This is a genomic window from Shinella sp. GW821-FHT11G07, assembly GCF_058808115.1.
Map to the genome: position 1 here is coordinate 341,199 of NZ_JBXARJ010000004.1, position 55,959 is coordinate 397,157.

Sequence of the window (55,959 nt, forward strand, 5' to 3'; positions counted from 1 at the left end):
TTGATTGCCGTGCGTCTCAATATCCTGACGCGCAAGAGCCTGGGCGGCCTCCAGACGGACCTTTCCGGACGCGTGCTGGAACTGTCCGGCAAGCCGGTGCCGGGCCTTTATGCGGCCGGTGAGGTCGCCGGTTTCGGCGGCGGTGGTGTGCATGGCTACAATGCGCTGGAAGGCACTTTCCTTGGCGGGTGCCTGTTTTCGGGGCGCGTAGCGGGCAGGGCCGTCGGCGCCTGAGAGCGCCGACGGCTTGGATGTCGATCAATCCATCTGGATCTTGGCGCCTTCGACGACCGGTTTCCACTTGGCCAGCTCGGCGGTCACATGCTTGCCGAGTTCTTCGGGCGTCGAGCCGACGATGGTGGCGCTGAACTCCTTCATGCGCTCCACGACGGCCGGATCCTTCATGGCGTTGTTGGCCGCCTCGTTGAGCTTTGCCACGACCTCCGTCGGCGTGCCGGCCGGCGCGAAGAGGGCGTTCCACGTATAGGTCTCGTAGCCGGGAATGCCGGATTCGGCGATCGTCGGCACATCCGGGAAGGAGGCCGCGCGTTCCTTCGTCGTGACAGCGAGCGCGCGCAGCGTGCCGGCCTTGATGTGGCTTGACGAGGAGGGCAGGTTGTCGAACATGATCGGGATTTGGTTGCCGATCACGTCGTTCAGGGCCGGACCGGAGCCCTTGTAGGGCACATGCTGTATGCTGACGCCGGCCATGCTCTTGAAGAGTTCGCCGGAAAGATGCAGCGGCGTGCCGTTGCCGGAGGAGGCATAGCTGTAGGCTTCCGGATCGGCCTTCAGCAGCGCCAGAAGCTCTTCCACGTTTTTCGCCGGCAATTCCGGGTTCACCACCAGCACGTTCGGCACGATGACCAGCAGCGAGACCGGAGCAAAATCCTTTTCCGCATCATAGGGGTTGGTTTTCAGGATCAGCGGGTTCAGTGCGTGGGTGGCGACCGTTCCCATCAGGATCGTGTAGCCATCCGGCTCGGCACGCGCCACGCGGTCGGCACCAAGGCTGCCGCCGGCGCCGCCGACATTCTCGACGATGACCTGCTGGCCGAGGCTGTCGCCCATCTTCTGCGCGATGATGCGCGCCACCACGTCGGTCGATCCGCCGGCAGCGAAGGGCACGACGAGCGTGATGGTCCGGTCGGGGAATTGCTGGGCGCTGGCCGGCAGGCCGAGTGCCAGCGATGCAAGCACGGTGGTGCCAAGCGCCATAAGGGTACGGCGGGTGAGCGTCGAAAATGCCACGTGGTTTTCCTCCCAAGGTGACGTGAAGTCCGCCTCCTCAGGATAGGGCACTTGCCCCGCGAAACAAGTGTCGGTGACGATCAACCGGCCGCGCGGGCCTCTCCAAGGAACGCCTGGCCGCCATGGTCGAATTGCAACCGCGCAAGACGGGCATAAAGCCCGTTCTGCTGGACGAGCGACTGGTGCGTGCCCTCTTCGACGACGCGGCCTGCTTCCATCACGAGGATGCGGTCGGCCTTGAGCACGGTGGCAAGGCGGTGCGCGATGACGATGGTCGTGCGCTTGCCCATCTGGCCGTCGAGCGCCTTTTGCACCAGCGTCTCGCTTTCGGCGTCGAGCGCCGAGGTCGCCTCGTCGAGCAACAGCAATGGCGCATCCTTCAGGATGGCGCGCGCGATGGCGATACGCTGGCGCTGGCCGCCGGAGAGCGTGACACCACGCTCGCCGACCGTCGTGTCATAGCCCTTGTCGAGCCGCGCGATGAATTCTTCCGCCTGGGCGGCGCGGGCGGCTGCGCGGATCGCCTCGTCGCTGACATCGGTCATGCCGAAGGCGATGTTGTCGCGGATCGTCGCGGCAAAGATGGTGACGTCCTGCGGCACCAGCGCGATGCGGCGGCGCAGTTCTTCCGGGTCCGCGGTGCGCAGATCGATACCGTCGAGGGTGATCGTGCCCGAATCGGGATCGTAGAAGCGCAGGACGAGCGAGAGGATTGTGCTCTTGCCGGCGCCCGAGGGGCCGACGATCGCGACCGTCTCGCCCTGTTTGACGGCAAAGCTCAGGCCGTTGACGCTGCGATAGCCGGGGCGGGCCGGATAGGAGAAGTGTACATCCTGGAAGGCGATTTCGCCGCGGGCAGGGAGCGGCAATCGGACCGGATTGGCGGGAGCGGCGATCGCTGGCACCTCGGCAAGCAGTTCCGTCAGGCGTTCGGCCGCCCCGGCAGCTTGCGAAAGCTCGCCCCACACTTCGGACAGGGCGCCAAGGCTGCCGGCGGCGAAGACGGCGTAGAGCAGGAACTGGCCGAGCGTGCCGGCGGAAAGTGTACCGGACAACACGTCGCGCGCGCCGAACCACAACACGGCAACCACCGAACCGAAGATCATGGCGATCGCGAAGCCTGTCAGCAGCGAGCGGGCGCGGATGGCGGAGCGGGCAGCGCCATAGGCGCTCTCGACCTCGCCGAAGAAGCGGGCGCGGGCGGCGTCTTCAGCATTGAATGCCTGGAGCGTGCGGGTCGCGCCAATCGCCTCGCCGGCATAGGCGGAGGCGGCAGCGAGCGTATCCTGCGCCTCGCGTGAGCGGCGGCGCACCGAGCGGCCGAAGGCGACGAGCGGGAAGACGATGACGGGAATGGCGGCGATGACGAGGCTCGAGAGTTTCGGGCTGGTATAGACCATCATGGCGATGGCGCCGAGACAGAGGATCAGGTTGCGCAGCGCGACCGAGGCGGTGGCGCCGACGGCGGATTTGATCTGCGTTGTGTCTGCGGTCAGCCGCGAGACGATCTCGCCGGACTGGTTGACGTCGAAGAAGGCCGGCGAGAGTTTTGTCACATGGGCGAAGACGTCGCGGCGAAGATCGGCGACGATGCGCTCGCCAAGTGTGATGACGAAATAATAGCGCATGCCGCTCGCCAGCGCGAGAAGGCCGGCCAGCACGAAGAGCATTGTGAAATAGGTGTTGATGAAGCCGGCACCGGCGCCGGAAAAGCCGTGGTCGATCATGCGCCGCACGGCGAGCGGCAGGACGAGTGTCGTGACGGCAGCCATGACGAGAGCGACCAGCGCACCGGCAACGAGGCCACGGTAGCGGCCGATATAGGGAATAAGCCTGCCCAGCGGACGGACGGTGCGGCGCTCGGTTTTCGCCGGCGCGACTGCTTCTCTGTCTGTGGACACCATACCCCCATTCCCAGTGCCTGGCGGCACGAATTGTCTTTCGGCTCTTGTTATCCAGACGGCCTTCATGTATAGGCTCGCCATCGAATTGGGAAGCCGTAGGTCAGACCGACCGCGGCTTCATTTACGTCTTTGGCCTCGCTGCCGCAATGCGTTGCGACAAATGGCCCCCGGAACAAGCAGGAAGAGTGTCATGAAGGCTGATATCCATCCCGACTACCACGTCATCAAGGTCGTCATGACCGACGGCACCGAATACGAAACCCGTTCGACCTGGGGTTCGGCCGGCGCCACGATGAACCTCGAAATCGACCCGAAGTCCCACCCGGCCTGGACCGGCGGCAACCAGCACATGCTGGACCGCGGCGGCCGCGTTTCCAAGTTCAAGAAGCGCTTCGAAGGCCTCGGCCTCTAATTCGCTTCCACTGGATGATTTCAAGAACCCGGCTTCGGCCGGGTTTTTTGTTGCCTGGATTTGGCGGCAACCGGATGAGGGGGCTTGTTCGATGACAGCAAGAACGCAGGCAACAAAAAACCCGGCCGAAGCCGGGTCATCGTTTCACCGTGTCTGTGGACCGCTCAGTTGTTGCCGAAAGCGGTCTGCAGCAGGTTGATCTGAGCCTGCACGCTGTTCTGGTTGACCGGCTCGAAGGCCTGGACTTCCTGCGGGCGGTAAATCTCGCGGTCGAGCAGTGCGACGCGATTCTGAAGGCGGAGCGACCGTTCGATGAGGTCGCGGAAGGCTTCCGGCAGATCGTTCCAGCCGGGCGCGGTCTTGTCGACGTTGAAGCTGTCGAGACGCACCTTGTTCTTTTCCGACAGCACCTGGTCGCGGCTCATCTCGCCATTGTTGACGGCGCGCTGGAGCAGCAGCCAGGAGGCCATCTGCATCAGGCGGGTGGTGAGGCGCATCGATTCAGCTGCATACAGCACCGAGGCCATGCGCGGCAGTACCTTGGAGGCCTGGCGCCCGACGCCGTCGAGATAGCTTGCGGTCTCTTCGACGAGACCCATGCCTTCGGCGTACAGGGATTTGAATTGCGCCGACGACGCAACGTGGCCAGCGAAGCTGACGGTATTCAATCCTCTTTCGGACATGGTGTCATCCCTGTTGAACGCATCACACTGCAGGTAACGGAAGGTTGGCGCTCTGTGTTCCAAGCGGCCTTTTAATGTCTCAAGGATGATCCCATAACCTAATTCGCGCAAGGGCATTCTTAATAAAGGGTTAATCTCCACAATTCTTTCGGCACAGGTGCACCGCGCGGGCGCGTGCAAACAAAAAAAGAGCCGCGGAAAGCGGCTCTCAAGGTAAAACAGGGAGAAAATCAGACCGATTCCCCGAAGGGTGAAAATGTCTGAACCCGGAAGAACCGGATGGGCAAGTAATAACGTGTAAGGCTTAATGGCCGGTTAACTCTATTGTCGGTTTGCCATCTGCTGTGCCTTTTCGGCAAAGCTGCGGCGATCTGGCACGCCTCTAGCGGAAGAGATTTTCGGCCGCCGACCGGCTTGCACCCTTCCTTGCCTTCTCCGCCTCAAGACGGTCGATCTCCGTCCGAAGCAGGTCGATTCGCGCTGCCAGCTCATCGACCGAGAGCAGCGACAGGTCGCTGCCGATCTCGTGCGCGGTCTTTTTCAACGGGCGTCCGTCTTCGTCGAAGAGGCTCATGCGGTTTTCTCCTCCGATTGTTCGTCGGCGGCTTGCGGCTGGGTAAGCGCGCGCGGCGAGAGCTGAAGGCTTTCCGGCGTCATCATGGTGCCGGGGTTGATGGTCGTGTAGGCGTCGCGCATCTCGGCCGGCAGCGCGGCACGGCGACGGCTGCGGAAGATGGCGTAGGCGGTGATCAGGATATGCGCCGAGCAGGTCACCATGAAGAGTGCATAGGGGCCGACCGCCGACATGATCGGACCGCCGAGCGTCGGGCCGATGATCGTGCCGACGCCATAGAGCAGCAGCAGGCCGCCGGAGACCTTTACGAAATCCTCGGGGCTGGCGAAGTCGTTGGCATGCGAAACGGCGATTGGATAGAGCGCGTTGGCCATCGCGCCATAGAGCGCCGTCAGCACCAAAAGCACGGTGACGGAGGCCGGCTGGAAGACGAAGAGCGAGAAGCCGGCACCGGCGGCGATGGCCGAGAGCACGGCGAGCACGATGCGTCGGTCGATGCGGTCGGACATGCGCCCGGCCGGCAGCTGCATGACGGCGCCGGCGAAGATCGCCACGCTCATCATGATGGCGATCGTGCTGGAGGACAGGCCGGCATTGGCGCCGAAGACGGCACCCAGCGTGCCGAAGGCGCCGTTGGCGATGCCGATCAGCACGATGCCGACGCAGGCGACGGGGGAGGTGCGGAAAAGGGCTGGAATATCGAGCCGCACCTGTTTCAAAGGCTGCGGCGAGGCGGCGGTCGACAGCGTCGTCGGCAGCATGGCGAAGCAGTAGAGAATGCCGGCGAACATGAAGAGCATCGGCGTCGTCACGTCGCCGAGCGCCACCGTCATCTGGCCGCCGACGGTGCCGATCAGCGTGATGGCGATGTAGAGCGAGAAGATCAGGCCGCGGCTCTCGTTGGTGGCGCGCTCGTTCAGCCAGCTTTCGATGATCATCGACGTGCCGGCGATCGAGAAGCCGGTGACGGCACGCAGTACGATCCACCAGAATGGATCGACGAGCATGCCGGTCAAAAGCGCGATGATGGCGATCAGCGAGGCGAAGCCGGAAAAGGCGCGCACATGGCCGATGCGCTTGACGATGGTTGGCGCCATCAGGCAGCCGAGCACGAAGCCTGACGCCCAGGACGTGCCGAGCAGGCCGAGCATCGTTGTCTCATAGCCTTCGAAGGCGCCGCGCATGGGCAGCAGCAAGCCGTGCAGGCCGTTCCCCAGGAAGAGGAACAGGGTGCCCATGAGAAGCGCGAAGACGGAAATGAGATTGTTACGCATAGGATTTCCGTGAGTTTCGCCAATGGGAAAGGAATAGCGCACCTGTTGCCGATTGCCAGATGCAAAGGCGACGCGCACACGATTTTCAGACGACGTGTTGGTCGCTTGGAAAAATGTCTCGGGTATGACAGGAAGGGCGGAGAAAGGCCGCCATGTCGAAAATTCTTCCAGCACTTCTCCTTGCCGTCATGCTGCTGCATCTCATCCGGCCCGTCGGCCTGCCGGGGCTGAAGCGGCGTGCGGATTTCTGGAAGATCGCCGTGGTCGCCATCGTATTGATGATGCTGACGGTGCTTATCAGGCCCTGAAACGCAGAAGGCCACCCGAAGGTGGCCTAGGCTGTTGGCAAGTGTCGCAAACTCCAAAACGCAAAAGGGCCACCCGAAGGTGACCCCCATGAGGTTTGGTCCGGCGTGGACCCGGGCCTTTGGGCCCGCAGGAAGATGGGGTCAGAACGAGGGCTGCCTCGTTTCATTCACCACAATTCCCATGCCCGAAGCCAAGACCGAAATCTCATTAGACATTGGATCACCTTCCTTTCTGTTCGTTGATACTGATCAGAAATGTAGGCGATCCGTGGCCGGACGCAAGTCCTTTTGTATTATTTCTGCTGGTGCAGGATTTCGACGCCCGGCAGTGGCTTGCCTTCCATCCATTCCAGGAACGCGCCACCGGCGGTCGAGACATAGCTGAAATCGTCCGCAACGCCGGCATGGTTGAGGGCTGCAACCGTGTCGCCGCCACCGGCGACGGAGACCAGTTTGCCTTCCTTGGTGCGGGCGGCGGCGTGCTTGGCAGCCGACACCGTCGCCGTGTCGAAGGGGGCGATTTCGAAGGCGCCGAGCGGGCCGTTCCAGACGAGCGTCGTGGCGCGCGAGATCCAGGCGTTGACCGCTTCGATCGTCTTCGGGCCGACGTCGAGCATCATGGCGTCAGCCGGGATGGCGTTGACGTCGACCACTTCGTTTTCGGCATTCGCCTTGAATTCGCGAGCGACGACGCCGTCTTCCGGCAGCACGATGGCGCAGGCGGCAGTGGCCGCCTCGATCATGATCTGCTTGGCGGTGTCGGCAAGATCATGCTCGCAGAGCGACTTGCCGACATTGGTGCCGCGGGCGGCGAGGAAAGTGTTCGCCATGCCGCCGCCGATGACCAGCGCGTCGACGCGCTTCACGAGGTTCATCAAAAGGTCGATCTTGGTGGAGACCTTGGCGCCGCCGACGATCGCGACGACGGGGCGAACCGGGTTGCCGAGGCCTTTTTCCAGGGCTTCAAGCTCGGCCTGCATGGTGCGGCCGGCATAGGCGGGCAAGAGGTGGGCGAGGCCCTCGGTCGAGGCATGGGCGCGGTGCGCGGCAGAGAAAGCGTCGTTGACGTAGATGTCGCCGTTGGCGGCAAGTGCGGCGGTGAAATCCGGGTTGTTCTTCTCTTCGCCCTTGTGGAAGCGTGTGTTTTCGAGAAGCAGGATATCGCCATCCTGCAGGGAGGCGATGGCGGCCGCAGCCGGCTCGCCGATGCAGTCGGAGGCGAAGTGTACTTTCTTGCCCAGCACCTCGTTCACGGCGGGAAGAATCTGCTCTAGCGACATGTCGGCGACGACGGCGCCCTGCGGGCGGCCGAAATGGGCAAGCAGGATAACCTTGGCGCCCTTCTTCGACAGTTCGAGAATGGTCGGGGCGACGCGCTCGATGCGGGTTGCGTCCGTCACCTTGCCGTCCTTGACCGGCACGTTGAGATCGACGCGGACGAGCACGCGCTTGCCGGTGATGTCGGTGAGGTTGTCGAGGGTCTTGAAGGTCATGGCGCGGCTCCGAAAGTCTGGTGTCTGGTCAAGAAAAAACACCCGGACATCGCTGCCCGGGTGTTTCGCATTTTTGCTTAGATCAGCTTGCCGAGGGCAACGGCCGTGTCGGACATGCGGTTCGAGAAGCCCCATTCGTTGTCGTACCAGGACAGGATGCGAACGAGGTTGCCGTCGAGAACCTTGGTCTGGTCGGCAGCGAAGTTCGAGGAGTGGCTGTCGTGGTTGAAGTCGATCGAGACGAGCGGACCCGTGACGTAGTCGAGGATGCCCTTGAGTTCGCCTTCAGCGGCGGCCTTGATGGCAGCGTTGACTTCTTCGGCCGTGACATTGCGCGACGGCACGAACTTAAGGTCGACGACCGAGACGTTCGGGGTCGGAACGCGGATAGCCGAACCGTCGAGCTTGCCGGCGAGCTGCGGCAGCACGAGGCCGACGGCCTTGGCAGCGCCCGTCGAGGTCGGGATCATGGACAGGGCTGCGGCGCGGGCGCGGTACAGGTCCTTATGCATGGTGTCGAGCGTCGGCTGGTCACCCGTGTAGGAGTGGATCGTCGTCATGTAGCCCTTCTCGATGCCGAAGGCCTTGTCGAGAATGTAGGCGACCGGCGCCAGGCAGTTCGTGGTGCACGACGCGTTCGAGATGACCAGGTCATCCTTGGTCAGTGTATTGTGGTTGACGCCGAAGACGATCGTCTTGTCGGCATTGTCGCACGGTGCGGAGACGATGACGCGCTTGGAGCCGTTGGCGAGGTGCGCGCCGGCCTTTTCCTTGGTCGTGAACAGGCCGGTGCATTCCAGCGCGATGTCGACGTCGCTCCAGGGCAGTTCCTTGGGGTCGCGGATGGCGGTGACGCGGATCGGGCCGCGGCCGACGTCGATCGTGTCGCCGGAAACGGTGACGGTGCCCGGGAACTTGCCGTGGACGGAGTCGTAGCGAACGAGGTGCGCGTTGGTCTCGACCGGGCCGAGGTCGTTGACGGCGACGACTTCGATATCGGTGCGGCCGGATTCGACGATGGCGCGGAGCACGTTACGGCCGATGCGGCCAAAACCGTTGATGGCAACTTTCACAGTCATGTGGGGTCTCTCCCTATGGATAATCTCTAGGCGACGTCAGGGCGCGACGGGAGGCCGCGCCCGACAGACAATCAGGCGAGCTTGGCTTCCGCAGCGGCGACGACAGCTTCCGGCGTGATGCCGAAGTGCTTGTAGAGTTCCTTGTAGGGACCCGAGGCGCCGAAGGAGGACATGCCGACGAAGATGCCGTCCGAACCGATGAAGTGATCCCAGCCCTGTCGGATGCCGGCTTCGACGGCGATCTTGACCGGCGAATTGCCGATGACGGCCTGCTGGTAGGCTTCCGGCTGCTCGGCGAAAAGCTCGACGCAGGGAACGGAAACCACGCGGGTCGAGATGCCCTTGGCCGACAGCGCCTGCTGGGCCTTCACCGCGATCTCGATTTCCGAGCCGGAGGCGAAGATCGTGACCTTGGCGTCGCTTGCCGAGACGAGGTCGTAGGCACCGCGCGCCGAAAGGTTTTCTTCCTCGTATTCCAGGCGCACCGGCATCAGGTTCTGGCGGGTGAGCGCAATCGCCGACGGGCGGTTATGGCTCTCGAGCGCCAGCTGCCAGCACTCCGCCGTTTCCGTGGCGTCGGCCGGGCGGAAGACGAGCAGGTTCGGGATGGCGCGCAGCGCCGCCATGTGCTCGACCGGCTGGTGCGTCGGGCCGTCTTCACCAAGACCGATGGAATCGTGCGTCAGGACGTGGATGACGCGAATGCCCATCAGCGCGGCGAGGCGGATCGACGGACGGCAATAGTCCGAGAAGATCAGGAAGCCGCCGGAGTAGGGGATGAGGCCGCCATGCAGCGCCATGCCGTTCATGGCGGCAGCCATGCCGTGCTCGCGAACACCGTAGTGGATGTAACGACCGGAGAAGTCGGTCGGCGTGATCGACTTGGTCTGGCTCGTCTTGGTGTTGTTCGAACCGGTCAGGTCGGCCGAGCCGCCGATGGTTTCGAGCAGCACGCCGTTGATGACTTCCAGCGCGTCCTCGGAGGCCTTGCGGGTCGCCGGGTTCGGCTTGGTTTCGGCAAGCTTCTTCTTGTAGGCGGAGATGGCCGAATCCAGGCCGCTTTCGAGATCACCGGCGAAGCGGCGAACGAACTGTGCCTTCTTCTCGGCTTCCGTCTTTTCGAGGCGGGCGTCCCATTCCTTGTGGGCCTTGGTGGAGCGAAGACCGGCGAGGCGCCAGGCGTCGAGCACGTCGGACGGTACCACGAAGGCTTCCGATTCCCAGTTCAGCGCCTTGCGGGTGGCGGCGATTTCTTCCGCACCGAGCGGCGAACCGTGCACCTTGTGCGTGCCGGCCTTGTTCGGCGCGCCGAAACCGATCGTCGTCTTGCAGGCGATCAGGGTCGGCTTGTCGGATTTCTGGGCTTCTTCGATGGCGGCAGCGATCGCTTCCGGATCATGACCGTCGACGGCGATGGTGTGCCAGTGCGAGGCGCGGAAGCGGGCGTGCTGGTCGGTCGAGTCGGCAATCGAGATCGGGCCGTCGATCGAGATGTTGTTGTCGTCCCAGAACACGATCAGCTTGTTGAGCTTCAGGTGGCCGGCGAGCGAGAGTGCTTCCTGGCTGATACCTTCCATGAGGCAGCCGTCACCCACGATGGCGTAGGTGTAGTGCTCCATCAGGTCGGCGCCGAACTCGTCTCGCAGCTTGCGCTCGGCAATCGCCATGCCGACGGCGTTGGCAATGCCCTGGCCGAGCGGACCGGTGGTCGTTTCGATGCCGGCGGCGTGGCCGTATTCCGGGTGACCCGCGGTGCGCGCGCCGAGCTGGCGGAAATTCTTGATCTCGTCGATCGTGATGTCCTCGTAGCCCGTGAGATAGAGCAGCGAGTAGAGGAGCATCGAGCCGTGGCCGGCCGACAGCACGAAGCGGTCGCGGTTCGGCCAGGACGGCGTCTTCGGATCGAAGGAGAGAAAGCGGGTGAAAAGAACCGTTGCGATGTCTGCTGCGCCCATGGGCAGGCCGGGGTGACCGGAGTTCGCCTTTTCCACGGCATCCATGGAAAGGAAGCGAATTGCGTTCGCCATCCGGTCGTGTTTTTCGCGAGAGATCATGACTGTTCCGTATTCTTCGGAGTGTTGGGCCCGATGCCTTTTGGAGCATCGGTTAGGAAGCGGGAGACACATAGCAGGTGCGCCGTCGGAGTCAACGAATTCGGCCGTTTTTCCGGCCTTTGCGGGCCAATTCCGGCCGCTTTTTTAGTGTTTTCTACCCCGTGCGGCCGGTCGATTTCACAACCGATTTAAGCGCTGATCCACAGCGGCTTTCCGGCGCCTGGCGGCCTGCTGTTGACGCTGCCGCCCGCAGTTGAATACTGTCAAGGCGAGAGAACCGGCGTTGGCGGCGGCGATTCGCGTATTTTGAGAGTGCCGGTGAAGGCTTTATGACGAACGGGGAAACAGTCAGGGCGGCGATCGAGGAGCTGCGCAGAGCGATCAGCACCCTCGACAATGCGCTCGACATGCGCTTTGACCGCGAGCGTGACCATGGCGAGGTTGAGGGCGAAGTTCGTCGCGTCAACACCGACCGGTCGCGGCTTGCCCAGGAACTGGATCAATCCGAATTCCGCGCCAACCGTCTGGAGGAGGTCAACCGCGAGGTCTCTCGCCGGCTTGTCACGGCCATGGAAACGATCCGGGCCGTGCTCGACCGTTAGAGCAATTCCAGAAAAGTGCGGGCTACGTGGTTTTTCGTCCGAATTGCGTCAAACCAGAGCGTCAACCGCCCGCTTTCCCGCAATCAGGATATTTCGCATGGCACAGGTAACCGTACAGATCGATGGCAAGGCCTATCGCATGGCCTGCGAGGAGGGGCAGGAGGCGCATCTTGAAGAGCTTGCCGCCGGCTTCGATCGGTATGTCGTTCACCTGAAAGAGCAATTCGGCGAGATCGGCGATCTTCGGCTGACCGTCATGGCCGGCATCATGGTGATGGACGAACTGAACGAGGCCAACCGCCGCCTGACCAAGCTGGAAAAGGAAGCCGAGGAGCTGCGCAAGGGGCGGGAAGGCGTGATCGACGAGGTTGCCAAGAGCGAGGATGTGATCGCCCAGGCGCTTGGCGAGCTGACCAGCCAGATCCAGGGCATGGCGGCAAAACTTTCCGGCAAGCCGCCGGTCAACTGAACCTTAGGATTGCCACTGGCGAAGACGCCGGTTTCATCCTATATATCGGATGCGGTCTGCGCTTCTCGACAGGAACCACAATCCCTGGGGCCATACTCGATCCAAAGGGAGCTGTCCCTGACCTGGCCCGTGGGCTGGGTCACACGGTGCCCACCTACGTTTGTAGGCACCCAGGATCGTAAATCTCCATCGGTTGCGCGGATCGTACTCTTTTTCCTTAGATTTTCAGCTGCTCGATGCGTTGAAATACGCCTTTGATCGTGCGGCTCTGGCCGCGCGCCGGTTCGATGCGCATCAACATGAGCAGTTCGTCTCCGTCATTGCGGCGAAGCTTGATGTCGAAGCTCTTGCCGGCATAGGTCTTGCGCGTCCCCCGCTTCCAGAAGCCTGCACCGCCAGCCGTCTTGCTGTCCCCGGTCTCGGCAATGGCCGTCCAGTCGTTGTTTGCGATGATCTGCAGCGTGGACCCGGTCTGGCGAATGGTCACGCGGCAGGTTGAGCACTCGCCCGCATTGGAGGAGACCTGCTGCCATTCGCCGTGGAAGGTGTCTTCGGCTGCCGCCGGTGCCGCAAGGCCCGCCATGCAAAGCAGGATTATTGCTGCCAGAAAACGCCTCATGCCGGAATCCCCTCTTGCTGTGCCTCGCTATAATCTAGGCGTGCATCGGTGGCATCGCGAGCCCCACCTCAACAGTTGCTGGCGCTATGGTTAAGGGCCAAAACAAAACGGCCGCCCCGAAGGGCGGCCGTTGTGATTCATACCGGCTGGCAAGCCTTACGCGGCGGCCTTCAGTTCCTTGTCGATCATGGCACGCAGGCTGCCGAGATCCTTGGCGAAGGCGCGGATGCCTTCGGAGAGCTTTTCGGTGGCCATCGCGTCTTCGTTCAGCATCCAGCGGAAGGTCTTTTCGTCGATCTTGATCGGCGAGACCTTGGCGGCCTTTTCCGGCGACAGCTTGCGCTCCAGCGTGCCCTCTGCTGCGTCGAGTTCCTCGAGCAGGGCAGGGCTGATGGTCAGGCGGTCGCAACCGGCAAGCGCTTCGATCTCGCCGGTGTTGCGGAAGGAGGCGCCCATGACGATCGTGTTGATGCCGTTGGACTTGTAGTAGTCGTAGATCGCGCGGACCGAGACGACACCCGGATCTTCTTCCGCCGAAAACGTCTTACCGCTCGCCTTGACGTGCCAGTCGAGGATACGGCCGACGAAGGGCGAGATCAGGAAGGCGCCGGCATCGGCGCAGGCAATGGCCTGGGCCTTGTTGAAGAGCAGCGTCAGGTTGCAGTCGATGCCGTCCTTCTGGAGAACTTCCGCGGCGCGGATACCTTCCCAGGTGGAGGCGAGCTTGATGAGGATGCGGTCACGGGTAATGCCGCGCGCTTCATAGGCCTTGATGATCTCGCGGCCCTTGGCGATCGAGGCTTGCGTGTCGAAGGACAGGTCGGCGTCGACTTCGGTCGAGACGCGGCCGGGCACGAGCTCGGAGAGGGCTGCGCCGACGGAGATGGCGAGGCGATCGGCGACGGCCGAGACGACGCCGTCGTGGTTGCCGCCCTGGGACTGGCCCCAGCGGATGGCCTCGTTGACGGTGTCGGCAAACATCGGCGTGCCGAGGGCCTTCAGGACGATCGTCGGATTGGTGGTGCAATCGACCGGCTTCAGGCGGCGCACGGCTTCGATGTCGCCGGTGTCTGCCACGACGGTGGTCATCGCGCGGAGTTGTTCAAGCTTGGACGTCATGTCGATATCCCGAAATGGTTGTTGCTGGGCTGGTTTCCCGAGAGAAATGCCAAGCCCTCCTCCATGTTGCTCGTGAAAGCGCGCTCGACGACTGTGCTTCCTGTTTCAGTCGCCGCGCGTGCCGGCACAACCAATCTGCCGACGGAAGGCCGCCAGCCGATATGTCATGAACTATCGTCGCTTCCTTGGGCGAAAGTCAAGCACTTTTGCTCAATCGTCTGGACATATGTCGCATTTTCCATTTCGTGTGTTAAGGTGGTGCAGAACGATTGCAGACAGATGGAGGCGACGTGACAAGGCTCCGGCGCGACACACACACGGCCTATTCGGAATCGGCCGCCCTTCGGCTCAGGGCCGCCTGGCTCTATTACAACCAGGGTCTCACCCAGAAGGACGTGGCGGAAAAGATCGGCGTCAGCCGCAGTACCGTCATCCGCATGCTCGACGAGGCGCTGAAGCGCTCCGAGGTGCAGATCTGGATCAACGAGGGTGTCGGCGACTGTGTCGAACTCGCCGTGCGGCTTGAGAAGGCCTACGGTTTGGACGAAGCCGTTGTGGTGCCGGCGGCGGCAAGCGCGGAGGCGACGGCGAAGGGCGTGGGGCTGGCACTTGGCCAGTTCCTGACCGAGGCGATCCCGGACGATTGCACCATTGGCGTCGGCTGGGGGCGCACACTGACCGCCTCGCTCGCCAGCTTCCGCCCGGCACGGCGGGAGCGCGTCAAGGTCGTCTCGCTGCTCGGCGGCGTGGTCGAGGCGCATCATATCAACCCGATCGAATATACCTGGCGGCTGGCGAGCCAGCTCGGCGCGGAATGTTACCTGTTTCTCGCGCCGCTGCTCGTCGATTCGCGGGAAACCAAACGCAGCCTGATCGAGAAATGCGGCCTGAAGACGCTGTTCGAACTGGCGGAGAACATGGATATCGCGGTGGTGAGCTGTGGCGATATCGGGCCGCGTGCAAGCTCCCTGTCGCGCGATTTCATTGCCCGACATGAGCTGGAGGAACTGATCGAGGCCGGCTGCGTCTGCGATACGATGTGCAATTTCCTCGATGCCGAAGGGCGCACGATCGATCATCCGATCCGTCACCGCGTCATGTCGATCGACCTCGAAACGGTGAGCAAGGCGCGCCATATCGTGCTGGTTTCCGGCGGCGCACACCGAGCGCCGGCCATTCGCGCCACCATCCGTCGCATCGGCTGCAACACGCTGATCACCGACGAGGGCGCCGCACAGGCCATGCTGCGACTGGCGGAAACCTCAGCCGCCGCCTGACGGCTAAAGCAAGTCGAGGCGAATGGCGCGGGTGATCGCGCCCGTAATGTTGCGGGTGCCGAGCTTTTCGATCGCGCTGCGCATGGCCTCAGTCACGCGCGGCATCGCAATGTCGGTTTCGAGCACGATATCGGCCGGTGTCTTGCCGTTGGCGGCAAGTTCGAGACACCGTCTTTCGATTTCGGTCAGCTCGGGGAGGCGGGAAAGATCATTTTCCGAGGACGTCATGCGCCCCGCTTAAAGACAGACGTGCGCCGCGGAAAGCGCAAGCCATTCCAATGCTTAACGGGACGGGGCGGCTTTTCACCACTTTGTCCCGTTATGGGACAGGTTCCATTCTCTTCGGTGGCCTGATTTCCTGCGACGCCGCGTCGTCGCAAAAAGATGGGGATTTGCCTTCAGGCGCTGCTAGCTGGTAAGCCACGCGCGAAAAGGCTGGAGACGGACGTGACATCCAAGGAACAGAAGGCGGCGATTCGCAATGAGCGGCTGGCGCTGCGCGATGCGATGACGCCGGAGGCGCGCATCGAGGGCAGCCTCGCCATGGTTGACCATGCCGGCGATCGCCTCGACTTCGAGCCCGGCACTGTAATTTCCGGTTTCTGGCCGATCCGCTCGGAGGCCGATATCCGTCCGCTGCTGGCGCATCTTCGCACGCGCGGCGCGCGGCTGTGCCTGCCGGTCGTGCTTGATCGCGAGACGATCGTCTTCCGCGAACTCCTCGTCGGTGCGCCTGTGGTCAAGACCGGCTTCGGCACGACCGGGCCAGGGCCGGAGGCTGCCGTGCTTGATCCCGATATTCTGCTCGTACCGCTGTCGGCCTTCGACCGGGCAGGCCACCGCATCGGCTATGGTGCCGGCCACTACGACCGGGCGATCGACCGCCTGAAGGCGAAAGGCCATGCGCCAAAACTGATCGGCATTGCGTTTGACTGCCAGGAAGTGGCATCAGTACCCGCGGAACCGCACGACGTCCCCCTGGACGCGATCCTCACCGAGAGCGGCTTCCGTTTGTTCCAACAGGTTTTGTAAGGCAGTTCGATGCGTTTTCTTTTTCTGGGCGATATGGTGGGCAAGACCGGGCGGACGGCCGTCTGGCAGCGCCTGCCGGGGCTGATCAGCGATTTCAAGCTGGATTTCGTCGTCGTCAACGGGGAGAACGCGGCCGGCGGCTTTGGCATCACGGAAGAGATCTTTCTCGAAACGGTCAATGCCGGTGCCGACGTGGTGACGACGGGCAACCACGTCTGGGACCAGAAGGAAGCCGTGACGTTTGCCGGCCGGCATGACCAGTTCCTGCGCCCCGCCAACTATCCCGCTGGCACGCCCGGCCGTGGCGCGAACCTGTTCATGGCCAAGAACGGTGCACGCGTTCTGGTCGCCAACATCATGGGCCGCGTCTTCATGCACCCGGAACTCGACGACCCCTTCAAAGCCGGCGAAACAATCCTCGCCTCCTGCCCGCTCGGCGAGCAGGCGGACGCGATCATCTTCGATTTCCACGCCGAGGCGACCAGCGAAAAGCAGTGCTTCGGCCACTTCGTCGATGGCCGCGCGAGCGTCGTGGTTGGCACGCATACCCATGTGCCGACGGCCGATTGCCAGATCCTGAACGGCGGTACGGGCTATATGTCAGACGCCGGCATGTGCGGGGATTATGATTCCTCGCTCGGCATGGAGAAGGAAGAGCCGCTCAACCGCTTCATCTCCAAAATGCCAAAGAGCCGCTTCGAGGCGGCCTCCGGGCCGGCGACGATCTGCGGCCTGGCGGTCGAAATCTCCGACCGCACGGGACTTGCCGAGAAGATCGCACCGCTTCGGCTCGGCCCGCGGTTGGCCGAAACGGTGCCGGATTTCTGGCGCTGATCTCACGCGATACCAGCGAATTGCGGTAAGAAGCGCCTCAGATCATGTGGCGCAGGTGATCGGCCGAGCCTCCGGTGAAGGTCAGGTGCGCCTTGACGCCGACATCCGGTTCTTCGTCCGGATTGAAGTTCGCCTTGGCGATCTCCCAGCCGAATTTCAGCTTGCTGCCTGTCGAGGCCCAGACTTCGGCATCCTCCATCTCCAGCGCCAGCATGGTGAGCTTCGGGTCGTTCTTGCCGTGGTCGAACCAGGCCTCGACGACGGAGCTCCAGTACTCGTCGACCTTGAGCGGATCCCGGCGCACGGAAATCCGTCCGGCGATGCAGGCATGGTAGTCGTGGCCCTTGCCGACAACGCAGAAATGCGCTCGGGAGCCAGGGATGGTGGCCTCGACGATCTCGGCATCCGTCTTGGTGAAGAACCAGATCGTTGCCGTCTGGCGGTCGAGCTGCGGCGCCATCGGCTGCATATGCATGTGGCTGCCTTCGACGCCAAGCATGCCGGCATGGATCCTGTCGATCTCGTCAAAGAGCTGTTCTTTCGGGTTTTCGCGGGCCCGGGTAAGATTGGACATGGCTATACCTCTTCACGTTCGATTGCGTGCAGAGTGAACGTGCCGCCGTGCAGAAGGTTCCGGGAGAAGCCCGGTGGGCGGTCAAACGATTGTGATCGCGGTGGGTCGTCGGAAATCTCGACCCATCCGGCTTGCTGGCGCATAGTCGCGCCGACCAATGAACGGAGCCGCTGATGCCGCATCTCCTGCTCATTCCGCTTTTGCTTGCCGCTCTTGTTTTCGTTGCCATGCCGCGGCCATCGCTTGCGCAAGCCGAGGCGCCGGTCAGCCAGTGCCAGATGATCGCAAGGTCGCTTCCCTCCGTCACCTTCGCCAGCTTTTCCGCGACGACACCGCTGCGGGTCCAGGCCAGGGCGAACGAGGAGGTGCGCATCACCTATGTCGGCCACTCGACCTTCTTCATCGAAACGCCGGCGGGCGTGAAAATCGCCACCGACTATAACGGCTGGTTCAAGCCGCCGGCACTGCCGACCGTGGTGACGATGAACAAGGCCCATTCCAGCCATTACACGATGACCCCGGAACCCGGCATCGAATATGTGCTGCATGGTTGGCAGGACGGTTCGGAGAAGGGCGCGGACCACGATGTCGTGGTGGGTGATACCTATATCCGCAATGTGCCGACCGACATCCGCAACTGGGGCGGATCGATGGAGCCGAACGGCAATTCCATCTTCATCTTCGAAGTTGCCGGCCTTTGCATCGGCCATCTCGGCCACCTGCACCACGAACTGACGGAAAAACAATATGCCGAGATCGGCCGGCTCGACGTGTTGATGGTGCCGGTGGATGGCGGGCTCACCATGGGTGCGGAGAGCATGAGCCGCGTCGTGCAGCGCCTGCGCTCCTCGCTCATCCTGCCGATGCATCGCCGCGGGCCGCCGATCAGCCAGTTCCTCTCGATGTTCGGCACCGGCTTCGACGCGGTGACCGATGAGGACGCGACGATCACCATTTCCATCCGCAGCTTGCCGAAGCGGCCGACGATTCATATTCTCTCCGGCGTCTGATGCCGGAGTCTCTTGATGCGTTTTCTCTTTGCCGTGCCTGTCCTGCTGCTCACGTCCGCCTTTGCTTTCGCGAGCGGTGCGCCGACGCCGGGCGGTCCCGCGGTCGAATCCGGCCAGCCGCGCGAGACGGTGACGCAGCCCGTGGAAAAGGTGCCAACCCGTTCCTCCGGCCTGGCTGAGCGGTTCGTCATGCCATCCGGCAATATCGGCTGCACCTATATTCCGGAAGGCGGCACCGAGGTGTATCAGCCTGCCGATGGCGGGCCGGAACTTTCCTGTGACCGGGTCGAGCCGAAATATCTGCGTGCGACGCTCGGCCGGAGCGGCAAGGCCGTGGTGAGAACGAATGTCGGCGACCAGGGTTGCTGCGGTGCCGAGAACACTGTCGACTATGGTGAAACCTGGTCGGCCGGTCCCTTCACCTGCTATTCGGAACGCACGGGCCTGACCTGCGAGCGAAGCGACGGCCACTCCTTCCTGCTGAGCCGCGCCCGCGTTCGGGCGGACTGAAATCCACCCGCCGCTTTGTTTGCAGGACTGCTGGACGTCCGGCGGCAATGAAATTATAAGGCGGCATTTCGAAAATCGGGGCGTAAGGCCGGCGCATCACCGCGGCGGGGGCTCCGGCACAGTGACCGGCGACCGGACGTGGGCGCCAAGAAAACGAGACAGGGGTGCCATGGCAGGCCATTCACAGTTCAAGAATATCATGCACCGCAAGGGAAAACAGGATTCCGTGCGGTCGAAAATGTTCTCCAAGCTTGCGCGCGAAATCACGGTTGCGGCAAAGACCGGTCTGCCCGACCCGTCGATGAACGCCCGCCTGCGCCTGGCGATCCAGAACGCCAAGGCACAGTCCATGCCGAAGGACAATATCGAGCGTGCCGTCAAGAAGGCATCCGGCGTCGATGGTGAGAACTACGAGGAAGTCCGCTACGAGGGCTACGGCCCGGGCGGCGTTGCCGTCATCGTCGAGGCGCTGACCGACAACCGCAACCGCACCGCGTCCGTCGTCCGCTCGACCTTTTCCAAGGCTGGCGGTGCGCTCGGCGAAACCGGGTCGGTTTCGTTCTCCTTCGACCGCGTCGGCGAGATCACCTACAAGCTCTCCGTCGGTGACGCCGATGCTGTCATGGAAGCCGCCATCGATGCCGGCGCCGAGGACGTGACGACGGACGAGGACGGCCACACGATCATCTGCGGCTTCGAGGATATCGGCGAGGTCTCCAAGGCGCTGGAAGGCAAGCTCGGCGAAGCCGAGACGGTCAAGGCGATTTGGAAGGCCCAGAACACCGTGCCGGTCGACGAGGACAAGGCGCAGTCGCTGATGAAGCTCATCGACACGCTGGAAGACGATGACGACGTGCAGAACGTCTACTCGAACTTCGAAGTGTCCGACGAGGTCATGGCCAAGCTTTCGGCCTGATTAAATAGACCTATCCACCTCCGTTGTCATCCTCGGGCTTGACCCGAGGATCCCCGCGGCAGCGCGGCACGGATGGTCGGGTCAAGCCCGACCATGACGATAGAGAGGTTCATCGAAAAGGCCGGATGCCGCATGGCCCCGGCCTTTTCCGTTCAGGCGGCGAGCGAAAGCTCCTGCTGAGCCTCGGCGAACCGCCGAACCGATTTCAGCCTAGCGTCCATGTCGTAGATCGGCATGGAGACGATCAGTTCGTCGGCCTTGGTAATCGACAGGAAATCGGCGATCTGGCGCTTGATCTTCTCCGGCCCGCCGACCACCGCATATTGCAGCGTGTGCTCGACATTGATGCGTTCCCCTTCGCTCCAGTGCGGATCCATGTCGTCGACCGGTGCCGGGAAAGCACCCGGCGTACCGCGGCGCAGGCGCACGAAGGATTGCTGCATCGAGGTGAAGAGATAGTCGGCCTGTGCATCCGTATCGGCGGCAGCGCCCATCACGCCGACCATGGCATGCGGCTTGTCGAGATATTGCGACGGCTCGAAGCGTTCGCGGTAGATTTCCAGCGCCGATAGCAACATGTCCGGCGCGAAATGCGAGGCGAAGGCGAAGGGCAGGCCGAGCATGCCGGCAAGGTGCGCCGAGTAATGGCTGGAGCCGAGCAGCCAGACCGGCACGTTGCTGCCCGCACCGGGAATGGCGATGATCTTCTGCTCCGGGCTCGTCGGTCCCATGAGCTGCATCAGTTCCACGACATCCTGCGGAAAATTGTTGGCGGCGGTGTCGAGGTTGCGACGCAGCGCCTGGGCCGTGCGCATGTCCGTGCCGGGCGCGCGGCCAAGCCCGAGGTCGATACGATCCGGGAAGAGGGCGGCGAGCGTGCCGAACTGTTCGGCGATGACGAGCGGCGAATGGTTCGGCAGCATGATGCCGCCGGAGCCGACTCGAATCTTTTCCGTGCCGGCCGCCACGTGCTGGATGACGAGCGAGGTGGCGGCGCTGGCAATGCCGCGCATGCCGTGGTGCTCGGCAAGCCAGAAGCGCTTGTAGCCATAGGCTTCGGCTTCCTGCGCCAGTCGGCGGGAGTTTTCCAGCGATTGGGCGACGGTGCCGCCTTCAGTGACCGGGGAAAGATCGAGGATGGAGAAGGGCACCATGGGAGCGGCCTCTTTGTAAGGGAATTTGATCGTCCTCCCATGTAGGTTCAGTTCTGTGAAATCCAAGCGACCGCTTCCAGGTTTTCGCGAGCGTCTTTGCAAAAGCCTGAATGTTTTTGCTTTGTTCACATTTCACTGGCAGGGTCACCCGGACAAGATTAGGGTTTCAGCATGCAGGAAATGATTCGCATCATCGGTATCGACCCCGGCCTTCGCCGCACCGGCTGGGGCGTCATCGAGACGCTGGGCAACTCCCTGCGCTTCGTTGCCTCCGGCACCGTGACGTCTGATGGCGACGCGGATCTCGCCTCCCGCCTCTGCCAGTTGCATGACGGGCTGTCCGAGATCATCCACAGCTACCAACCTCACGAGGCGGCCGTCGAGCAGACCTTCGTCAACAAGGATGCGGTAGCAACGCTTAAGCTCGGACAGGCGCGCGGCATTGCCATGCTTGTGCCGGCGCGCGCCGGCCTGCGTGTCGCCGAATATGCGCCGAACGCGGTCAAGAAGGCCGTCATCGGCGTCGGCCATGGTGAGAAGCAGCAGATCCACATGATGTTGAAGGTGCTGATGCCGAAGGCCACCTTCACCGGCAATGACGCCGCAGACGCGCTTGCCATCGCCATCTGCCATGCCCACAACCGCCAGGGTCTCTCCGGCCGCCTGGCCAAGCTTGTCGGCTGATTTGTTCTTGACTTGTTCCGGTCTGCTCGATAAGTAATACCGCAGAGGTATTACCATGCGTGTGACGGAAAAAGGCCAGGTGACGATCCCGAAACCCATCCGCGACCGGCTCGATATCGAGCCGGGCTCGGAGGTTGATTTCGTCGTCTCCGAAGACGGAGTGATGCTCGTCAAGGTCGGTGATGGCAAGCACGCCTTCGAGGATTTCGATGCTTGGGCCGCCAGCATCAAGGGAACATGGGATCTGGACGGCATGACGCCAGACGAATATTTCGAATGGCTGCGGGGGCCGCGCGATGACCTCGACCGTCGTTGATACGAATGTCCTCATCGACATGCTCGGGCCGGACCGGGCGGAGCGGGTCTGGTCGCTGACCGCGCTGAAGCGCTGTTCGGAAGAGGGCGAACTGGTTCTCCATTCTGTCGTCTGGTCAGAGCTGGCGGCCTCGCCGCTCAGCGAATTGGAGCTGAACCTCGCGTTCGGTTGGCTGCGCATGCGGCGGGAGCCTCTTTCCTACGAGGCGGCCTTTGCGGCGGGCAAGGCACACTACGCCTATCGCCGGGCGGGTGGGGTGCGTGAGCGAACGCTTCCCGATTTCCTCGTCGGCGCACACGCCCAGATACGCGCTCACCGGCTGCTGACCCGCGATGCCGCGCGCTACCGAACCTATTTCCCCACGCTCGATATCATTTCCCCCGAAACCCATCCCTGACGGACCATCCCATGATCGGCAAACTCAAAGGCACAATCGACGAGATCGGCGACGACTATGTGGTCCTCGACGTGCACGGCGTCGGCTATGTTGCCCATTGCTCGGCGCGCACGCTTGGCAAACTCGGTTCGGCCGGCGAGGCGGCGGTGTTGTTCATCGAAACCTATGTGCGCGAGGACCAGTTCAAGCTGTTCGGCTTCCTGACGGCGCTGGAACGGGAGTGGTTTCGCCTGTTGCAGAGCGTGCAGGGTGTGGGCTCCAAGGTGGCGCTCGGCGTGCTCTCGACGTTGACGCCGGGCGAACTCGCCAACGCCATCGCGCTGCAGGACAAGACGGTGGTGTCGCGTGCACCGGGCGTCGGACCGAAGGTCGCGGTGCGGATCGTCACCGAACTGCGCAACAAGGCACCGGCTTTCGCCGGTGAGGCATCCGCCTCGATCGGGCTCAAGCAGGAGCTGGGAGAAGGGGTGGCCTCGGCACCGGTTTCGGATGCTGTGTCCGCGCTGACCAATCTCGGTTATTCACGCGACCAGGCGGCCAATGCGGTCGCCGCGGCGCTGAAGAACGGCGGGGAGGGCGGTGACAGCGCCAAGCTCATCCGTCTCGGTCTCAAGGAATTGTCGCGGTGATGCGGTTGCCTTCCGCCGTGGACAATGGGATTAGGGCGCGATGAGCGACGAGAACGGACTGCTTTCGCCCGAAAAGCGCGGCGAGGACATCGACACCGCCCTGCGGCCCCAGACGCTGGACGACTTTACCGGCCAGGCGGAGGCGCGCGCCAATCTGAAGATCTTCATCGAGGCGGCGAAGAACCGCGGCGAGGCGCTCGATCATGTGCTCTTCGTCGGCCCGCCCGGCCTCGGCAAGACGACGCTCGCGCAAATCATGGCGAAGGAACTCGGCGTCAATTTCCGCTCGACCTCAGGCCCGGTCATCGCCAAGGCGGGCGACCTTGCGGCGCTGCTGACCAATCTCGAAGAGCGCGACGTGCTCTTCATCGACGAAATCCACCGCCTCAACCCGGCCGTCGAGGAAATCCTCTATCCGGCCATGGAGGATTTTCAACTCGATTTGATCATCGGCGAAGGTCCGGCCGCGCGTTCGGTGAAGATCGATCTGTCGAAATTTACCCTCGTCGCAGCAACCACGCGCCTCGGCCTGCTCACCACGCCATTGCGCGACCGTTTCGGTATCCCGGTTCGCTTGAATTTCTACACCGTCGAGGAGCTGGAATCGATCGTGCGCCGCGGCGCGCGGCTGATGGGGCTCGGCATCACCGAAGACGGCGCGCACGAGATCGCGCGTCGTGCGCGCGGCACGCCGCGCATCGCCGGCCGTCTGCTGCGCCGGGTGCGCGATTTTGCCGAAGTGGCGCGGGCGGAGGCGGTAACTCGGGTCATCGCCGATGACGCGCTGACGCGGCTGCTCGTCGATAATATGGGGCTGGATCAGCTTGACCGGCGTTATCTGTCGATGATTGCGCACAATTTCGGCGGCGGGCCGGTGGGCATCGAGACGATCGCTGCGGGCCTTTCGGAGCCGCGGGATGCGATCGAAGACATTATCGAGCCCTATATGATCCAGCAGGGTTTCATCCAGCGCACGCCGCGCGGCCGTGTTTTGACCGTAAATGCCTGGAAACATATGGGCCTTACGCCGCCGAAGGATCTCGAGGCGTCGCAGTTCAGGCTGTTTACCGAGGACGACTGATGTGCTGACCAGGCGCGGGATGCTCAAGACCTTCGGTGGATTGTTTGCCGCGGGTTTTGCATCCTCCGCCTATGCCGTCGGTATCGAACCGCTGATGCGTTTGCGCACGACGACCTACCGCATCACGCCACCCGGCTGGCCGGAGGGCCAGAAACTCCGGATCGTGGCGCTTGCTGACATTCACGCCTGCGAACCTTGGATGACCGCGCGCCGCATCGGCGATATCTGCCGCTATGCCAACGATCTCGGCGGTGACATGATCGTATTGCTCGGCGATTATATTTCCAGCATGCGCGCCGTGTGGAGCCAGGTGCCGCCGGAGATGTGGGCTGCGGAATTGTCGGTCCTTCATGCGCCGCTCGGCGTCCATGCCATCCTCGGAAACCATGACTGGTGGGACGACCTGGACGCGCAGGCGGCCGGTGGCGGCGAGACGGTCAGCCATCGCGAGCTGCGAAAGGCGGGGATCGCCGTCTATTCCAACCGTGCGGCGCGGATCGAGGCGGCGACGGGCGCCTTCTGGCTTGCCGGCCTCGAAGACCAGCTTGCGCTGCGCCCCGGCCGCCAATGGAACCGCTTTGGTTATATAGGGCTGGACGACCTGCCCGGCACGCTGGCACAGGTGACGGATGACGCGCCGATCCTCCTGCTCGCGCACGAGCCGGACATCTTCCCCCGCGTACCCTCGCGGGTGTCCCTGACGCTGTCTGGCCATACCCACGGCGGGCAGGTGCGGCTGTTCGGCTATTCGCCCATGGTGCCGTCCGCTTATGGCAATCGCTTCGCCTATGGTCATGTGATCGAGGAGGGCCGACATCTGTGCGTTTCGGGCGGGCTTGGCTGTTCGATCGCGCCGGTGCGTTTCGGCTCGCCGCCGGAAATCATGGTCGTCGACCTCGGCTGACCCTCTCGTCTTGCAATTGTCGGCGCTTTGCGGGAGAGAGGCGGAAACTGTAAGCCGGATTCGACCATGACGGACGTCAACCATCATCTCTCGGGCGAACTGACCGAAGCGGGCCATCGGCTCGTGCAGCGGGTCTATTACGAGGACACCGATTTTTCCGGCGTCGTCTATCATGCCCGCTATCTGCATTTCCTCGAGCGCGGCCGGACGGATTACCTGCGGCTGCTCGGCGTCGAGCAGGGCAGCCTCGTTCTGGAAGAGGACCGCGAAGGCCTCGTCTTCGTCGTGCACCGCATGGAGATCGACTTCAAGTCACCGGCGCGCATGGACGACATCCTGACGATCCTGACCTCCACGGAAAAGGCCGGCGGGGCGAAGATGATCCTCAACCAGGAAATCCGGCGCGGAGAACAGCTTTTGATCGCCGCTCGCGTCATCATCGCGGTCATCAATTCCGCCGGGCGGCCACGTCGCTTGCCGGAAGGTCTGGCGGCGCGTTTTCTTGCCAAGACGCAAGAAACTTTGGGCGCGCATTAGCAGTAACACTCCCTTAACCATAATGATGTCTTACTCGGGTCGTGAGGATTTTGTGCACTGCACGTCATCCTTTAACCAAAATTGCCGTCAAGAAGGCAGGTTGTAAGCGTTTTGACCGGCATGGCAGCCGGCGGCATCAACCGGACATTCTTGACGGGCACGCGAAGCAGTGTGGAGTAAAATCCCTGGCTGTGACGCACGTTTCTGTGAATGCCGATGCGGGCTCCACCTCCCAGGAGGCCGTGCGGCGTGAATGTTACCCGGTTCGAGCCGCAAGGGCCCGTGCCGGGTGTTTGGATTCGGGGACATAGGTCTATGGAACAAGTGGGTTTGGAAGCGGCGCACAGCGTGACTCTTTGGGCACTCTTCATGCAGGCCGGATTCGTCGTCAAGCTGGTGATGCTCGGCCTGATCGCCGCGTCCGTGTGGACCTGGGCCATCGTCGTCGACAAGACGGTGAGCTACGGCAAGGCGCGGCGCCAGCTTGACAGTTTCGAGCAGGTGTTCTGGTCGGGCCAGTCGCTGGAAGAGCTTTACCGCACGCTCTCCGATCGCCAGACGTCCGGCATGAGCGCCATCTTCGTCGCGGCGATGCGGGAATGGAAGAAGAGCTTCGAGCGTGGTGCGCGATCGCCGATCGGCCTGCAAATGCGTATCGACCGGGCGATGGACGTGACGCTGTCGCGCGAATCCGAAACGCTGGAAGCCCGTCTCGGCTCGCTTGCTACCATCGGTTCGGCGGCGCCCTTCGTCGGCCTCTTCGGTACGGTCGTCGGTATCATGACCTCGTTCCAGGCCATCGCCGGTTCCAAGCAGACGAGCCTTGCGGTCGTCGCTCCCGGTATCGCCGAAGCGCTTCTTGCAACCGCAATCGGCCTGCTTGCCGCAATTCCGGCGGTTATTGCCTACAACAAGTTCTCTGCTGATGCCGGCAAGCTGACGGCGCGCATGGAAGGCTTCGCGGACGAGTTCTCCGCCATCCTGTCGCGCCAGATCGACGAGAAGCTGCAGCCGCGCGCCGCGGCACAGTAGGAGACGACGCCAATGGGCATGTCAGTCGGTTCAAAGAATTCAGGCGGCGGCCGCCGTCGCCGCGGTGGCGGCAAGCGCGCCCCGATGAGCGAGATCAACGTGACGCCGTTCGTCGACGTCATGCTCGTGCTGCTCATCATCTTCATGGTGGCCGCACCCCTGATGACGGTCGGCGTGCCGATCGACCTGCCGAAGACGCAGGCCAAGGCGTTGAACGCCGATACGCAGCCGATCACCGTGTCGGTCAAGGCTGATGGCCAGGTCTTCCTGCAGGAAACGGCGATCCCGATCGACGAGGTTGCCGCCAAGCTGCAGGCCGTGGCGACCACGGGTTACACCGAGCGCGTCTTCGTGCGCGGCGACGGCAATGCGCCCTATGGCATTGTCGCCGACGTGATGTCGCGTATCCAGGCTGGCGGGTTCACCAATATCGGCCTCGTCACCGAGCAGAAACTGGACAGGTAAACGCAGGCCATGAAGGGCAGCCTTACCACATCCGCCGTGCTTCACGCCCTGGTTCTCACCGCGGCGCTGGTTTCGCTCGGCAGTCCTGAAAGTTTCGACGTCGTCAGCGTCGAAGCGCTGCCGGTCGACATGGTGTCGATCGAGGAGCTGACGCAGATCCAGCAGGGCGACAAGAAGGCCGAAGTCAGGGAAAAGGCCGCCCCCATTCCGACCAAGAAGGAAACGCCGGTCGAGAATGCGGAAAACGCCGGAGAAAATGACGTCGACCTGAAGACCGCGCCGACGCCGGAAGAAAAGCCGCGCGATGTCGAGACGGCCGCCTCGCCGGAAAAAGCCGAGAAGGTCGTTCAGACACCCGATACCAAGCCCGTCGAGGATGTGAAGCAGGAAGAGCCTGCCAGCGAGCCTTCGACGGAAGTCACAGCGACCGCCGAGACCAAGCAGGAGGTCAAGCCGGACCCGAAGCCCGAGGCGACCCCCACCGAGGAAAAGCCGACCGCGGATCCGGAAGCCGAAGCGCTGCCTGACAAGATCCCGCTTCCCGAGATGAAGCCGAAGCTTGAGACCGCGACGGCCGAGACGAAGAAGGCCGAGGACAGCAAGAAGGTCGAGACAGCGAAGGCCGAAACGGCCAAGACGCCCGACCGCAAGAAAGATCAGAAGAAGAAGCAGGAAAAGGCTAGCTCGCTGAATGACAGCGACTTCAATGCCGACGAGATTTCCGCGCTTCTCAACAAGGAAAAGGCAGCCGGCGGCGGCGCCAAGCGCTCGCAGGACCAGGCGGCGCTGGGTGGCAAGAAGACGACGAGCGGCACCAAGCTAAGCCTGAGTGAAATGGATGCGTTGCGCGGCCAGATCGAGAACAACTGGTCGATCACGCCCGGCATGTCCGACGCTCAGGACGTGCGTATCAAGGTGACCATGCAGCTCGACCAGAACGGCGACATCATCGGCGAGCCGGAAGTCGTTGCGACGGGCGGTTCGGACTCTGCGCGCCGTGCGCTAGCCGGCGGCGTGCGCCGCGCCATCATGAAATCGCGGCCCTTCAAGGGGCTGCCGCCTGAAAAATATGACGCGTGGAACGAAGTCGTCGTGAACTTCGACCCCAGCGCAATGATGTAAGAACTAGGAAGGCCTAGATAGATGTTCAGACGCAATCTCCTCCGATTCCTGGTCGTGCTGACCGGCCTCGCAGTGTCCCTGCCGGTGGCCTGGGCAAGAGTGGAAATCAACATCAACAAGGGTAACGTCGAGCCGTTGCCGATCGCCGTGACGGATTTCATCGCGAGCGGTGATCTCGGTCAGCGTGTTACCGATGTGATCGCGGCGGACCTCAAGCGGTCCGGCCTCTTCGCGCCGGTCAACAAGCAGGCCTTCATCGAGAAGATCTCCAATCCCGACCAGCCGCCGCGCTTCGAGGACTGGAAGGTCATCAACGCGCAGGCTCTCGTTACCGGTCGCGTGACGCAGGAAGGCGACGGGCGTCTTCGCGCCGAATTCCGCCTGTGGGACACTTTCAGCGGCCAGCAGCTGACCGGCCAGCAGTTCTACACGCAGCCGGAAAACTGGCGCCGCGTCGCCCATATCATCGCCGATGCGATCTATGAGAGCCTGACCGGCGAGAAGGGCTACTTCGACACCCGTGTCGTCTACGTCGCCGAAAGCGGCCCGAAAACGGCCCGCAAGCGCCAGCTCGCCATCATGGACCAGGACGGCTTCAACGCCCGGGCACTGACGAACTCCAACGAGCTCGTCCTGACGCCGCGCTTCTCGCCGAGCCGCCAGGAAATTACCTACATGTCCTTCGAGGGCAACCAGCCGCGCGTCTACCTGCTCCAGCTTGAGACGGGGCAGCGCGAGGTGGTCGGCAACTTCCCGGGCATGACCTTCTCGCCGCGCTTCTCGCCGGATGGCCAGAAGGTCATCATGAGCTTGCAGCAGGAAGGCAATTCCAACATCTATACGATGGACCTACGCTCGCGCACCACGACGCGGCTGACCTCGACGGCGGCGATCGATACCTCGCCGTCCTATTCGCCGGATGGTACGCAGGTCGTCTTCGAAAGCGACCGTGGCGGAAGGCCGCAGCTCTACGTGATGGGCGCGGACGGCTCCAACCAGCGCCGCATTTCCTTCGGTGACGGCTCTTACTCGACGCCGGTCTGGTCCCCGCGTGGCGACCTCATCGCCTTCACCAAGCAGTCGGGCGGCAAGTTCTCGATCGGCGTGATGAAGACCGACGGTTCGGGCGAGCGCATCCTCACCAGCGGCTTCCACAATGAAGGCCCGACCTGGGCGCCGAATGGCCGCGTGCTGATGTTCTTCCGCCAGGGTGCGGGCGCCGGTGGTCCGCAGATCTATTCGATCGACCTTTCCGGTTACAACGAACAGCTCGTCCAGACGAAGGGCTTCGCTTCGGACCCGGCCTGGTCACCGCTTCTCGAATAGGACACGTATATGGCAGCTCTGCCGCGTTCTTGCCGCAAAGTCCTGTAAATCAGGCTTCAAGGCGAGACGCGGCAGAGCTGTTTCTACGTACAATGCAGGGGGCCGGGGACGGTCTTAAAGCAATCATTAACCATAGTCGTTGAATGCGGATTAACCGCTCGCGGTTACAGTCTGGCAACCCTGATTGAAAACGCCGCTTCAACGAACTTGACGCAAAAACTGATGCAAGGAGACCGGCTCATGAGCCGCATTCATTCCCCGGCCGTTGGCCGCATGCAGACCATCGCCCGCAACCCGGCAATGATCGCCCTGTTCATGACGCTCGCCCTCGCAGGCTGCGCCTCCAAGAAGAACCTGCCGAACAATGCCGGTGACCTCGGCCTGAACGGTGCCGGCGCCGCAACGCCGGGCTCGCAGCAGGACTTCACCGTCAACGTCGGCGACCGCATCTTCTTCGACACCGACTCCACGTCGATCCGTGCCGATGCCGCAGCGACGCTCGACCGCCAGGCGCAGTGGCTGCAGAAATATTCGAACTACGCCATCACAGTCGAAGGCCATGCCGACGAACGCGGCACGCGCGAATACAACCTCGCGCTCGGCGCACGCCGTGCGGCTTCGACCCGCCAGTATCTCGCATCGCGCGGCATTCCGGCCAACCGCATAAAGACGATCTCCTTCGGCAAGGAAAAGCCGGTCGCCGTCTGCGACGACATTTCCTGCTGGTCGCAGAACCGCCGCGCCGTGACCGTTCTCGGCGGCGCCGGCATGTAATTCCTTCCCTTGGGAAGGATGGTGCGAAAGGCGGCCGAGAGGCCGCCTTTCTTTTTTCAACACACTTTGGCCGAACTCCGTTGCTTTTTGAGAGCATTTGGAAAACTCTTCGGCAGCGCTTCGGCGCACAATGGACCAACGGGACGAAAATAGATGAAGAAACTTGTCGCGGCAGGCGTTCTCAGTCTGGCAGCGGTAGCAGGCATGGTTGGGCCGATCAGCGCATCGCCGCTCTCGACGCTGGCGACCGGCTTCCTGCCGGCAAAAAGCGAACAGGCGGAGAAGGGCAATGTGATTCTGGCGCAGGCCATGGATCCGCGGGTCGGTCAGCTCGAAGAGCAGATCCGTAGCCTCAACGGCCGGATCGAGGAAATGAGCTACCAGCTGCTGCAGATGCAGGAGCAGATCCGCAAGGCACAGGAAGACAACGAGTATCGCTTCCAGGAAATCGAAGGCGGCAAGGGGGGCACCGGCAAGAGCGGCGCGCTCGAGAGGCCGGTAAATGGCGGGACTGCGGATCAGCAGACCGCCTCGAACGGGGTGCCGGCGGATGATACCGCCGGGACCGACACGCTTGGGTCGACGAATGGCGGTGCACAGCCGCAGGAACTGGGTTCCATCAAGTTCGACGAGAACGGCAACCCGATCGGTGCCGAAGCCAATCCCGACCTGAACAACCAGAGCGCCTCCATCGGCAATGACAATTCGTTGCCGGGTGTCGACGACGGCCTGCCGCAGGCGTCGGGGTCCTCCAGCGCGTCGCTCGACAATCCGGACGACCTCTACAAGGTCGCTTATGGTCATGTACTGACCGGTGATTACCAGCTCGCCGAACGCGAATTCCGCGACTATCTCGACATCTACCCGAAGGGCGAGAAAGCGGCGGACGCCAATTTCTGGCTGGGTGAAGCGCAGTATTCGCAGGGCAATTTCAACGACGCGGCCAAGACCTTCCTGAATGCGCACCAGACCTTCAGCAAGTCGAAGAAGGCGCCGGAAATGCTTTTGAAGCTCGGCATGTCGCTCGCTGCCCTCGATAACCGCGAAACCGCCTGCGCGACGTTGCGCGAAGTGAACAAGCGCTACCCGAGCGCATCCAAGGCCGTGAAGAGCAAGGTTTCTTCCGAACAGAGCCGGCTGTCCTGCTGATTGCGGACGTATTGAAGGCCGTGGCCCGCGCGGAAACCCCCGTCGTCGAGGCAACCGGCCATTTTCTGAGAAGTTTCAAAAGCCCTGCGCGGCTGCTGGTCGCCATTTCCGGCGGCAGCGATTCGACCGGGCTGCTCGTGGCGCTCGCCACGCTCTGCGCGACCGGGCGCTATCCGGACATCACCCTTGCTGCCTGCACCATCGACCACGCCCTGCGCGCCGGATCAGCCGACGAAGCGAGATGGGTCGAAGTGCTTTGCGCTCGATATGGCATTCCGCACGTCACCCGCCGATGGGAAGGTGAAAAGCCCGCATCGGGCTTGCAGGCCGCCGCGCGCGCCAAACGGTATGACCTTCTCGTCGAAATAGCCGCGGAACTGGCTGCGGATTGTATCCTCGCTGCCCATACCAGCGATGACCAGAACGAGACGGTTGCCATGCGCGCCGAGCGGTCCGGGGAGGGAATCGGCCTTTCCGGCATGGCGGATGCGGTTCTTCTCAATGGCACTGTCTGGCTCTTGCGGCCCTTTCTGTCGCTGGACCGGGCTACCGTCAGGGCGTTTCTTTCCGCACGGGGCGAAACCTGGCTCGACGACCCGAGCAACAGGAACCCGCATTTTGAACGCGTACGCATCCGCCAACGTGAGGCGGCGACAGATCCGATGCGCCCTTCTGATGGTAGGCACCACCTTTCCGAGCGCGGGGCCGCTTTTCTCATCGGAAATGTGCGGGCGGAGAATGGATTGTTTGCGATAAATCCGGCTGCGGTAGAAGTGCTTCTTGGCGATCCGGCAGCGTGGCGCGGGCTTCTGCTGCTGGCGGCGACGGCGGGCGGGCGGGTGCATACGCTCGAAACGGCTTCAGCGGACCGTCTGCACGCCTTTCTCGCCAGCGGCAGACTGTCGCGGCTGACGGCCGGCCACGTGGTTTTCGATCGTCGCCGCGACGGCCTGTTTCTGTATCGCGAGCGGCGGGGGATCGAAACGCTTGCCCTGCCGGCGGGAACGGCGGCGCTCTGGGATGGCCGGTATCGTGTGGCCAACGCCACCGGGCGAACCATCTTGGTAGCGGCGGCCGGCGAGGAAGCGGTTCAGGGCGACACCGTGTTTCGCGGACCGGCCTTACGCGCGCGCCGCGCCATGGCGCACCTGGAATTTGAGGACGGCGCGATCGTGCCCGAGCACGACGTGCGCCTGGAGCCTTCGATCGCGCCCTATGCCCGTTTCCTGCCCGGTTTCGATCTGCCGCTTGCCAGGGCACTTGCGAGAATTGTCGGGGGCAGGCCGTTTTCGTCTCCGCCTAACGAATGAAGGCGCACTCGGAAGCGTTGTGGTAAAGTGTTTGCAGGTTCAATGTGAAGGAAGGACCCGGATCCTTCCTCGACGTTGACAATGTTATGAGAAAAGCCCCGGGATCGCGCGCTTTGCCTTGGCAAGGCCGCAAGGCGACCCTATGTTAGGCGATAGAGAAGCGGCCGGGAGACTCCGGCCGGGAAAGTGCCCGGAAAGTTCGATGAATCCCAATTTCCGTAACTTCGCCCTGTGGGCGATAATCGCCCTTCTGCTGATCGCGTTGTTCAGCATGTTCCAGACGAGCCCGGCGCAGACCGGCTCGCGGGAAATCCCCTATTCGCAGTTCCTCAAAGAGGTGGACTCGAGCCGGGTGAAGGAAGTCGTCATCACCGGCGAAAAGATCGTCGGCAGCTATGTCGAGACCGGCGCGACCTTCCAGACCTACGCCCCGGCCGGCGACAACACGCTCGTTCAGCGCCTCGAGGCGAAGAACGTCGTCGTGAGCGCGCGGCCGGAGACGGACGGTTCGTCCGGCTTCCTCAGCTATATCGGCACGCTGCTGCCGATGCTCCTGATCCTCGGTGTCTGGCTGTTCTTCATGCGCCAGATGCAGGGTGGCTCGCGCGGTGCTATGGGTTTTGGCAAGTCCAAGGCCAAGCTGCTCACCGAAGCGCACGGCCGCGTTACCTTCGCGGACGTCGCCGGCGTGGATGAAGCCAAGCAGGACCTCGAAGAAATCGTCGAATTCCTGCGCGATCCGCAGAAGTTCCAGCGCCTCGGCGGACGCATTCCGCGCGGCGTGCTGCTTGTCGGCCCGCCCGGTACCGGTAAGACGCTGCTTGCGCGCTCCGTTGCTGGCGAAGCCAATGTGCCGTTCTTCACGATTTCCGGTTCGGACTTCGTCGAAATGTTCGTCGGCGTTGGTGCAAGCCGTGTGCGCGACATGTTCGAGCAGGCCAAGAAGAATGCACCCTGCATCATCTTCATCGACGAAATCGACGCTGTCGGTCGTCACCGCGGCGCCGGCCTCGGCGGCGGCAATGACGAGCGTGAGCAGACGCTGAACCAGCTCCTCGTCGAGATGGACGGCTTTGAAGCGAACGAAGGCGTCATCCTGATTGCCGCGACCAACCGTCCGGACGTTCTCGACCCGGCGCTGCTGCGTCCCGGCCGTTTCGACCGCCAGGTCGTCGTGCCGAATCCGGATATCGTCGGCCGCGAGCGCATCCTCAAGGTTCACGTTCGCAACGTGCCGCTGGCGCCGAATGTCGACCTCAAGGTTCTGGCCCGTGGTACGCCCGGCTTTTCCGGTGCCGATCTTATGAACCTCGTCAACGAATCTGCCCTGATGGCGGCGCGTCGCAACAAGCGTCTCGTCACCATGCAGGAGTTCGAGGACGCCAAGGACAAGATCATGATGGGGGCGGAGCGCCGTTCCTCGGGCATGACCGAGGCGGAAAAGAAGCTCACTGCCTATCACGAAGCCGGCCACGCCATCGTCGCCCTCAAGGTGCCGCTTGCCGATCCGCTGCACAAGGCGACGATCATTCCGCGCGGCCGTGCACTCGGCATGGTCATGCAGCTTCCCGAGGGCGACCGCTACTCGATGAGCTACAAGTGGATGGCCTCTCGCCTCGCCATCATGATGGGTGGCCGCGTCGCCGAGGAAGTCACCTTCGGCAAGGACAACATCACCTCCGGCGCGTCCTCCGACATCGAGCAGGCGACGAAGCTTGCCCGCGCGATGGTGACCCAGTGGGGCTTCTCCGATCAGCTCGGTCTCGTCGCCTATGGCGAAAACCAGCAGGAAGTCTTCCTCGGTCATTCGGTCTCGCAGCAGAAGAACGTTTCCGAAGCCACCGCGCAGAAGATCGACAACGAAGTGCGCCGCCTGATCGACGAAGCCTATATCGAGGCCAAGCGCATCATTACCGAACAGCACCACGAATTCGTGGCGCTCGCCGAAGGCCTGCTCGAATACGAGACGCTGACGGGTGAGGAGATCAAGGCGCTGATCCGCGGCGAAAAGCCGGCGCGCGATCTTGGCGACGACACACCGCCGCACCGTGGCTCCGCCGTTCCGAAGGCCGGCCACAAGAAGGGCGGCGAGACGGAAGGTGGCCTGGAGCCCCAGCCGCAATAATATAAGGCAAGCAATGGCAGACGGCCGGGCAAATAGTCCCGGCCGTTTTCTTTTGGTAACGGCCTGTAATCATTTCTGATCTGCGGATGGATGCTATTTCCCTGCTTCTATGGCAAAGAAGCGCGACGTTCACCCGGCGCTTAAGGTTAAGATAGGGTTGCGGAGTTACACTATTCCGACTTCCACCGGCTTGATGTATGACGCCGTGGAGTATGGTGGGCAGAACACCTAGAAGCCGGGTGCAGCGAGACAGCGCCGCCGCGGCTGGCGATTTTCAGGAGTAAACATGAAACGTCGTTATTTTGGTACGGACGGCATTCGGGGACAGTCGAACCTTTTCCCGATGACGCCCGATCTTGCCATGCGCGTCGGCATTGCCGTGGGCACGATCTTCCGTCGCGGCGCCCATCGCCACCGGGTGGTCATCGGGAAGGACACGCGGCTGTCCGGCTACATGCTGGAAAACGCCATGGTCGCGGGCTTCACGGCCGCCGGCATCGATGCCTTCGTGCTCGGCCCGATTCCGACGCCGGCCGTCGCCATGCTGACGCGGTCGCTGCGCGCCGATATCGGCGTGATGATCTCAGCCTCGCACAATCCGTTCTACGACAACGGCATCAAGCTCTTTGGTCCCGATGGCTACAAGCTGTCCGACGACCTGGAAATGGAAATCGAGGATCTGCTCGATACGGACATGACGGCGCAGCTCGCCAAGTCCGCGGAAATCGGCCGGGCGAAGCGCATCGACGGCGTGCATGACCGCTATATCGAGCATGCCAAGCGCACCCTTCCGCGCGATGTCACCCTGCAGGGCCTGCGCGTCGCGATCGACTGCGCCAACGGTGCCGCCTATCGCGTGGCGCCGGCGGCCCTTTGGGAACTCGGTGCGGATGTCGTGACGATCGGTAACGAGCCGGATGGTCTCAACATCAATCTCGAATGCGGCTCCACCCATCCCGAGGCCTTGCAGCGCAAGGTACATGAAGTGCGCGCCGATATCGGCATCGCACTCGATGGTGATGCCGACCGTGTGCAGATCATCGACGAGAACGGCAAGTTCATCGACGGCGACCAGCTGATGGCGGTCATTGCCGAAAGCTGGGCGGCGGACGGCACGTTGCGCGGCAACGGCATTGTCGCAACCGTCATGTCGAACCTCGGCCTTGAGCGCTTCCTGACGGGCAAGGGTCTGAACCTCCAGCGCACCAAGGTCGGCGACCGGTATGTCGTCGAGCACATGCGCCAGAACGACTACAATGTCGGCGGCGAGCAGTCCGGCCACATGGTGCTTTCCGATTTCGGCACGACCGGCGATGGCCTAGTCGCAGCCCTTCAGGTGCTGGCCTGCGTGAAGCGCAGCGGCAAGTCCGTCAGCGAAATCTGCAACCGCTTCGAGCCCGTGCCGCAGGTGCTGAAGAACGTCCGCATCAAGACCGGCCAGCCGCTCGAAGATACCGTCGTGCGCCAGGCAATTGCCGATGCCGAAAGCGAACTGGCCAAGACCGGTCGCCTTCTCATCCGCCCGTCCGGTACCGAGCCGCTGATCCGCGTGATGGCGGAAGGCGACGACCGTGCCCAGGTGGAGCGCATCGTCGATGAACTCGTCAACCTCATCGGTTCGGTGCGCAGCGCTGCCTGAAACTGCCGGTGCTGTAATTTGAAAAGGCCGGAGCGATTTGCTCCGGCCTTTTTGTTTGCGCGGCGCAAGCGCATCGCCCTGCGCTGCAGGAAAACAGGTGAAAGTTCGCATGCTTCGTTGTCCGCGCGCAGGAAGGCTTTCTTCTTTCCAACGATCGGACTACATGCCTAATCCACCACCTATAAGTTGCCGGGGACCTGGAAGGCATGAGCAGAGAACGATCCGAAATGGAAAATCTGGCACGTCAGCTTTACCGCGACCATAAACAGGTGCTGGATCTTCTCACGGAACGCAATTCCGGCTCGGGTTTTGGACGCGCAGTTCAGCGGTTGTTTGGTGACAATCCTCCGCGCGGGAAGTCGGTCAGGATTGGCAATGGTACGTTTATCCATTCAGGACTTGAGAAAAGCCTCGTGAGCTTTCTGCCCGCGCAATGGCACGAGGAATTGCACAAGACGAAGAGCGCATGGCCCGGCTGCGACAATTGGTGGGCAGGCTATGCGTTCATTGCCTGGGTAGAGATCCGCGCGCGCGATGACGGAACCACAGGCTTCCTCAAGCTGAACGCGGAAGTTGGCCCGATTTCCAATCCGAACGTCCGAAAGGGGATTATCGAGGCGATCAAGCTGGCAGCATTGGCGAAAGAACTGGAGCGAATCCACTTTCCGGCCGGCACCGCCGACGAAGGACGGCTCTATTCGCGGTTCCTGCGGAAAAATTCCGTCGCGGTGAACGACATCCACAACACGGCCGAAGTAGAGAGCAAGTTCGTGCAGCTGGTTGCCGATTTCGCGCCGGAATTCGAACTGGTCGCAAGCGTGATACCGCATTTCCTGCGTTTCTCCGACGCCTTGGCATCGCAGCCGTTAACGCCCCGTTAACCTAGTGTGGTGCAAAACCGTTAACGAAAGTGCCCGGTTCGGTTGAGAGATCAATTCCGGCCGGGCAGCCCTAAACGACCGGGTTCTCTCGTTTATTTGGGGTGACGGTCCCGCCATTATCGCGGGCACCCTCGTGGTTAACCGTTAAAAGTGTTCCAACCATTGCTAGCCTTTTTCTGCCGGACTGGTCTTCACGTCCGGGGGTTAGCCTGTTCGCTTGGGGCTTTTAACATGACCAGCATTTTGACGAATGCAGCGGCAATGGCCGCTTTGCAAACCCTGCGCATGACCAGTGCCAGCATGGCCGAGACGCAACGGCAGGTGAGTTCCGGGCTGCGTGTGCAGATCGCCGCCGACAATGCGGCCTACTGGTCGATCTCCACGACCATGCGCTCGGACAATATGGCCCTCTCCGCCGTCGTGGATGCGCTGGGCCTTGGTGCAGCCAAGATCGACGTCGCCTATGCCGCGATCGAAGCCATCTCGGACAGCCTTGCGGCGTTCAAGGGCAAGCTCGTCGCAGCGAAAGAAGATGGCGTCGACAAGGCAAAAATCCAGACCGAGCTGGAGCAGTTGAAGGGTCAGGTCGTCGACATCGCCACCTCGGCCAGCTTCAACGGCGTCAACTGGCTGAACACCGATATTGCCGACATCAACGACAGCGACCTGAACAGGGTTTCGCTGACTTCGTCGTTCACCCGCTCCGGCGCCGGCGTGTCGGTGGGAACGACCAATTTCCACCTCTCGGAAATTGCGCTGTTCAACGAGAACGGCGGCGGCATATTGCAGGCCGACACCCGGAAAATGAAGACGCTGGGCGGGATCCGGAATTACGACACCTTCATGGATACATTCGGCGTCATTCACATGGATAAGGAGAATGGCAGGACGGGACACCGGGCGGTAAAGGATTTCGACTTTACCGGGCCACTGACATTCGACGCAGGCGACACGATCAGTTTCGATCTCACTGTTGACGCCGACAACTCTGCCAATGTCGATGCGCCGTTGCATCCCGGTAAACCCACGCACATCACTATCGACAGGGCGATGGTCGATGCAGCGCTTCCGGGCGCGAACGGCGTGATCTCTACCTATACGCAATTTGCCGCCGTGCTAAGCCGTGCTTTGCCTACCGGTACCGGCGCGCTCGCGACGACTTACCATCGCGACGGTCAACCGCTTATCGATGTGATCGGCATTCAAACCCGTGAGAACTCCGGTCTCTATGGCTCGTTTGTCGAAATCAGCAATCTGGACTATTCCACCGTCGGCTCGGGTGGGGGCCTTACCGATTTCGCCACGGGTGGGTCACGGGGGTCGGAGATGACCCTCGCTTTCGACATGTTCGAGCTTTACCGGGACGGCGACAACCGCGACGGCGTAAGGGTGGACTTTCAGTTCGGCGTCAACGGTGCGCCCTCCACGCGCCACACATTCGACCGTACATACGTCAACCAGCTGCTTGGAAAATCGAACGGCAAGATCGAAACGCCGGACGAAATGGTGCTGCTGCTGCAATCGCTCATCAGTACCGATTGGCCGGATGTCATCATAGAGGCGACGCCGGCGGGCGATATCAGCCTGCGCTCGGACAAGGCGGTCGATCGCCTGACCGGTGGCCGGACCTCGATCGGCTTCACCGAAATCGCTGTCAGCATCGAGCCGCTGGCCGAGCTGGATTTTCTGGACATCGATATCGTTGCCAATCCCGACCTGCTCAACGCCTATATCGGTTACATCGAGGTCGTATCGGCCGACGTGATCGGGGCGGGTGCAAAGCTTGGTGCGCTCAAGACGCGGATCGATATGCAGACGTCGTTTGCGCGCACCCTCGTGGAGAGTATTGACAAGGGCACCGGCCGTCTGGTCGATGCCGATATGAATGAGGCATCGACCCGGCTCAAGGCTCTCCAAACCCAGGAACAGCTTGCCATCCAGTCGCTGTCCATCGCCAACACGAACGCCGAGAACATCATGCAGCTGTTCCGGTAACTGCCAAGACAAGGGATGCGTTTATTGCTCGCATCTTTCGCATCAGGAATTTGGAATGACCTCGCATTGCTTCTTCGAAAGGCCCGCAATCGCCACCTTGTTGGTCGCCGCCACCTTCTCCTTTGCCTCTCCTGCCAGCGCTCTCGACAAGGTTCGTTTCGGTACAGACTGGCTCGCCGAAGCGGACCACGGCGGCTTCTATCAGGCCGTCGCGGATGGCACTTACGCCCGCTATGGCCTCGACGTGGAGATCGTCCAGGGTGGTCCCGGCACGCACAATCGTGCTCTGCTGCTCGCAGGCAAGCTCGATTTCTATTTGGGAACCCAGCAGGAGCAGCTTGTCGGGATCGAACAGGGCATTCCGCTCGTCGATGTCGCCGCCTTCTATCAGAAGAACGCGCAGGTGCTTCTCGCGCACCCCGATGCAGGCATGGAGACATTCGAAGACCTCGCCAAGCTGCCGACGATCTTCATGACGCAGGGCGGGTTCAGCGCGTATTTCGAGTGGATGAAGGCGAATTTCAGCGGCTTCCGCGACGAGCAATTCAGGAACTATACGTACAGTCCCGCGCCCTTTCTCGCTGACAGGCAATCGGCACAGCAGGGGCTCATCACCGCGGAGCCCTACCAGATCAAGGAACAGACCGGCACGGAACCGAAGATTTTCCTGCTCGCCGACAGTGGCTACAAGCCCTATGCGACCACGATTACGGTGCAGCAAACCCTCGTCGATACGAATTCCGATCGCGTTCAGCGCTTTGTCGATGCGTCGATCGAGGGCTGGTACAGCTATTTGTACGGCGACAATGCCGCGACCAATGCCTTGATCAAGACAGAAAACCCGGAAATGACGGATGGCCAGATCGCCTATGCCATCGATAAGATCAAGCAATACGGTATTGTCGACAGTGGTGATGCGCTTGAAAAAGGCATCGGGTGCCTGACCGCCGAGCGCTACAAAGAGCTCGCAGACGAACTGGTGAAGGTGAAGCTTCTCCAGGCGGATACCGATTACACGAAGGCTTTCGACACCCGTTTCTCCTGCAAGGGTGTCGGGTTGACTTTGAAGAACTGAATTGGGCTGCCCCGCTTTACAGCTTTTGCTCCGCTTCGCTCTCGTGCCAATGCCGTAGAGCATGTCGGGAAAGAAGCCTTGTCGCCGCGAAGATCGTGCCTCCAAGAACCGCCAGCAGAACCAGGGCAGCGAAGACGCGCGGCGTGTTGAGCCGCGTTTGCGCTTCCAGCAGCCGGAAGGCCAGTCCTGCATTCCTGCCCGCTTGTCCCACGGTAAACTCTGCAACCACGGCGCCGATCAGGGCGAGGCCTCCGCCGATTTTGACGCCCGCGAAAATACTTGGCAGGGCAGAGGGGATTCTCAGATAGCGAAACGTCTGCCAGCGCGATGCGCCGTAGGTGCGGAGCAAATCCGCCTGGTGGCGTTCCGCGCTCTTCAGCCCTTGCAGCGTGTTCAGCATGATCGGGAAGAAGGCGACGATGAACGCGCAGACCATTTGCGCCATATGCGGGCTCGGCACATAGATGACGATCAGCGGCGCAAGCGCAATGATCGGCGTTACCTGAACGGCCACGGTGATCGGATGGAGGAGTGCCTCGATCCAGCGGGCCTGCGCCAGCAGCAGAGCGATGGCCCATCCGCCGGCCAGCGCAAGCAGCAATGCCTGAAGGGTCGTTTTCGTCGTAATCCAGAGAGCCGGCCCCAATATCGACCAGTCCTTGACGAGCACGTCGCAAACCGCTTGCGGGCCTGGAAGGGTGTAGGGGGCAACGCCCGACAACTCCACGAGCAGAGCCCAGACGGCGATCATGATACTGATGCCTGCGAGCGGGACGAGGGCGCGCATGGTCTTCTTGATGGACGCCTGTTTGCGTCCTCCTGGTTTGGTATACTCGGCCGTCACGATAGCCCTTCGGCTCCAATGCAGGTCGCACGCATAGCGGTGGTGGATTTCGCGTGGCTTGCGGGGGGAGGGCGGCACGGTGTGATGGGGCGGCCTATCCGCTCTTCCCTGATCTCCCCGAACGCGGATGCCTTTCGAGCTTCCTTAACGCAGCGGAACTACGGTTAAGAAATCGCAAAGTTATTACTTTGTTTACTGGGTCTCCTAAGCTTTCATTTAATGTAAAAATCCACTTTAATCGGCCATTAACCTTTTTTCTTCACTATCCCCGGTGATCGAAGGACTTGGAATCCGGTGCGCCGGGCGGCCAAGCAGAAGCCTATTGGAGCCAGGCCATGAGGAAAGTTTTGAGTGGCGTCGTAGCCGTCCTGCTGACAGGCACGTCGGGTTATGCCGCTGATATCTACCAGCCGGAGGTCATCGAAGCCCCGGTGCAGGAAACCATCATCGAGACCGGCGGGTGGTACCTGCGCGGTGACATGGGCTGGTCCTACAACAAGATGCGCGGTGCCAAGTACTTCCAAGGCTCGAACGGCAACATGCGCAACTTCGATTCCGCGGACCTGAAGAGCGGGTTCGTCATCGGCGGCGGTGTCGGTTACCAGATCAACGATCACTTCCGTACGGACGTGACGCTCGACTATATGTTCAATTCCAAGTTCAACGGCTCGACCTCCGGCAGCTGCGGCGTGGCGGTAAACTGCACCTCGCGCGACGTTGCTTCCATGACGGCGCTGAGCCTGCTGGCCAATGCCTATGTGGATATCGGCACATACGGCTCCATTACGCCCTATGTCGGTGCCGGTATCGGTGGCACCTATGTGAACTGGAAGGGCCTCAACAACACCTCTTGCGAGGACGGCGATCCGACGAACTGCGACCCGACCTTCAATCACCGCGGCAAGAAGAACTGGCGCTTCACCTACGCCCTCATGGCCGGTGCCTCGATCGACGTGACCTGCAACGTGAAGGCCGACGTGGGCTATCGTTTCCGCCATGTCACGAAGGGCGGCATGTTCGGCTACAATGCCGGCGGTGGTCCCGGCTACGACAAGGGTTTTTACAGCCACGAAGCGCGCGCCGGTCTGCGTTATTCGTTCAACGGCTGCGACCAGCAGGCTTACATCCCGCCGGCAGAAATCCCGATCGAGCAGCCGGTCTACAAATAATCCGTCCTGTCCGATCCATGTTCAAGGCCGCCCGAAAGGGCGGCCTTTTTCGTGCCGGGCGTAAAGAACCGGATGCTTAACGGTTCCTTCACTCCTTAAGAAGTATGGTTAATCAACGGTATAGAGCCGCGGCAATTCCTTGCAAGGCAGCCTGTACCGATTGCGCAACCGCCTGGCCTCGCCGGCTTCGAGGGAACGAGAACATGTTTCGTCGCATCGCACCCATTGGTATCGCCATTTTGGCTGGCCTCGTCGCAACCAGCGCGGTTGCGAGCGATCTCGACATCATCAATGCGCCGGAAATCGACGTGTCTGGCGGCGGGGTGGCCGAGGGCTGGTACATCCGTGGCGATCTCGGCTATTCCGGCTGGATGAAGAGCGGCAAGCCCGACTACACGGTCTATTCGCCGGGCGGCTCGGTCTTCTCGCAGGAGACCTTCGACAGTTCGCGCTTCTCCAAGTCGCTGTCCTACGGCGCCGGCATGGGCTACCAGTTCAACAGCATGTTCCGCGCCGACCTGACGACGGATTTCTTCAACGGCGATCTCAGCGGTGATTCGAACATCAACCTGCCGTGCAGCAGCGATGAACCGGCCGGCACAAGCTGCGGCTTCAGCCATAAGGCGGACTACAGCGCGATCAATGTCATGGCCAACGGCTATGTGGATCTCGGGACGTTTGCCGGCTTCACACCTTATGTCGGCGCCGGCGCCGGCGTGACCTACGTCAACTGGGACGACCTGAGGAGCCAGCCTTACTGCGTGGACGGTTCGTCGCTGTGCTCGGGCGATACCTACACGGGCGGTCGACTGACGGGCGAGGACAGCTGGCGCTTTACCTATGCGCTGATGGCGGGTGCCGCGGTGGACCTGACCGACCGCATCAAGCTCGACCTCGGCTATCGCTTCTCAGACACGGCGGGCGGAAAGATGTTCCGCTATGGTGCCACCGAGCAGGGCTGGGGCGCGAGCGGCACCAAGGGCCGCGATGACGGCTTCCAGAAACACGAATTCCGCGCCGGTATTCGCATCAACACCTGGTAAGGCCAATTCTCCGGTTTTCCACGGCGCGTCGGGCAACCGGCGCGCCGTTTCCGTTGCGCCGGATTATTTTTCATTCACGACATAATGCGCTTGACGGAAGAGGGGCTCTTCAATATTTACGGCGGCGGGACACCCTTCCCCAACGAAGGGCTTTCTATCTGGAAGGATAGCCATCATGACGAAAGCCGTCACCGCACCGGACCTGCGTCCGAACAATACCCATTTTTCTTCTGGCCCTTGCTCGAAGCGCCCCAACTGGTCGCTCGAAGCGCTTTCCGATGCTCCGCTCGGTCGTTCGCACCGCGCCAAGATCGGCAAGACCAAGCTCAAGCAGGCCATCGATCTTACCCGTGAAGTTCTCGAAGTGCCGGCGGATTACCGCATCGGCATCGTGCCGGCCTCCGACACCGGTGCCGTCGAAATGGCGCTCTGGTCGCTGCTCGGCCCGCGCGGCGTCGACATGGTCGCCTGGGAAAGCTTCGGTTCGGGCTGGGTTTCCGATGTCGTCAAGGAGCTGAAGCTCCCCGACACGCGCAAGATCACGGCCGACTACGGCCTGCTGCCCGACCTTTCCACGATCGACTTCGACCGTGACGTGGTCTTCACCTGGAATGGCACGACCTCCGGCGTGCGTGTCGCCAATGCCGATTTCATTCCGGCCGACCGCAAGGGTCTCACCATCTGCGACGCGACCTCGGCTGCGTTTGCGCAGAACCTCGATTTCGCCAAGCTCGATGTGGTGACCTTCTCCTGGCAGAAGGTTCTGGGCGGCGAGGGCGCACATGGCGTCATCATCCTGTCGCCGCGCGCCGTCGAACGCCTCGAAAGCTACACGCCGTCCTGGCCGATGCCGAAGATCTTCCGCATAACCAAGGGCGGTAAGATCATCGAGGGCATCTTCCAGGGCGAGACGATCAACACGCCCTCCATGCTCTGCGTCGAGGATTACATCGATGCGCTGCTCTGGGCAAAGCAGGTCGGTGGCCTGGCGGGCCTGATGGCGCGTGCCGATGCCAATGCCAAGGTCATCTTCGACTTCGTCGAGAACAACGACTGGATCGCCAACCTGGCGAAGGAGCCGGCGACGCGCTCCAACACCTCTGTCTGCCTGACGATCGCCGACAAGGACGTGGCAGCGCTCGACGCCGACGCACAGGCCGCCTTTGCCAAGGGCCTCGTCGCGCTCCTCGAAAAGCAGGGTGTCGCCTTTGATATCGGCGCCTACCGTGACGCCCCGTCGGGGCTGCGTATCTGGGCCGGTGCCACCATCGACACCGCCGATCTCGAGGCGCTGATGCCGTGGCTGACCTGGGCCTTCGAGACCCAGAAGGCAACACTTGCCAAGGCTGCGGCCTGATTTTTTCGCGACCGGCTTCGTCCTCTGGGCGAAGCCACCTTTGATCTCATCTCCCTAGACTCAATTGAAGGAGGCCTCTCATGGCACCTCGCGTACTCGTATCCGACGAACTGTCGGAAACCGCCGTCCAGATTTTCCGCGATCGCGGCGTCGATGTGGATTTCCAGCCGCAGCTCGGCAAGGACAAGGACAAGCTTGCCGAAATCATCGGCAATTATGACGGCCTTGCCATCCGCTCCGCCACCAAGGCGACGGAAAAGCTGATCGCGGCAGCGACCAATCTCAAGGTCATCGGCCGCGCCGGAATCGGCGTCGACAATGTCGATATCCCGGCCGCCTCGCGCCGCGGCATCATCGTCATGAACACGCCGTTCGGCAATTCGATCACAACGGCAGAACACGCCATCGCGCTGATGTTTGCCGTCGCTCGCCAGCTTCCTGCCGCCGATACCTCCACGCAGGCCGGCAAGTGGGAGAAGTCGAAGTTCATGGGCGTCGAGATCACCGGCAAGACGCTTGGCGTCATCGGTGCCGGCAACATCGGCTCCATCGTCTGCGCGCGCGCCATCGGCCTCAAGATGCACGTCATCGCCTATGACCCCTTCCTCTCCAAGGAGCGCGCCGAGGAAATGGGTGTGAAGAAGGTCGAGTTGAACGAACTCTTCGCCGAAGCCGACTTCATCACCATGCATGTGCCGCTGACGGACAAGACCCGCAACATCATCGATGCGGCGGCGATCGCCAAGATGAAGGACGGCGTGCGCATCGTGAACTGCGCCCGTGGCGGCCTCGTCGTCGAGGCCGACCTTGCCGAAGCGCTGAAGTCCGGCAAGGTCGCCGGCGCCGGCTTCGACGTGTTCGAGGTCGAGCCTGCCAAGGAAAGCCCGCTCTTCGGCCTGCCGAACGTCGTCTGCACGCCGCATCTCGGCGCCTCGACCACCGAAGCACAGGAAAATGTTGCCCTCCAGGTTGCCGAACAGATGTCGGACTACCTGGTGCGCGGCGCTGTCTCGAACGCCATCAACATGCCGTCGATCACCGCCGAAGAAGCGCCGATCCTGAAGCCGTTCATCCGACTTGCCGACGTGCTTGGTGCCTTCGTCGGCCAGGTCACGGAAAGCGCGATCAAGGAAATCGAGATTCTCTACGACGGCGCGACCGCAACGATGAACACCAAGGCGTTAACGAGTGCCGCACTCGCCGGTCTCATCCGCTCGCAGGTTTCCGACGTCAACATGGTTTCGGCACCTGTCATGATCAAGGAAAAGGGCGTCATCCTCTCCGAGGTCAAGCGCGACAAGTCGGGTGTCTTCGATGGCTATATCCGCCTGACGGTGACCACCGCGAACCAGACCCGTTCGATTGCCGGCACCGTCTTCTCCGATGGCAAGCCGCGCTTCATCCAGATCAAGGGCATCAACCTCGACGCCGATGTCGGCAACCACATGGTCTACATCACCAACACCGACGTCCCCGGCATGATCGGCTTCATCGGCACGACGCTGGGCGAGGCGGGCGTCAACATCGCCAACTTCCAGCTCGGCCGCGACAAGCAGGGTGGCGATGCGATCGCGCTGCTCTATGTCGACGCTGCCGTGTCGGAAGACGTGTTGAACAAACTGCGCGCCAATGAGGCGATCCGCCAGATCAAGCCGCTCGTCTTCAACGTCGATTGATCTTTCGTCCTCCCAAGACGGACAGAAAAGGCCCGCCGGATCATCCGGCGGGCCTTTTTCGTGAGCGCTTGGGCCTCTTTGCGATCAGGCGGCGCGGCGCATGTGGCTGCGGCTGGTGTCGGCAAGCTGGAAGTGGGCGATCCGGCCGGCAAGCTGACCACTTTCCTCGGCGAGCGTCTGGCTGGCGGCTGACGTCTCCTCCACCATGGCGGCGTTCTGCTGGGTCATCTGGTCCATCTGATTGACGGCGGTGTTGATTTCCCGCAGGCCAACCGATTGCTCCTGCGCGGCGGTGGCAATCGCCACGATGCGGTCGTTGATCTCGTTAACGCGGCGCTCGATGTCGGCAAGCGAGGTGCCGGTTTCCTCCACCAGCGACACACCGGCGGAAACTTCCGTCGACGAAGCGTTGATGAGCGTCTTGATCTCCTTGGCTGCGTTGGCGGAGCGCTGCGCCAGTTCGCGCACTTCCTGCGCCACGACGGCAAAACCCTTGCCGGCTTCGCCGGCACGCGCCGCCTCGACGCCGGCATTCAGCGCGAGCAGGTTGGTCTGGAAGGCGATGTCGTCGATGACGCCGATGATTTCGCCGATCCTGGAGGAGGAGTTTTCGATGCGGCCCATCGCGTCGATGGCGTTGCGCACGACATCGCTCGAGCGGGCAGCGCCGGTACGGGCATCGGCGACCATGCGCTTGGCTTCCTCGGCGCGGCTCGTCGAATTCTGCACGGCGGCGGTAATTTCGTCGAGTGCGGCGGCGGTCTCCTCAAGCGAGGCAGCCTGCTGTTCGGTGCGCTGCGAGAGGTCGTTGGCGGCACGGCTGATCTCGCCGGCGCTTCCGTTGACAATGGCCGTCGATTCGGCGATCGCGGCGATGGTGGACTTCAGCGCCTCGACGGCGCCGTTGAAGTCACGGCGCAGCTTCTCGTATTCAGGCCCGAGTTCCGGCACGGAGACAGTCAGGTCGCCATGGGCGAGACGTTCCAGCGCGGAGCCGATCGTTTCGACGACGCGCGACTGACTGCGAGCGACGGTCGCCTGGTGCTGCTCGTTGGCGCTGCGTTCACCATCAATGACCGCCTGCTGCTCGCGCTGGCGAATTTCCAGCGCGTTGCGCTCGATGACGGAATTGCGCAGCAAGACCAGCGCGTCCGCCATGCTGCCGATCTCGTCCTTGCGGTCGGTATCCGGCACGTCGGACTGTGTGCGGTTGTTCGCGACTTCGAGCATGACGTCCTTGAGGCGGTTGATCGGGAGGCTGATCGAGCGGCCGATGGCGAGTGCGGCGGCAAGCGTCGCAAGGCCGGCAAGCAGCGTGATGACGATCGTCGTCGTCATGGACGTATAGTATTTCGCGGCGAGGTCGTCGGCATAGACGCCGGTGCCGATGCCCCAGTTCCAGGGCTTGAAGCCCTGGATATAGGAGAACTTTTCAACAGGCTCGCTGTGGCCCGGCTTGTCCCAGTAGTAGTCGACGAAGCCGCTGCCGGGGTTCTGTGCGATCTGGATGAGCTCGACGTTGAACGCCTTGCCGTTGGTATCCTTCAAGCCTCGCACGTCTGTGCCGATCAGCTTCGGATTGAGCGGATGCGCGATCATCATGCCGTCGAGACCATTGATGAAGAAGTAGCCGTCTTGGCCGAAGCGCATGGCCATCACGGCGGTGATCGCCCGTGCCTTCGCGTCGTCCACGGAGAGTGTGCCGTCGCTTGCGAGCTTTTCGTAGGAGGCGATGACGGAGATTGCCGTTTGCGTCACGTTGCGCAGCATGAGGCGCCGCTCGTCGTTCACCTCACCGTTGGCGTGTTGGGTCTTGTAGATCATGGCGGCGGCCATGAAAAACAAAGCCATGGCGGTGAGGAGGTAGATGCGGGCGGAAATGCGAATGTTTTTCACTGCTTAAACCTGACGAGAAATAATGTTGCGGGCACTGCAACAGTAAAAAATCTAATCAAGTTTTAAGCACTCCCCTCATTTTTGAGGGCGAGACTGCAGGAAATATGGGTTCTTGCAGGTGGGTTCTTGTATTTGTCAGATATTATTTTTCTTCGGCCGTCCCCATTCGGCAATCGCGATGCCGCCGAGCACAAGGAGCAGGGCGACGACGTGGAAAGGGTGCATCGTCTCGCCGATCAACAGGACGGACAGAATGGTGCCGAAGACCGGGATGGCATTGATGAACAGGCCGGCGCGGTTGGCGCCGATCATTTCCACGCCGCGCACATAGAGCACCTGCGAGAGCAGCGAGGGGAAGATGCCGGCGTAGAGCACGATGGCCCAGCCGGTCGTATCCGGAAAGATCGCCGCGCCGCGCGACAATTCCCAGAAGAACAGCGGGATGGCGCTCAACAGCGCGCCGAAGGCGGGCGCGGCGATAAAGCTCTGCCAGTGCATGTCCGGCTTCCAGCGCAACGATACCGTATAGGCGGCATAGACGATGCAGGCGCAAAGCATCAGCGCATCGCCGAAGTTGAACTCGAGTTCCGCCAGTGCCGAGAATTCGCCATGAGCGGCTGTTACAAGAACGCCGACAAGTGTGACACTGAAGCCGACGATCTGGGCGATCGATGCCTGGATTCGAAACAGAATGAAGTTGAAGACGAAGATCAGCATCGGAATGCCAGCCTGCTCGATGACGGCGTTGATGGCGCTCGTATGGCCGAGCGCAGTATAGAGCAGGGCATTGAAGGCGGTGAAGCCGAAGACGCCGTAGAGCAGCAGCTGGAGCCAGTGCTTGCGAATGACCGGCCAGTCGCGTTTCACTTGCGGCAGCATGAAGATCAGGATGATCGTGAGCGCGACGATCCAGCGGAACGTCGTCAGCACCATTGGGCTGACATGGCCGACGGCAAGTTTGCCCGCAACCGAGTTCGCGCCCCAGAAAAGCGCGGTGATGCAAAGGTAGAAATAGGCTCTGCTGTTCAAGGTGGGATGTGTCCGGATGAAGAACGGGTACGCGGGGTGCGTCGGCGGGTGCCTCAGATAAGGGGAAAAACCGCGGAATGTCATGCAAAAAGCGGATGACGGCCGTCATAACAGGGTCGCATTCCCAAAGACAACACAGTATAGATGCGCGGGTTTGTGTCAGGCGGGCGGGTATCCGCGCGCAAGAATGGGAAAGATTAAATGACGAACGTCGTGGTGATCGGATCGCAATGGGGTGACGAAGGCAAGGGCAAAATTGTCGACTGGCTTTCCGAACGCGCGGATATTGTCGTGCGCTTCCAGGGTGGTCACAATGCCGGCCATACGCTCGTCATCGACGGCACGAGCTACAAGCTCTCGCTGCTGCCCTCCGGCGTCGTCCGTCCGGGCAAGATGGCGGTCATCGGCAACGGTGTCGTCGTCGACCCACATGCGCTGATCGCTGAAATCGACAAGCTCGGCAAGCAGGGCGTGACGATCACGCCGGAAAACCTGCGCATCGCCGACAATGCCACGCTTATCCTCTCGCTGCACCGCGAACTGGATGGCATCCGCGAGGATGCTGCCTCCAACTCCAATTCCGGCGTCAAGATCGGCACGACCCGTCGCGGCATCGGCCCGGCTTACGAAGACAAGGTCGGTCGTCGCGCCATCCGCATCATGGACCTCGCCGACCTCGAAACCCTGCCGGGCAAGGTCGAGCGCCTGCTGACGCACCACAATGCGCTGCGTCGTGGCCTTGGCGAAAACGAAGTCACGCATGAGACCATCATGCAGGAACTGACCTCGGTTGCCGATCGCGTGCTGCCGTTCCGCGAGACGATCTGGCTGATGCTCGACAAGGAGCGCCGCCGTGGCGCGCGCATCCTGTTCGAGGGTGCGCAGGGCTCGCTGCTCGACATCGACCACGGCACCTATCCGTTCGTAACCTCGTCCAACACGGTCGCCGGTCAGGCCGCTGCGGGTTCGGGCATGGGTCCGGGCTCGCTCGGCTACATCCTCGGCATCACCAAGGCCTACACGACCCGCGTCGGCGAAGGCCCGTTCCCGACGGAGCTGCATGACGAGATCGGCCAGTTCCTCGGCGAGAAGGGCCATGAATTCGGCACGGTTACGGGCCGCAAGCGCCGGTGCGGCTGGTTCGATGCAGCCCTGGTGCGCCAGTCGGTCGCCACCAACGGCATTACCGGCATCGCGCTCACCAAGCTCGACGTGCTCGACGGCCTCGACGAGCTGAAGATCTGCGTCGGTTACACGCTCGACGGCAAGGAAATCGATCACCTGCCGGCAAGCCAGGGCCAGCAGGCCCGCGTCGAGCCGATCTACATCACGCTCGAAGGCTGGAAGGGCTCGACGGTCGGTGCCCGCAGCTGGGCGGATCTGCCGGCCCAGGCGATCAAATATGTCCGTCAGGTCGAAGAGCTGATCGGCGCGCCGGTCGCCCTGCTGTCGACCAGTCCGGAGCGGGATGACACCATACTTGTGACAGACCCGTTTGAGGACTAATCTCAAGCTCAACACCAGTTCCGTGTCGTATTCCAATAGGATAGCGCACGGACACGACGGAAAGTTCTGATGGCGGATTTTGTAGCAGTCATTCGAAGGGCCGTTGATGGCCTCTCGGACAACAATGCCGAGATGCGGCAGAAGGTTTACGAGAAGGCCCGCGGCGCCGTCCGCAGGCAGCTCGAATCCATGAACCCGCGCCCTTCTGATGACCTCGTGAAGCGTCAGCTTGACAAGCTCGAAGCGGCGATCGGCGACGTCGAGGGCGAGCACGCCGAGGCACTTCCCGTCGAAGAGCCCGCGCCCGAACCCGTCGAGGATCTCGCAACCGAGCCTGTCGAAGAGGCCGTGCAGCCGGAGCCGGTGGTCGAAGAGACCGCCGCCGCTGAGCCGGAAGCCGAGGTTGCCGACGTCGAGCCGGAGGCGGAGCCTGCCGAAGCTGAACGGGAGGCCGAGCCTGCCGAAGCCGAGCCGGAACAGCACGCCGAGCCCGTTGAGCAGCCCGTTGCTGAGCCGGTGGAATCCCAAGAGGATGCGCCGGCTGAGAGCGTCGTTGAAGACGAGCCCGTTGCCGAGGCGCCGGTTGAGCAAGCGCCAGCTGTCGAAGCCGATGTCGGGCCCGAGCCGCGCGAGCCTGTGGTTGAAGAGGCGATAGCGGACGAGCCGCAGCCGGTAGCTGCGGAGGCGCATGTCGAACCGTCCTGGCAGGTCGAGGCCGCCCCGGCGGACGACTATGTGCCGTCCTGGCAGGAGCCGGAGACCGCGACCGAAAACACGACGGGAGAGCCTCAGTCCGGTGCTGCCGTCGAGCCGGAAGCGCAGGTCTATCCGGTTCACGATGAACAGGTGCCGGATGCCGAGCCGGTCGCGGATGCCCGCATGCCGTCGGCAGAGGCGCAGTGGAACTGGAACGAGGCGACGCCCGTCGTTGAGACGGCGGACACTCCTGCGCAACCTGTCGATACCGCAACCGATCCGCTTGCCTGGGACTGGCCGGACGAGAAGGCCGTGCAGCCTGCGGACACGGCGGAGAAAGCCGCTCCGGCACGGGATTGGGGCGACCTCGACGAACTTCTTGGCCAGAATGGGCCGAAGGCCGGTGCGGCGGTTGCGGGAACTGCCGCCATGGCAGAGGCCGGGCTCGCCGATGCGGCTGTCTCCCCGACGCCTACGGTCGAAACGGCCCGCGCACCGCAGCGTTCGTTCCGGGCGGAGCCGCGCAAGTCGCGCATCAATTTTGCAGCCCTCGTGGCGCTGGTCGCGCTCATCGCCATCATCGGCGGCGCGGGTGCGGGGTATTGGTTCAACCGCGACATGGTGAACGGCTGGGTCAACGAGCGCATCGCGTCGTTCACGGCCCCGTCGACCGAGACGCCTGCGGAAACCACGCAGACCAACCAGACCGCAGAAGGCGGCCGCAACCTGCCGGCCGACACCACGCCGGCCGAAACGGCCCAGACCCCGACGGACGATGCCGCCGGTACGACGCCCACGACGACCGAAGTTGCCTCTACCTCGCAAAACAGCAGCGGCAAGTTCACGCAGCGCCTGTTGACCGACGGTTCCGAAGTCGACCAAGGCCCGGCGCCGGCACTTGACGGCGCAACGCCGGAAGAAGGCAAGTCGGTGGCTGCCCAGTCGACGGAAACGGCAGATGCCGCCCAGGGCGGTGCGTCTGCCACTGGCGGCGCTACGACCACGGGCGGCGCTGCTGCGACCACGGGCGATACTGCTACTACTCCCACCGGGACGGACGGCACGACGCAGACCCCGGCCGGTACGGACACGGCGACGACGACGGACACCCAGACGCCGGCGGCGACCGGCGAACAGCCCGCCGCCATCGGCGTTACGCAAAAGATGTTCCTTTATGAGGAACGCCTGGGCCAGACCGCGCCGACGGCGATCGAAGGCACGGTTGCCTGGTCGGTTGCCGAGGAATCGCCGGGTGGCGACGCCAAGGCAGAACCGGTGGTGCGCGCGCAGGTCAATGTGCCCTCCAAGGGCCTGACCGCGCTGATCACCTTCCGCCGCAATGGCGACCGCTCGTTGCCGGCAAGTCATCTGGTGGAACTCGTCTTCTCGCTGCCGGAGAACTTTGAAGGTGGCGGCATCGAGAGCGTGCAGCGCGTGGCGATGAAGCGGACCGAGCAGGACCGCGGCGATGCGCTGATCGCGGTGCCGGCGAAGATCACCGACGACTTCCACATGATCGCGCTCAACGATTTCCCGGAAGCGATTGCCAAGAACACCGAGCTTCTGCGCACCCGCAACTGGATCGACATTCCGATCACCTACCGCAACGGTCGCCGCGCGCTGATGACGCTCGACAAGGGCGCTGCCGGTGCAGAAGCCTTCGACACGGTGATGAAGGCTTGGACGACCGCTGGCGCGGCCAACCCGTAAGATTTGCATCCATCAAAAGAAAAGGCCCGGCAGCGATGCCGGGCCTTTTTGTTTCTACGCGAAGCGGGCGATCACGCGTCTTCGATCACGCGGACAGCGCGGGCCTGTTCGGCCGCATATTTCTGCACGGCCTCCTGCACCTTCTCGAAGGCGCGAACCTCGATCTGGCGCACACGCTCGCGGCTGATGTCGAACTCGGTGGAGAGTTCTTCCAGCGTTACCGGATCTTCGGCAAGGCGACGGGCCTCGAAGATGCGCCGTTCGCGGTCGTTCAGCACACCCATGGCACGGGCGAGCATCGCGCGGCGCGTGTCCAGTTCGTCCTGCTCGATCAGCGTCTGTTCCTGGCTGTCGTGATTGTCGACAAGCCAATCCTGCCACTGGCCGGATTCGCCTTCGCCGGTTTTGATCGGCGCGTTGAGCGAGGCGTCGCCCGTGAGGCGGCGGTTCATCGAGACGACTTCGTCTTCGGAAACCTTGAGCTTGGTCGCGATCTCCTTGACCTGATCCGGACGAAGGTCGCCGTCGTCGATGGCCTGGATCTTGTTCTTCATACGGCGCAGGTTGAAGAACAGGCGCTTCTGATTGGCAGTCGTGCCCATCTTCACCAGCGACCAAGAGCGCAGGATATATTCCTGGATCGAGGCCTTGATCCACCACATGGCATAGGTCGCAAGGCGGAAGCCGCGCTCCGGGTCGAACTTCTTGACGGCCTGCATCAGGCCGACATTGCCCTCGGATACGACTTCGCCGATCGGCAGGCCGTAGCCGCGATAGCCCATGGCGATCTTGGCCACGAGGCGCAGATGGCTCGTGACGAGTTCATGCGCGGCGGTGCGATCGCCGTGCTCCTGATAACGCTTGGCGAGCATGTATTCCTGCTGCGGCTCAAGCATTGGAAACTTGCGGATTTCATCGAGATAGCGGTTGAGACCACCTTCTCCAGCCGTAATCGACGGCAGCGTATTGCGGGCCATTCAGCACCCCTTTCTAAGACGGCTTCCATTCGGCAAGCCTTGGTACGGAGCCTGATCCTGAAAACCGGATCCCCGTCAGCAACCATGCTCCCCGTGGGGCATGGCGACCCCACGATCATACAGATAGGTATGGCGAAACAATGGTTCAAGCCGCCGCAGGCTTCACGGCTGCGTGAAGGCGGGAAGGGCGAATGGATTTTGCGACACGTGGCTAAAATAGGGTCTGATGCCCGAAAATCAAGGGTTGGCGGCCTATTTGACCGCGCGCAGTGCCTCGATCAGCCGCTCCAGATCCTCCGGCGGCGGGGCCTCGAAATGCATGGTCTCGCCGGTTGCCGGATGTTCGAATTGCAGCAGGAACGCGTGTAGCGCCTGCCGGTGGAAGCCGTTGACCACGTCCCGCGCCGCATCCGGCAGACGGTTCGCCTTGGTCTTGAACGCGGCGCCATATTCCGGGTCGCCGATCAGCGGATGCCCGATATGGGCCATATGCACGCGGATTTGGTGCGTGCGGCCGGTTTCAAGGCGGCATTCGATGAGGGAGGCGAGGCTGGTGGCGTCGGGGGTCTCGGCATAACGCTCGATCACTTCGTAATGGGTGATCGCCTCGCGCGCGTCGTCAGTGTTTTCGCGCTTCACGGCGCGCTTCGTGCGGTCTGCTGCGCGGCCAAGCGGCGCGTCGACCGTGCCCTTCAACTTGCCTGGGCGCCCCCAGACGACGGCCTGGTAGGCGCGCTCCAGCGGGCCGGTGCGGCCATGGTCGGCGAACTGGTCGGAGAGGTGGCGATGTGCGATGTCGTTCTTGGCGACGACCATCACGCCGCTGGTCTCCTTGTCGAGGCGGTGCACGATGCCGGGGCGGCGCACGCCGCCGATGCCCGATAGGCTCTCGCCGCAATGATGGATGAGCGCGTTGACCAGCGTGCCGGTCCAGTTGCCCGCACCGGGATGCACGACGAGGCCGGCCGGCTTGCAGAGCACGATCAGGTCGTCATCCTCATAGAGCACGTCGAGCGGGATATCCTCGCCCTTCGGTTCAGGATCGCGGGGTTCCGGCAGAGCGATCTCGACGGTGTCGCCGGGATGGATCTTGCGCTTCGGCTCGGCGATCGCGGCGCCATTGACGAGAACGGCGCCTTCCTCGATCAGTGCCTTGATGCGGCTGCGTGAAAAATCGCCGGCAAGCGTGGCCGCCAGCCAGGCGTCGATCCGGCCTTCGGCGTCTTCCGGCACCGTCAGGACTTTTCTTGTGGCCTCGGCTTCTTTAAAGGGGTCGGTCATCGTTCACTTATACTCATTGCCGGAAGGGCGCCTGCCATGTCCAATATCGAAAACGACGATCAGGAAGACAAGCCGCTCGACCCGGTGATGGAAAATGTTCGTCGCAAGATGATGCGCCTGCAACTCGTCTCGGGCGGCATCATGCTTTTGATGTTCATGGCGGTGCTTGCGGCCATTGTCTATAAG

The 55,959-nt window shown here is 62.4% G+C and carries 55 protein-coding genes, 1 other RNA gene and 1 pseudogene (2 of these 57 running past the window's edge); 39 read left to right on the plus strand and 18 right to left on the minus strand.

Annotation, left to right across the window (positions count from 1 at the left end; all coding sequences use genetic code 11):
- Nucleotides 1–234 carry the 3' end of an FAD-binding dehydrogenase gene (locus AC1RT2_RS10590; protein WP_493101701.1) on the plus strand. 1,410 nt of this gene lie to the left of the window's left edge, so 234 of the gene's 1,644 nt are visible here — the last part of the coding sequence; its start codon lies beyond the left edge, outside the window; it ends in the stop codon at nt 232–234.
- Between the two features lie 24 nt (nt 235–258).
- Here AC1RT2_RS10590 and AC1RT2_RS10595 read toward each other — a convergent pair whose 3' ends face one another.
- Nucleotides 259–1,218 carry a Bug family tripartite tricarboxylate transporter substrate binding protein gene (locus AC1RT2_RS10595; RefSeq protein ID WP_493101829.1) on the minus strand — a complete coding sequence of 320 codons (960 nt, stop codon included), beginning with the start codon at nt 1,216–1,218 and terminating at the stop codon, nt 259–261.
- Between the two features lie 113 nt (nt 1,219–1,331).
- Nucleotides 1,332–3,155, minus strand: a complete 1,824-nt coding sequence (locus AC1RT2_RS10600; RefSeq protein ID WP_493101703.1) for an ABC transporter transmembrane domain-containing protein — start codon at nt 3,153–3,155, stop codon at nt 1,332–1,334.
- A gap of 190 nt (nt 3,156–3,345) precedes the next feature.
- Between AC1RT2_RS10600 and rpmE the strand changes: the two genes are divergently transcribed.
- Nucleotides 3,346–3,567, plus strand: coding sequence for a 50S ribosomal protein L31 (gene rpmE / locus AC1RT2_RS10605; RefSeq protein WP_069061193.1), 222 nt, complete (start codon nt 3,346–3,348; stop codon nt 3,565–3,567).
- A 164-nt stretch (nt 3,568–3,731) separates the two neighbouring features.
- On the opposite strand, the gene rcdA is transcribed toward rpmE, so the two are convergent.
- The 3 genes from rcdA to AC1RT2_RS10620 form a co-directional block, all read right to left on the minus strand.
- Complete coding sequence (gene rcdA / locus AC1RT2_RS10610) at nt 3,732–4,250, minus strand: protease adaptor protein RcdA (protein ID WP_069061194.1); 519 nt, start codon at nt 4,248–4,250, stop codon at nt 3,732–3,734.
- 382 nt (nt 4,251–4,632) lie between these two features.
- Nucleotides 4,633–4,824, minus strand: coding sequence for a DUF1192 domain-containing protein (locus AC1RT2_RS10615; protein WP_069061195.1), 192 nt, complete (start codon nt 4,822–4,824; stop codon nt 4,633–4,635).
- A complete protein-coding gene (locus AC1RT2_RS10620) occupies nt 4,821–6,098 on the minus strand; it encodes an MFS transporter (RefSeq protein WP_069061196.1) in 1,278 nt (425 codons plus the stop codon). Before AC1RT2_RS10620 ends, AC1RT2_RS10615 begins: the two co-directional genes overlap by 4 nt.
- Before the next feature lie 152 nt (nt 6,099–6,250).
- Here AC1RT2_RS10620 and AC1RT2_RS10625 point away from each other — a divergent pair, with 152 nt between their 5' ends.
- Nucleotides 6,251–6,406, plus strand: coding sequence for a hypothetical protein (locus AC1RT2_RS10625; protein ID WP_171902434.1), 156 nt, complete (start codon nt 6,251–6,253; stop codon nt 6,404–6,406).
- 293 nt (nt 6,407–6,699) lie between these two features.
- On the opposite strand, the gene AC1RT2_RS10630 is transcribed toward AC1RT2_RS10625, so the two are convergent.
- The 3 genes from AC1RT2_RS10630 to tkt form a co-directional block, all read right to left on the minus strand.
- The gene (locus AC1RT2_RS10630; RefSeq protein ID WP_493101707.1) at nt 6,700–7,899 is read right to left on the minus strand and encodes a phosphoglycerate kinase; all 1,200 of its coding nucleotides are present in this window, start codon (nt 7,897–7,899) and stop codon (nt 6,700–6,702) included.
- A gap of 77 nt (nt 7,900–7,976) precedes the next feature.
- The gene (gene gap, locus AC1RT2_RS10635) at nt 7,977–8,978 is read right to left on the minus strand and encodes a type I glyceraldehyde-3-phosphate dehydrogenase (protein WP_493101709.1); all 1,002 of its coding nucleotides are present in this window, start codon (nt 8,976–8,978) and stop codon (nt 7,977–7,979) included.
- A 71-nt stretch (nt 8,979–9,049) separates the two neighbouring features.
- A complete protein-coding gene (tkt, locus tag AC1RT2_RS10640; protein ID WP_069061199.1) occupies nt 9,050–11,032 on the minus strand; it encodes a transketolase in 1,983 nt (660 codons plus the stop codon).
- 329 nt (nt 11,033–11,361) lie between these two features.
- Here tkt and AC1RT2_RS10645 point away from each other — a divergent pair, with 329 nt between their 5' ends.
- The 3 genes from AC1RT2_RS10645 to ssrS all read left to right on the plus strand — a co-directional run bounded on the left by AC1RT2_RS10645 (nt 11,362) and on the right by ssrS (nt 12,311).
- Nucleotides 11,362–11,634: a DUF4164 domain-containing protein gene (locus AC1RT2_RS10645; protein ID WP_069061200.1), complete on the plus strand. Its 273-nt coding sequence runs from the start codon at nt 11,362–11,364 to the stop codon at nt 11,632–11,634.
- A 97-nt stretch (nt 11,635–11,731) separates the two neighbouring features.
- A complete protein-coding gene (locus AC1RT2_RS10650) occupies nt 11,732–12,103 on the plus strand; it encodes a cell division protein ZapA (RefSeq protein ID WP_069061201.1) in 372 nt (123 codons plus the stop codon).
- Between the two features lie 50 nt (nt 12,104–12,153).
- A non-coding RNA gene (ssrS, locus tag AC1RT2_RS10655) (6S RNA) lies at nt 12,154–12,311 on the plus strand.
- Between the two features lie 9 nt (nt 12,312–12,320).
- On the opposite strand, the gene AC1RT2_RS10660 is transcribed toward ssrS, so the two are convergent.
- Together AC1RT2_RS10660 and tal are read right to left on the minus strand one after the other, a co-directional pair.
- On the minus strand, nt 12,321–12,722 hold the full coding sequence (locus AC1RT2_RS10660) for a hypothetical protein (protein ID WP_493101712.1): 402 nt from the start codon (nt 12,720–12,722) through the stop codon (nt 12,321–12,323).
- 156 nt (nt 12,723–12,878) lie between these two features.
- Nucleotides 12,879–13,841: a transaldolase gene (tal, locus tag AC1RT2_RS10665; RefSeq protein WP_493101714.1), complete on the minus strand. Its 963-nt coding sequence runs from the start codon at nt 13,839–13,841 to the stop codon at nt 12,879–12,881.
- A gap of 290 nt (nt 13,842–14,131) precedes the next feature.
- Here tal and AC1RT2_RS10670 point away from each other — a divergent pair, with 290 nt between their 5' ends.
- Nucleotides 14,132–15,118, plus strand: a complete 987-nt coding sequence (locus tag AC1RT2_RS10670; RefSeq protein ID WP_493101715.1) for a sugar-binding transcriptional regulator — start codon at nt 14,132–14,134, stop codon at nt 15,116–15,118.
- Nucleotides 15,119–15,121: 3 nt separating this feature from the next.
- On the opposite strand, the gene AC1RT2_RS10675 is transcribed toward AC1RT2_RS10670, so the two are convergent.
- On the minus strand, nt 15,122–15,346 hold the full coding sequence (locus AC1RT2_RS10675; protein ID WP_069061206.1) for a LuxR C-terminal-related transcriptional regulator: 225 nt from the start codon (nt 15,344–15,346) through the stop codon (nt 15,122–15,124).
- Between the two features lie 219 nt (nt 15,347–15,565).
- Between AC1RT2_RS10675 and AC1RT2_RS10680 the strand changes: the two genes are divergently transcribed.
- Nucleotides 15,566–16,150 carry a 5-formyltetrahydrofolate cyclo-ligase gene (locus AC1RT2_RS10680; RefSeq protein WP_493101717.1) on the plus strand — a complete coding sequence of 195 codons (585 nt, stop codon included), beginning with the start codon at nt 15,566–15,568 and terminating at the stop codon, nt 16,148–16,150.
- Nucleotides 16,151–16,159: 9 nt separating this feature from the next.
- Nucleotides 16,160–16,984 carry a TIGR00282 family metallophosphoesterase gene (locus tag AC1RT2_RS10685; RefSeq protein WP_069061208.1) on the plus strand — a complete coding sequence of 275 codons (825 nt, stop codon included), beginning with the start codon at nt 16,160–16,162 and terminating at the stop codon, nt 16,982–16,984.
- A gap of 37 nt (nt 16,985–17,021) precedes the next feature.
- On the opposite strand, the gene AC1RT2_RS10690 is transcribed toward AC1RT2_RS10685, so the two are convergent.
- Nucleotides 17,022–17,558: a pyridoxamine 5'-phosphate oxidase family protein gene (locus tag AC1RT2_RS10690; protein ID WP_493101719.1), complete on the minus strand. Its 537-nt coding sequence runs from the start codon at nt 17,556–17,558 to the stop codon at nt 17,022–17,024.
- Between the two features lie 173 nt (nt 17,559–17,731).
- Between AC1RT2_RS10690 and AC1RT2_RS10695 the strand changes: the two genes are divergently transcribed.
- From AC1RT2_RS10695 to AC1RT2_RS10705, 3 genes are all read left to right on the plus strand, one after another.
- Nucleotides 17,732–18,568 carry an MBL fold metallo-hydrolase gene (locus AC1RT2_RS10695; RefSeq protein WP_493101721.1) on the plus strand — a complete coding sequence of 279 codons (837 nt, stop codon included), beginning with the start codon at nt 17,732–17,734 and terminating at the stop codon, nt 18,566–18,568.
- A 15-nt stretch (nt 18,569–18,583) separates the two neighbouring features.
- Nucleotides 18,584–19,078, plus strand: coding sequence for a hypothetical protein (locus AC1RT2_RS10700; protein ID WP_493101723.1), 495 nt, complete (start codon nt 18,584–18,586; stop codon nt 19,076–19,078).
- A 169-nt stretch (nt 19,079–19,247) separates the two neighbouring features.
- Nucleotides 19,248–19,994, plus strand: a complete 747-nt coding sequence (locus AC1RT2_RS10705) for a YebC/PmpR family DNA-binding transcriptional regulator (RefSeq protein WP_069061211.1) — start codon at nt 19,248–19,250, stop codon at nt 19,992–19,994.
- A 152-nt stretch (nt 19,995–20,146) separates the two neighbouring features.
- On the opposite strand, the gene AC1RT2_RS10710 is transcribed toward AC1RT2_RS10705, so the two are convergent.
- Entirely contained in the window at nt 20,147–21,148 is a 1,002-nt protein-coding gene (locus AC1RT2_RS10710; protein WP_493101725.1) for an LLM class flavin-dependent oxidoreductase, read from the minus strand.
- A gap of 171 nt (nt 21,149–21,319) precedes the next feature.
- Between AC1RT2_RS10710 and ruvC the strand changes: the two genes are divergently transcribed.
- The 20 genes and pseudogenes from ruvC to AC1RT2_RS10810 all read left to right on the plus strand — a co-directional run bounded on the left by ruvC (nt 21,320) and on the right by AC1RT2_RS10810 (nt 40,589).
- A complete protein-coding gene (gene ruvC, locus AC1RT2_RS10715) occupies nt 21,320–21,832 on the plus strand; it encodes a crossover junction endodeoxyribonuclease RuvC (RefSeq protein ID WP_444799244.1) in 513 nt (170 codons plus the stop codon).
- Nucleotides 21,833–21,887: 55 nt separating this feature from the next.
- Nucleotides 21,888–22,148 (plus strand): AbrB/MazE/SpoVT family DNA-binding domain-containing protein, encoded by a 261-nt coding sequence (locus AC1RT2_RS10720; RefSeq protein WP_493101727.1) that lies wholly within the window; start codon nt 21,888–21,890, stop codon nt 22,146–22,148.
- Nucleotides 22,129–22,545, plus strand: coding sequence for a type II toxin-antitoxin system VapC family toxin (locus tag AC1RT2_RS10725; protein ID WP_493101729.1), 417 nt, complete (start codon nt 22,129–22,131; stop codon nt 22,543–22,545). Before AC1RT2_RS10720 ends, AC1RT2_RS10725 begins: the two co-directional genes overlap by 20 nt.
- Before the next feature lie 11 nt (nt 22,546–22,556).
- On the plus strand, nt 22,557–23,174 hold the full coding sequence (gene ruvA / locus AC1RT2_RS10730; protein ID WP_493101731.1) for a Holliday junction branch migration protein RuvA: 618 nt from the start codon (nt 22,557–22,559) through the stop codon (nt 23,172–23,174).
- Nucleotides 23,175–23,214: 40 nt separating this feature from the next.
- Complete coding sequence (ruvB, locus tag AC1RT2_RS10735; RefSeq protein WP_069061217.1) at nt 23,215–24,255, plus strand: Holliday junction branch migration DNA helicase RuvB; 1,041 nt, start codon at nt 23,215–23,217, stop codon at nt 24,253–24,255.
- A gap of 1 nt (nt 24,256) precedes the next feature.
- Nucleotides 24,257–25,159: a metallophosphoesterase gene (locus tag AC1RT2_RS10740; RefSeq protein ID WP_493101733.1), complete on the plus strand. Its 903-nt coding sequence runs from the start codon at nt 24,257–24,259 to the stop codon at nt 25,157–25,159.
- A 66-nt stretch (nt 25,160–25,225) separates the two neighbouring features.
- Nucleotides 25,226–25,696, plus strand: coding sequence for a tol-pal system-associated acyl-CoA thioesterase (gene ybgC / locus AC1RT2_RS10745; protein WP_069061219.1), 471 nt, complete (start codon nt 25,226–25,228; stop codon nt 25,694–25,696).
- A gap of 315 nt (nt 25,697–26,011) precedes the next feature.
- Nucleotides 26,012–26,728 carry a protein TolQ gene (gene tolQ / locus AC1RT2_RS10750; protein ID WP_069061220.1) on the plus strand — a complete coding sequence of 239 codons (717 nt, stop codon included), beginning with the start codon at nt 26,012–26,014 and terminating at the stop codon, nt 26,726–26,728.
- A 12-nt stretch (nt 26,729–26,740) separates the two neighbouring features.
- Nucleotides 26,741–27,193, plus strand: a complete 453-nt coding sequence (tolR, locus tag AC1RT2_RS10755; RefSeq protein ID WP_069061221.1) for a protein TolR — start codon at nt 26,741–26,743, stop codon at nt 27,191–27,193.
- 9 nt (nt 27,194–27,202) lie between these two features.
- A complete protein-coding gene (locus AC1RT2_RS10760) occupies nt 27,203–28,315 on the plus strand; it encodes a cell envelope integrity TolA family protein (RefSeq protein ID WP_493101736.1) in 1,113 nt (370 codons plus the stop codon).
- A 21-nt stretch (nt 28,316–28,336) separates the two neighbouring features.
- Nucleotides 28,337–29,641, plus strand: a complete 1,305-nt coding sequence (gene tolB / locus AC1RT2_RS10765) for a Tol-Pal system beta propeller repeat protein TolB (protein ID WP_069061223.1) — start codon at nt 28,337–28,339, stop codon at nt 29,639–29,641.
- 240 nt (nt 29,642–29,881) lie between these two features.
- On the plus strand, nt 29,882–30,415 hold the full coding sequence (pal, locus tag AC1RT2_RS10770) for a peptidoglycan-associated lipoprotein Pal (RefSeq protein ID WP_069061224.1): 534 nt from the start codon (nt 29,882–29,884) through the stop codon (nt 30,413–30,415).
- Nucleotides 30,416–30,568: 153 nt separating this feature from the next.
- Nucleotides 30,569–31,564 (plus strand): tol-pal system protein YbgF, encoded by a 996-nt coding sequence (ybgF, locus tag AC1RT2_RS10775; RefSeq protein WP_493101739.1) that lies wholly within the window; start codon nt 30,569–30,571, stop codon nt 31,562–31,564.
- A gap of 20 nt (nt 31,565–31,584) precedes the next feature.
- A complete protein-coding gene (gene tilS / locus AC1RT2_RS10780) occupies nt 31,585–32,874 on the plus strand; it encodes a tRNA lysidine(34) synthetase TilS (protein ID WP_493101741.1) in 1,290 nt (429 codons plus the stop codon).
- Nucleotides 32,875–33,076: 202 nt separating this feature from the next.
- Complete coding sequence (gene ftsH, locus AC1RT2_RS10785; protein ID WP_493101743.1) at nt 33,077–34,999, plus strand: ATP-dependent zinc metalloprotease FtsH; 1,923 nt, start codon at nt 33,077–33,079, stop codon at nt 34,997–34,999.
- 286 nt (nt 35,000–35,285) lie between these two features.
- Nucleotides 35,286–36,638, plus strand: a complete 1,353-nt coding sequence (glmM, locus tag AC1RT2_RS10790; RefSeq protein WP_069061228.1) for a phosphoglucosamine mutase — start codon at nt 35,286–35,288, stop codon at nt 36,636–36,638.
- A gap of 227 nt (nt 36,639–36,865) precedes the next feature.
- Nucleotides 36,866–37,519, plus strand: coding sequence for a hypothetical protein (locus tag AC1RT2_RS10795; protein WP_493101745.1), 654 nt, complete (start codon nt 36,866–36,868; stop codon nt 37,517–37,519).
- Nucleotides 37,520–37,819: 300 nt separating this feature from the next.
- Nucleotides 37,820–38,095: pseudogene (locus tag AC1RT2_RS10800) on the plus strand (flagellin N-terminal helical domain-containing protein); the annotation flags it as partial.
- 927 nt (nt 38,096–39,022) lie between these two features.
- Nucleotides 39,023–39,514, plus strand: coding sequence for a flagellin (locus AC1RT2_RS10805; protein WP_493101831.1), 492 nt, complete (start codon nt 39,023–39,025; stop codon nt 39,512–39,514).
- A gap of 55 nt (nt 39,515–39,569) precedes the next feature.
- Nucleotides 39,570–40,589 carry an ABC transporter substrate-binding protein gene (locus AC1RT2_RS10810; protein ID WP_493101747.1) on the plus strand — a complete coding sequence of 340 codons (1,020 nt, stop codon included), beginning with the start codon at nt 39,570–39,572 and terminating at the stop codon, nt 40,587–40,589.
- Between the two features lie 16 nt (nt 40,590–40,605).
- On the opposite strand, the gene AC1RT2_RS10815 is transcribed toward AC1RT2_RS10810, so the two are convergent.
- Nucleotides 40,606–41,433 (minus strand): ABC transporter permease, encoded by an 828-nt coding sequence (locus AC1RT2_RS10815; protein ID WP_493101749.1) that lies wholly within the window; start codon nt 41,431–41,433, stop codon nt 40,606–40,608.
- 335 nt (nt 41,434–41,768) lie between these two features.
- On the opposite strand from AC1RT2_RS10815, the gene AC1RT2_RS10820 reads away from it, so the two are divergent.
- From AC1RT2_RS10820 to serA, 4 genes are all read left to right on the plus strand, one after another.
- Nucleotides 41,769–42,602 carry an outer membrane protein gene (locus AC1RT2_RS10820; protein WP_493101751.1) on the plus strand — a complete coding sequence of 278 codons (834 nt, stop codon included), beginning with the start codon at nt 41,769–41,771 and terminating at the stop codon, nt 42,600–42,602.
- Between the two features lie 203 nt (nt 42,603–42,805).
- Nucleotides 42,806–43,645, plus strand: coding sequence for an outer membrane protein (locus AC1RT2_RS10825; RefSeq protein ID WP_493101753.1), 840 nt, complete (start codon nt 42,806–42,808; stop codon nt 43,643–43,645).
- A gap of 175 nt (nt 43,646–43,820) precedes the next feature.
- Nucleotides 43,821–45,002, plus strand: coding sequence for a phosphoserine transaminase (locus tag AC1RT2_RS10830; RefSeq protein WP_493101755.1), 1,182 nt, complete (start codon nt 43,821–43,823; stop codon nt 45,000–45,002).
- Between the two features lie 80 nt (nt 45,003–45,082).
- Nucleotides 45,083–46,678, plus strand: a complete 1,596-nt coding sequence (serA, locus tag AC1RT2_RS10835; protein ID WP_069061235.1) for a phosphoglycerate dehydrogenase — start codon at nt 45,083–45,085, stop codon at nt 46,676–46,678.
- 84 nt (nt 46,679–46,762) lie between these two features.
- On the opposite strand, the gene AC1RT2_RS10840 is transcribed toward serA, so the two are convergent.
- Both AC1RT2_RS10840 and AC1RT2_RS10845 read right to left on the minus strand, forming a co-directional pair.
- On the minus strand, nt 46,763–48,574 hold the full coding sequence (locus AC1RT2_RS10840; RefSeq protein WP_493101757.1) for a methyl-accepting chemotaxis protein: 1,812 nt from the start codon (nt 48,572–48,574) through the stop codon (nt 46,763–46,765).
- A 135-nt stretch (nt 48,575–48,709) separates the two neighbouring features.
- Nucleotides 48,710–49,603: a DMT family transporter gene (locus AC1RT2_RS10845; RefSeq protein WP_069061237.1), complete on the minus strand. Its 894-nt coding sequence runs from the start codon at nt 49,601–49,603 to the stop codon at nt 48,710–48,712.
- A gap of 201 nt (nt 49,604–49,804) precedes the next feature.
- Here AC1RT2_RS10845 and AC1RT2_RS10850 point away from each other — a divergent pair, with 201 nt between their 5' ends.
- Entirely contained in the window at nt 49,805–51,109 is a 1,305-nt protein-coding gene (locus tag AC1RT2_RS10850) for an adenylosuccinate synthase (RefSeq protein ID WP_069061238.1), read from the plus strand.
- A 69-nt stretch (nt 51,110–51,178) separates the two neighbouring features.
- Nucleotides 51,179–53,515, plus strand: a complete 2,337-nt coding sequence (locus AC1RT2_RS10855) for a hypothetical protein (protein WP_493101759.1) — start codon at nt 51,179–51,181, stop codon at nt 53,513–53,515.
- 71 nt (nt 53,516–53,586) lie between these two features.
- On the opposite strand, the gene rpoH is transcribed toward AC1RT2_RS10855, so the two are convergent.
- Together rpoH and AC1RT2_RS10865 are read right to left on the minus strand one after the other, a co-directional pair.
- Complete coding sequence (gene rpoH, locus AC1RT2_RS10860; RefSeq protein ID WP_069061240.1) at nt 53,587–54,492, minus strand: RNA polymerase sigma factor RpoH; 906 nt, start codon at nt 54,490–54,492, stop codon at nt 53,587–53,589.
- Between the two features lie 252 nt (nt 54,493–54,744).
- Nucleotides 54,745–55,773, minus strand: a complete 1,029-nt coding sequence (locus AC1RT2_RS10865) for an RluA family pseudouridine synthase (RefSeq protein ID WP_493101761.1) — start codon at nt 55,771–55,773, stop codon at nt 54,745–54,747.
- A gap of 36 nt (nt 55,774–55,809) precedes the next feature.
- On the opposite strand from AC1RT2_RS10865, the gene AC1RT2_RS10870 reads away from it, so the two are divergent.
- Nucleotides 55,810–55,959: the 5' portion of a hypothetical protein gene (locus tag AC1RT2_RS10870; RefSeq protein ID WP_493101763.1), read on the plus strand. It continues 237 nt past the right edge of the window; only the first 150 of its 387 coding nucleotides appear in the window; its start codon is at nt 55,810–55,812; its stop codon lies off the right edge, out of view.

Excerpts from the sequence above, each read along its gene's own strand:
- serA (WP_069061235.1), top strand. The coding sequence starts at position 45,083 with ATGGCACCTCGCGTACTCGTATCCGACGAACTGTCGGAAACCGCCGTC.
- AC1RT2_RS10805 (WP_493101831.1), top strand. The coding sequence starts at position 39,023 with ATGGTGCTGCTGCTGCAATCGCTCATCAGTACCGATTGGCCGGATGTC.
- AC1RT2_RS10695 (WP_493101721.1), top strand. The coding sequence starts at position 17,732 with ATGCCGCATCTCCTGCTCATTCCGCTTTTGCTTGCCGCTCTTGTTTTC.
- AC1RT2_RS10615 (WP_069061195.1), bottom strand. The coding sequence starts at position 4,824 with ATGAGCCTCTTCGACGAAGACGGACGCCCGTTGAAAAAGACCGCGCAC.
- ybgC (WP_069061219.1), top strand. The coding sequence starts at position 25,226 with ATGACGGACGTCAACCATCATCTCTCGGGCGAACTGACCGAAGCGGGC.
- AC1RT2_RS10645 (WP_069061200.1), top strand. The coding sequence starts at position 11,362 with ATGACGAACGGGGAAACAGTCAGGGCGGCGATCGAGGAGCTGCGCAGA.
- AC1RT2_RS10690 (WP_493101719.1), bottom strand. The coding sequence starts at position 17,558 with ATGTCCAATCTTACCCGGGCCCGCGAAAACCCGAAAGAACAGCTCTTT.
- tolR (WP_069061221.1), top strand. The coding sequence starts at position 26,741 with ATGGGCATGTCAGTCGGTTCAAAGAATTCAGGCGGCGGCCGCCGTCGC.
- AC1RT2_RS10660 (WP_493101712.1), bottom strand. The coding sequence starts at position 12,722 with ATGAGGCGTTTTCTGGCAGCAATAATCCTGCTTTGCATGGCGGGCCTT.
- rcdA (WP_069061194.1), bottom strand. The coding sequence starts at position 4,250 with ATGTCCGAAAGAGGATTGAATACCGTCAGCTTCGCTGGCCACGTTGCG.
- tal (WP_493101714.1), bottom strand. The coding sequence starts at position 13,841 with ATGACGTCCAAGCTTGAACAACTCCGCGCGATGACCACCGTCGTGGCA.
- glmM (WP_069061228.1), top strand. The coding sequence starts at position 35,286 with ATGAAACGTCGTTATTTTGGTACGGACGGCATTCGGGGACAGTCGAAC.
- rpmE (WP_069061193.1), top strand. The coding sequence starts at position 3,346 with ATGAAGGCTGATATCCATCCCGACTACCACGTCATCAAGGTCGTCATG.
- AC1RT2_RS10830 (WP_493101755.1), top strand. The coding sequence starts at position 43,821 with ATGACGAAAGCCGTCACCGCACCGGACCTGCGTCCGAACAATACCCAT.
- AC1RT2_RS10855 (WP_493101759.1), top strand. The coding sequence starts at position 51,179 with ATGGCGGATTTTGTAGCAGTCATTCGAAGGGCCGTTGATGGCCTCTCG.
- gap (WP_493101709.1), bottom strand. The coding sequence starts at position 8,978 with ATGACTGTGAAAGTTGCCATCAACGGTTTTGGCCGCATCGGCCGTAAC.
- AC1RT2_RS10710 (WP_493101725.1), bottom strand. The coding sequence starts at position 21,148 with ATGGTGCCCTTCTCCATCCTCGATCTTTCCCCGGTCACTGAAGGCGGC.
- tolB (WP_069061223.1), top strand. The coding sequence starts at position 28,337 with ATGTTCAGACGCAATCTCCTCCGATTCCTGGTCGTGCTGACCGGCCTC.
- ruvA (WP_493101731.1), top strand. The coding sequence starts at position 22,557 with ATGATCGGCAAACTCAAAGGCACAATCGACGAGATCGGCGACGACTAT.
- ybgF (WP_493101739.1), top strand. The coding sequence starts at position 30,569 with ATGAAGAAACTTGTCGCGGCAGGCGTTCTCAGTCTGGCAGCGGTAGCA.
- AC1RT2_RS10650 (WP_069061201.1), top strand. The coding sequence starts at position 11,732 with ATGGCACAGGTAACCGTACAGATCGATGGCAAGGCCTATCGCATGGCC.
- AC1RT2_RS10825 (WP_493101753.1), top strand. The coding sequence starts at position 42,806 with ATGTTTCGTCGCATCGCACCCATTGGTATCGCCATTTTGGCTGGCCTC.
- tkt (WP_069061199.1), bottom strand. The coding sequence starts at position 11,032 with ATGATCTCTCGCGAAAAACACGACCGGATGGCGAACGCAATTCGCTTC.
- AC1RT2_RS10760 (WP_493101736.1), top strand. The coding sequence starts at position 27,203 with ATGAAGGGCAGCCTTACCACATCCGCCGTGCTTCACGCCCTGGTTCTC.
- AC1RT2_RS10595 (WP_493101829.1), bottom strand. The coding sequence starts at position 1,218 with ATGGCGCTTGGCACCACCGTGCTTGCATCGCTGGCACTCGGCCTGCCG.
- ruvC (WP_444799244.1), top strand. The coding sequence starts at position 21,320 with ATGCAGGAAATGATTCGCATCATCGGTATCGACCCCGGCCTTCGCCGC.
- AC1RT2_RS10625 (WP_171902434.1), top strand. The coding sequence starts at position 6,251 with ATGTCGAAAATTCTTCCAGCACTTCTCCTTGCCGTCATGCTGCTGCAT.
- AC1RT2_RS10675 (WP_069061206.1), bottom strand. The coding sequence starts at position 15,346 with ATGACGTCCTCGGAAAATGATCTTTCCCGCCTCCCCGAGCTGACCGAA.
- ruvB (WP_069061217.1), top strand. The coding sequence starts at position 23,215 with ATGAGCGACGAGAACGGACTGCTTTCGCCCGAAAAGCGCGGCGAGGAC.
- AC1RT2_RS10810 (WP_493101747.1), top strand. The coding sequence starts at position 39,570 with ATGACCTCGCATTGCTTCTTCGAAAGGCCCGCAATCGCCACCTTGTTG.
- AC1RT2_RS10850 (WP_069061238.1), top strand. The coding sequence starts at position 49,805 with ATGACGAACGTCGTGGTGATCGGATCGCAATGGGGTGACGAAGGCAAG.
- AC1RT2_RS10720 (WP_493101727.1), top strand. The coding sequence starts at position 21,888 with ATGCGTGTGACGGAAAAAGGCCAGGTGACGATCCCGAAACCCATCCGC.
- AC1RT2_RS10725 (WP_493101729.1), top strand. The coding sequence starts at position 22,129 with ATGACCTCGACCGTCGTTGATACGAATGTCCTCATCGACATGCTCGGG.
- AC1RT2_RS10685 (WP_069061208.1), top strand. The coding sequence starts at position 16,160 with ATGCGTTTTCTTTTTCTGGGCGATATGGTGGGCAAGACCGGGCGGACG.
- AC1RT2_RS10700 (WP_493101723.1), top strand. The coding sequence starts at position 18,584 with ATGCGTTTTCTCTTTGCCGTGCCTGTCCTGCTGCTCACGTCCGCCTTT.
- pal (WP_069061224.1), top strand. The coding sequence starts at position 29,882 with ATGAGCCGCATTCATTCCCCGGCCGTTGGCCGCATGCAGACCATCGCC.
- AC1RT2_RS10620 (WP_069061196.1), bottom strand. The coding sequence starts at position 6,098 with ATGCGTAACAATCTCATTTCCGTCTTCGCGCTTCTCATGGGCACCCTG.
- rpoH (WP_069061240.1), bottom strand. The coding sequence starts at position 54,492 with ATGGCCCGCAATACGCTGCCGTCGATTACGGCTGGAGAAGGTGGTCTC.
- AC1RT2_RS10630 (WP_493101707.1), bottom strand. The coding sequence starts at position 7,899 with ATGACCTTCAAGACCCTCGACAACCTCACCGACATCACCGGCAAGCGC.
- AC1RT2_RS10705 (WP_069061211.1), top strand. The coding sequence starts at position 19,248 with ATGGCAGGCCATTCACAGTTCAAGAATATCATGCACCGCAAGGGAAAA.
- tolQ (WP_069061220.1), top strand. The coding sequence starts at position 26,012 with ATGGAACAAGTGGGTTTGGAAGCGGCGCACAGCGTGACTCTTTGGGCA.
- ftsH (WP_493101743.1), top strand. The coding sequence starts at position 33,077 with ATGAATCCCAATTTCCGTAACTTCGCCCTGTGGGCGATAATCGCCCTT.
- AC1RT2_RS10600 (WP_493101703.1), bottom strand. The coding sequence starts at position 3,155 with ATGGTGTCCACAGACAGAGAAGCAGTCGCGCCGGCGAAAACCGAGCGC.
- AC1RT2_RS10820 (WP_493101751.1), top strand. The coding sequence starts at position 41,769 with ATGAGGAAAGTTTTGAGTGGCGTCGTAGCCGTCCTGCTGACAGGCACG.
- AC1RT2_RS10795 (WP_493101745.1), top strand. The coding sequence starts at position 36,866 with ATGGAAAATCTGGCACGTCAGCTTTACCGCGACCATAAACAGGTGCTG.
- AC1RT2_RS10865 (WP_493101761.1), bottom strand. The coding sequence starts at position 55,773 with ATGACCGACCCCTTTAAAGAAGCCGAGGCCACAAGAAAAGTCCTGACG.